Origin of the sequence: Novosphingobium resinovorum (genome assembly GCF_001742225.1) — a bacterium.
Lineage (GTDB): Bacteria > Pseudomonadota > Alphaproteobacteria > Sphingomonadales > Sphingomonadaceae > Novosphingobium > Novosphingobium resinovorum_A.
This window is the reverse complement of sequence record NZ_CP017076.1, coordinates 1301029-1358699: the sequence shown is the minus strand read 5'-3', so window position 1 is coordinate 1358699 and position 57671 is coordinate 1301029. Positions and strand designations below refer to the sequence as shown.

Annotated in this window: 48 protein-coding genes and 1 pseudogene (2 of these 49 only partly in view); 33 read left to right on the top strand and 16 right to left on the bottom strand. The window is 65.6% G+C overall.

Annotated features, from left to right (window positions below):
• A protein-coding gene (locus BES08_RS23360) for an RNA polymerase sigma factor (RefSeq protein WP_051587129.1) crosses the window boundary here: on the top strand, positions 1 to 192 show its final stretch. The gene continues 333 nt to the left of window position 1, outside the view; 192 of the gene's 525 nt are visible here — the last part of the coding sequence; its start codon lies off the left edge, out of view; its stop codon occupies positions 190 to 192.
• On the top strand, positions 185 to 814 hold the full coding sequence (locus tag BES08_RS23355) for an NrsF family protein (protein WP_036529110.1): 630 nt from the start codon (positions 185 to 187) through the stop codon (positions 812 to 814). The genes BES08_RS23360 and BES08_RS23355 overlap by 8 nt, the downstream gene beginning before the upstream one ends.
• 41 nt (positions 815 to 855) lie before the next feature.
• On the opposite strand, the gene BES08_RS23350 is transcribed toward BES08_RS23355, so the two are convergent.
• The gene (locus tag BES08_RS23350; RefSeq protein ID WP_008832630.1) at positions 856 to 1785 is read right to left on the bottom strand and encodes a LysR family transcriptional regulator; all 930 of its coding nucleotides are present in this window, start codon (positions 1783 to 1785) and stop codon (positions 856 to 858) included.
• Between the two features lie 120 nt (positions 1786 to 1905).
• On the opposite strand from BES08_RS23350, the gene BES08_RS23345 reads away from it, so the two are divergent.
• From BES08_RS23345 to BES08_RS23300, 10 genes are all read left to right on the top strand, one after another.
• Complete coding sequence (locus BES08_RS23345; RefSeq protein WP_008832629.1) at positions 1906 to 2604, top strand: pirin family protein; 699 nt, start codon at positions 1906 to 1908, stop codon at positions 2602 to 2604.
• Positions 2605 to 2885: 281 nt separating this feature from the next.
• Positions 2886 to 3545, top strand: coding sequence for a hydrolase (locus BES08_RS23340; protein ID WP_008832628.1), 660 nt, complete (start codon positions 2886 to 2888; stop codon positions 3543 to 3545).
• 190 nt (positions 3546 to 3735) lie between these two features.
• Positions 3736 to 4572, top strand: a complete 837-nt coding sequence (locus BES08_RS23335) for an alpha/beta fold hydrolase (protein ID WP_069709492.1) — start codon at positions 3736 to 3738, stop codon at positions 4570 to 4572.
• A 105-nt stretch (positions 4573 to 4677) separates the two neighbouring features.
• The gene (locus BES08_RS23330) at positions 4678 to 4929 is read left to right on the top strand and encodes a DUF1427 family protein (RefSeq protein WP_008831612.1); all 252 of its coding nucleotides are present in this window, start codon (positions 4678 to 4680) and stop codon (positions 4927 to 4929) included.
• A gap of 92 nt (positions 4930 to 5021) precedes the next feature.
• Entirely contained in the window at positions 5022 to 6866 is a 1845-nt protein-coding gene (locus BES08_RS23325) for an amidohydrolase (RefSeq protein ID WP_008831611.1), read from the top strand.
• A gap of 155 nt (positions 6867 to 7021) precedes the next feature.
• Positions 7022 to 7897 (top strand): hypothetical protein, encoded by an 876-nt coding sequence (locus BES08_RS23320; RefSeq protein WP_008831610.1) that lies wholly within the window; start codon positions 7022 to 7024, stop codon positions 7895 to 7897.
• Positions 7898 to 7900: 3 nt separating this feature from the next.
• Positions 7901 to 8341 (top strand): DoxX family protein, encoded by a 441-nt coding sequence (locus tag BES08_RS23315; RefSeq protein WP_008831609.1) that lies wholly within the window; start codon positions 7901 to 7903, stop codon positions 8339 to 8341.
• A complete protein-coding gene (locus BES08_RS23310) occupies positions 8334 to 9836 on the top strand; it encodes an alginate export family protein (protein ID WP_231958346.1) in 1503 nt (500 codons plus the stop codon). The genes BES08_RS23315 and BES08_RS23310 overlap by 8 nt, the downstream gene beginning before the upstream one ends.
• 100 nt (positions 9837 to 9936) lie before the next feature.
• Complete coding sequence (locus BES08_RS23305) at positions 9937 to 10662, top strand: YoaK family protein (protein ID WP_083274800.1); 726 nt, start codon at positions 9937 to 9939, stop codon at positions 10660 to 10662.
• A gap of 102 nt (positions 10663 to 10764) precedes the next feature.
• Complete coding sequence (locus BES08_RS23300; protein ID WP_069709491.1) at positions 10765 to 13695, top strand: sensor histidine kinase; 2931 nt, start codon at positions 10765 to 10767, stop codon at positions 13693 to 13695.
• A gap of 134 nt (positions 13696 to 13829) precedes the next feature.
• Here BES08_RS23300 and BES08_RS23295 read toward each other — a convergent pair whose 3' ends face one another.
• Positions 13830 to 14543 (bottom strand): response regulator transcription factor, encoded by a 714-nt coding sequence (locus BES08_RS23295; RefSeq protein ID WP_338043866.1) that lies wholly within the window; start codon positions 14541 to 14543, stop codon positions 13830 to 13832.
• Positions 14544 to 14571: 28 nt separating this feature from the next.
• On the opposite strand from BES08_RS23295, the gene BES08_RS34865 reads away from it, so the two are divergent.
• Entirely contained in the window at positions 14572 to 15321 is a 750-nt protein-coding gene (locus tag BES08_RS34865; protein WP_477529340.1) for a response regulator transcription factor, read from the top strand.
• A gap of 851 nt (positions 15322 to 16172) precedes the next feature.
• Positions 16173 to 18815: a TonB-dependent receptor plug domain-containing protein gene (locus BES08_RS23280; RefSeq protein ID WP_069709488.1), complete on the top strand. Its 2643-nt coding sequence runs from the start codon at positions 16173 to 16175 to the stop codon at positions 18813 to 18815.
• Positions 18816 to 18956: 141 nt separating this feature from the next.
• On the opposite strand, the gene BES08_RS23275 is transcribed toward BES08_RS23280, so the two are convergent.
• Both BES08_RS23275 and BES08_RS23270 read right to left on the bottom strand, forming a co-directional pair.
• Entirely contained in the window at positions 18957 to 19958 is a 1002-nt protein-coding gene (locus tag BES08_RS23275; RefSeq protein WP_083274799.1) for a glycosyltransferase family protein, read from the bottom strand.
• Positions 19959 to 19968: 10 nt separating this feature from the next.
• Complete coding sequence (locus BES08_RS23270; protein ID WP_083274798.1) at positions 19969 to 21024, bottom strand: glycosyltransferase family 2 protein; 1056 nt, start codon at positions 21022 to 21024, stop codon at positions 19969 to 19971.
• 172 nt (positions 21025 to 21196) lie between these two features.
• Here BES08_RS23270 and BES08_RS32060 point away from each other — a divergent pair, with 172 nt between their 5' ends.
• Complete coding sequence (locus tag BES08_RS32060; protein WP_083274797.1) at positions 21197 to 22138, top strand: glycoside hydrolase family 16 protein; 942 nt, start codon at positions 21197 to 21199, stop codon at positions 22136 to 22138.
• 66 nt (positions 22139 to 22204) lie between these two features.
• Here the strand turns inward: BES08_RS32060 and BES08_RS23260 are convergent.
• Positions 22205 to 23126, bottom strand: a pseudogene (locus BES08_RS23260) (IS5 family transposase); the annotation flags it as partial.
• A 223-nt stretch (positions 23127 to 23349) separates the two neighbouring features.
• Here BES08_RS23260 and BES08_RS23255 point away from each other — a divergent pair.
• Complete coding sequence (locus BES08_RS23255) at positions 23350 to 23835, top strand: hypothetical protein (protein WP_069709485.1); 486 nt, start codon at positions 23350 to 23352, stop codon at positions 23833 to 23835.
• A gap of 176 nt (positions 23836 to 24011) precedes the next feature.
• Here the strand turns inward: BES08_RS23255 and BES08_RS23250 are convergent, their stop codons facing one another.
• Together BES08_RS23250 and BES08_RS23245 are read right to left on the bottom strand one after the other, a co-directional pair.
• Positions 24012 to 25043 (bottom strand): IS110 family RNA-guided transposase, encoded by a 1032-nt coding sequence (locus BES08_RS23250; protein ID WP_069709385.1) that lies wholly within the window; start codon positions 25041 to 25043, stop codon positions 24012 to 24014.
• 140 nt (positions 25044 to 25183) lie between these two features.
• Positions 25184 to 26359 (bottom strand): acyl-CoA dehydrogenase family protein, encoded by a 1176-nt coding sequence (locus BES08_RS23245; protein WP_069709484.1) that lies wholly within the window; start codon positions 26357 to 26359, stop codon positions 25184 to 25186.
• A gap of 276 nt (positions 26360 to 26635) precedes the next feature.
• Here BES08_RS23245 and BES08_RS23240 point away from each other — a divergent pair, with 276 nt between their 5' ends.
• Genes BES08_RS23240 through BES08_RS23230 form a run of 3 tightly spaced genes read left to right on the top strand, consistent with a single transcriptional unit; the run spans position 26636 to position 29515 of the window.
• On the top strand, positions 26636 to 27703 hold the full coding sequence (locus BES08_RS23240) for an ABC transporter substrate-binding protein (protein WP_069709483.1): 1068 nt from the start codon (positions 26636 to 26638) through the stop codon (positions 27701 to 27703).
• 10 nt (positions 27704 to 27713) lie between these two features.
• Complete coding sequence (locus BES08_RS23235; RefSeq protein ID WP_069709482.1) at positions 27714 to 28733, top strand: ABC transporter permease; 1020 nt, start codon at positions 27714 to 27716, stop codon at positions 28731 to 28733.
• The gene (locus BES08_RS23230) at positions 28727 to 29515 is read left to right on the top strand and encodes an ABC transporter ATP-binding protein (RefSeq protein ID WP_069709481.1); all 789 of its coding nucleotides are present in this window, start codon (positions 28727 to 28729) and stop codon (positions 29513 to 29515) included. Before BES08_RS23235 ends, BES08_RS23230 begins: the two co-directional genes overlap by 7 nt.
• A 14-nt stretch (positions 29516 to 29529) precedes the next feature.
• On the opposite strand, the gene BES08_RS23225 is transcribed toward BES08_RS23230, so the two are convergent.
• The 5 genes from BES08_RS23225 to BES08_RS23205 form a co-directional block, all read right to left on the bottom strand.
• Complete coding sequence (locus tag BES08_RS23225; protein ID WP_069709480.1) at positions 29530 to 31380, bottom strand: diguanylate cyclase; 1851 nt, start codon at positions 31378 to 31380, stop codon at positions 29530 to 29532.
• A 62-nt stretch (positions 31381 to 31442) separates the two neighbouring features.
• Complete coding sequence (locus BES08_RS23220) at positions 31443 to 32198, bottom strand: SDR family NAD(P)-dependent oxidoreductase (protein ID WP_069709479.1); 756 nt, start codon at positions 32196 to 32198, stop codon at positions 31443 to 31445.
• On the bottom strand, positions 32195 to 32587 hold the full coding sequence (locus tag BES08_RS23215; RefSeq protein ID WP_069709478.1) for a hypothetical protein: 393 nt from the start codon (positions 32585 to 32587) through the stop codon (positions 32195 to 32197). Before BES08_RS23215 ends, BES08_RS23220 begins: the two co-directional genes overlap by 4 nt.
• Positions 32588 to 32593: 6 nt before the next feature.
• Positions 32594 to 34504 carry a linalool dehydratase/isomerase domain-containing protein gene (locus BES08_RS23210; RefSeq protein ID WP_069709477.1) on the bottom strand — a complete coding sequence of 637 codons (1911 nt, stop codon included), beginning with the start codon at positions 34502 to 34504 and terminating at the stop codon, positions 32594 to 32596.
• Positions 34505 to 34642: 138 nt separating this feature from the next.
• Complete coding sequence (locus BES08_RS23205; protein WP_231958344.1) at positions 34643 to 37033, bottom strand: TonB-dependent receptor; 2391 nt, start codon at positions 37031 to 37033, stop codon at positions 34643 to 34645.
• A gap of 224 nt (positions 37034 to 37257) precedes the next feature.
• Here BES08_RS23205 and BES08_RS23200 point away from each other — a divergent pair, with 224 nt between their 5' ends.
• From BES08_RS23200 to BES08_RS23185, 4 genes are all read left to right on the top strand, one after another.
• Complete coding sequence (locus BES08_RS23200; RefSeq protein ID WP_008829193.1) at positions 37258 to 37983, top strand: GntR family transcriptional regulator; 726 nt, start codon at positions 37258 to 37260, stop codon at positions 37981 to 37983.
• 225 nt (positions 37984 to 38208) lie between these two features.
• A complete protein-coding gene (locus BES08_RS23195) occupies positions 38209 to 38541 on the top strand; it encodes an EthD family reductase (protein WP_036530173.1) in 333 nt (110 codons plus the stop codon).
• Position 38542: 1 nt separating this feature from the next.
• Complete coding sequence (locus tag BES08_RS23190; protein WP_008829191.1) at positions 38543 to 39751, top strand: Rv3169 family protein; 1209 nt, start codon at positions 38543 to 38545, stop codon at positions 39749 to 39751.
• Positions 39752 to 39757: 6 nt separating this feature from the next.
• Positions 39758 to 40741 carry a phosphotransferase family protein gene (locus tag BES08_RS23185; protein WP_036530171.1) on the top strand — a complete coding sequence of 328 codons (984 nt, stop codon included), beginning with the start codon at positions 39758 to 39760 and terminating at the stop codon, positions 40739 to 40741.
• Positions 40742 to 40750: 9 nt separating this feature from the next.
• Here the strand turns inward: BES08_RS23185 and BES08_RS23180 are convergent, their stop codons facing one another.
• Both BES08_RS23180 and BES08_RS23175 read right to left on the bottom strand, forming a co-directional pair.
• On the bottom strand, positions 40751 to 41431 hold the full coding sequence (locus tag BES08_RS23180; RefSeq protein ID WP_036530185.1) for a Fe2+-dependent dioxygenase: 681 nt from the start codon (positions 41429 to 41431) through the stop codon (positions 40751 to 40753).
• A 24-nt stretch (positions 41432 to 41455) separates the two neighbouring features.
• Positions 41456 to 43798 carry a TonB-dependent receptor gene (locus BES08_RS23175; RefSeq protein WP_036530169.1) on the bottom strand — a complete coding sequence of 781 codons (2343 nt, stop codon included), beginning with the start codon at positions 43796 to 43798 and terminating at the stop codon, positions 41456 to 41458.
• A 212-nt stretch (positions 43799 to 44010) separates the two neighbouring features.
• Here BES08_RS23175 and BES08_RS23170 point away from each other — a divergent pair, with 212 nt between their 5' ends.
• Both BES08_RS23170 and BES08_RS23165 read left to right on the top strand, forming a co-directional pair.
• On the top strand, positions 44011 to 44727 hold the full coding sequence (locus BES08_RS23170; protein WP_036530183.1) for a response regulator: 717 nt from the start codon (positions 44011 to 44013) through the stop codon (positions 44725 to 44727).
• Positions 44727 to 46121 (top strand): ATP-binding protein, encoded by a 1395-nt coding sequence (locus tag BES08_RS23165; protein ID WP_036530167.1) that lies wholly within the window; start codon positions 44727 to 44729, stop codon positions 46119 to 46121. The genes BES08_RS23170 and BES08_RS23165 overlap by 1 nt, the downstream gene beginning before the upstream one ends.
• On the opposite strand, the gene aroD is transcribed toward BES08_RS23165, so the two are convergent.
• Positions 46108 to 47145: a type I 3-dehydroquinate dehydratase gene (gene aroD, locus BES08_RS23160; RefSeq protein WP_081799232.1), complete on the bottom strand. Its 1038-nt coding sequence runs from the start codon at positions 47143 to 47145 to the stop codon at positions 46108 to 46110. The genes BES08_RS23165 and aroD overlap by 14 nt on opposite strands.
• Positions 47146 to 47214: 69 nt before the next feature.
• Between aroD and BES08_RS23155 the strand changes: the two genes are divergently transcribed.
• Together BES08_RS23155 and BES08_RS23150 are read left to right on the top strand one after the other, a co-directional pair.
• Positions 47215 to 48129: a LysR family transcriptional regulator gene (locus BES08_RS23155; protein ID WP_008829184.1), complete on the top strand. Its 915-nt coding sequence runs from the start codon at positions 47215 to 47217 to the stop codon at positions 48127 to 48129.
• A 162-nt stretch (positions 48130 to 48291) separates the two neighbouring features.
• Positions 48292 to 49650, top strand: coding sequence for an MFS transporter (locus tag BES08_RS23150; RefSeq protein WP_036530165.1), 1359 nt, complete (start codon positions 48292 to 48294; stop codon positions 49648 to 49650).
• 188 nt (positions 49651 to 49838) lie between these two features.
• Here the strand turns inward: BES08_RS23150 and BES08_RS23145 are convergent, their stop codons facing one another.
• Positions 49839 to 51716: a bifunctional sugar phosphate isomerase/epimerase/4-hydroxyphenylpyruvate dioxygenase family protein gene (locus BES08_RS23145; protein WP_036530163.1), complete on the bottom strand. Its 1878-nt coding sequence runs from the start codon at positions 51714 to 51716 to the stop codon at positions 49839 to 49841.
• 223 nt (positions 51717 to 51939) lie between these two features.
• On the opposite strand from BES08_RS23145, the gene BES08_RS23140 reads away from it, so the two are divergent.
• The 6 genes from BES08_RS23140 to BES08_RS23115 form a co-directional block, all read left to right on the top strand.
• Entirely contained in the window at positions 51940 to 52851 is a 912-nt protein-coding gene (locus tag BES08_RS23140) for a pirin family protein (protein WP_036530161.1), read from the top strand.
• Positions 52852 to 52862: 11 nt separating this feature from the next.
• On the top strand, positions 52863 to 53246 hold the full coding sequence (locus tag BES08_RS23135; protein ID WP_036530159.1) for an OsmC family protein: 384 nt from the start codon (positions 52863 to 52865) through the stop codon (positions 53244 to 53246).
• A gap of 110 nt (positions 53247 to 53356) precedes the next feature.
• Entirely contained in the window at positions 53357 to 53851 is a 495-nt protein-coding gene (locus BES08_RS23130; RefSeq protein ID WP_069709475.1) for an RNA polymerase sigma factor, read from the top strand.
• A gap of 106 nt (positions 53852 to 53957) precedes the next feature.
• Positions 53958 to 54932, top strand: a complete 975-nt coding sequence (locus BES08_RS23125) for a FecR family protein (protein WP_197524497.1) — start codon at positions 53958 to 53960, stop codon at positions 54930 to 54932.
• A gap of 121 nt (positions 54933 to 55053) precedes the next feature.
• Positions 55054 to 57537, top strand: a complete 2484-nt coding sequence (locus BES08_RS23120; RefSeq protein ID WP_083274795.1) for a TonB-dependent receptor — start codon at positions 55054 to 55056, stop codon at positions 57535 to 57537.
• Between the two features lie 8 nt (positions 57538 to 57545).
• Positions 57546 to 57671, top strand: the beginning of a protein-coding gene (locus BES08_RS23115; RefSeq protein WP_069709474.1) for a TonB family protein. Its footprint extends 561 nt past the window's final position; 126 of the gene's 687 nt are visible here — the first part of the coding sequence; it begins with the start codon at positions 57546 to 57548; the stop codon falls past the right edge of the window.

The window sequence follows — 57671 nt, the reverse complement described above, 5'->3', positions numbered from 1 at the left end:
GAACGGGAACTCGCGGGCATGCTGAACTTGCTGCCCGAACGCCAGCGGCAGATGATCGAGATGGTGAAGCTGCAGGAGATGTCGCTCGATGCCGCCGCGCAGGAAAGCCGGCTCTCCGTTTCCGCCGTAAAATCCTTGCTGCACCGCGCGATCGTCAGGTTGCGCGAACATGGAAAGCAGACACATGGTTGACCATGACACCCTGATCGATACGCTTTGCGACGAGGCCGTGCCGGTACGCCGCGTGGCTCCGGCGTGGCGGCGGGCCCTCGCCTGGAGCCCGGTCGCGCTAGGAATCGGCTATCTCGCGACCCAAATGCTCCACCGCGCCGGTACGGATTGGGCCGGTCCCCTTGCCGGGGTCGCCGCCGCCAATATCGTATTGTCACTTGTCCTGGGTATCGCCGCGTTCACAGCCGCCTTGTCGGCCAGCGTACCTGGCGCCCCCGCGCGGACGAGCGGCTGGATCATGGCGTGCCTGGGCATCTGGCTGACGCTGGCGGCCTACAGCATCGGCATATCCAGCCAGCCCGTCGGGCATCTGGGGCACGGCAGCTATTGCTTCACGTTCGTACTGGTCGCCGGAGTTCCCATGATTGCTATCACCGTGCTGGCACTGCGGCGAACGCGGTCGCTCAATCCGGTGCGGTCGCTGATGCTCGCGGGGACGGGAATAGCGTTCCTGTCGTTCGGACTGCTGGCGTTCTGCCATCCCATCGCGATGTCGGCGATGGACTTTGCCGGCCACCTCGTGGCCGGCGTCCTGCTCGGTGCGCTGACCATCGGACTCGGGCGCAAGGCGATCGCGGCCTGAAGGCGCGGGTCAGTCGCCCGGAATGCGCTCGATGCCATTCGTCAGACATCGCCCATTCCCTCCATTTCACGATCATCCTGGCCGAGTGTGACGAACCGGTCCAGAAGCCAGCTTGCCGCAGGACCGGGAGGCGTATCGCGCCGCCATATGCCGGAAAAGCGATACGTCCCCCCGACATGGTCCGGCATCGCCAGTCGTACCAGCGTTCCGGCGAAGAGATCCGCCTCGATCATCGGCATCGGCATGTTCCCCCAGCCGATTCCCTGCCGCAGCAGCGCATGCTTGGCGCCGAGATCGGCAAGCCGCCAGGTCTTTGGGCTGAACACCGAGTAGTCCTGCCCTTCGGTGAAGCGCGAACGGTCGGAGAGCACCAGCTGCGTATAGTCCCGCCCCGCGCCGGGTTCGATCTTCATCATGCGGCCCAGCGGATGATCGGGCGCGGCCACCGGCACCATCGCCACCGAGCCCGCCGAGCGGCTGTCGATACCCTCGACACCGGCCGATAGCGGACCGGACAGCCCGACCACCGCCTCCTTGTCCAGCACCAGCGCGGTGATCGCGCCCAGCGCCTCGACATGAAGGCGCAGCTGGACGGTGGGGAACGTCACGGCGAAGTCGCGCAGCACCAGCCCGACGCGGTCGGCGGGCAGCATGACGTCGAGCGCCAGGTTCACCTCGGCCTCAAGCCCGTCGAGCATGCCCTTCACCTTGGCGCGCAGTCCGTCCACACCCTGCGAGATCGCCTTCGCTTCGGCCAGCACCGCGCGTCCCTGTTCCGTCAGTTTCGGGCGCCGGGTGCCTTCGCGCTCGAACAGCATCACGCCGAGCTGCGCCTCCAGATTGGCGATGCCATAGCTGATGACCGAGACCGCACGGTTCAGCTTGCGTCCGGCGCCTGCGAAACTGCCGGTCTCCACGATCGTCTGGAAGATCGTCAACTGATCGAGCGTGGGTGTGCCTGGGTTATTCACTTTTCTATTTCCTCGAAAAGATCGATTGGTTTTATCTATCTGAACGGAAAAGATCGCAACCCATACAAAGGGCTCAACGAAGCGGCACTCTCAACCCGCCGCTTCCACCGGAGACCCAAGATGATCGAACTTCGTCCCTTCGACAGCCTCGGCGGCGCCAACCACGGCTGGCTCGACGCCAAGCATCACTTCTCCTTCGCCGACTACCACGATCCGGCCCGCATGCACTGGGGTAACCTGCGCGTGTGGAACGACGACACCATCGCGCCGAAGACCGGCTTCCCGCCGCACCCGCACCGCGACATGGAGATCATCACCTATGTCCGCGAAGGCGCAATCACCCACGAGGACAGCCTGGGCAACAAGGGCCGCACCGAAGCCGGCGACGTTCAGGTCATGAGCGCGGGCACCGGCGTGCGTCACTCCGAATACAACCTCGAGGACGTGACCACGAAGATCTTCCAGATCTGGATCCTGCCCACCCGCAACGGTGAAAAGCCCAGCTGGGGCGCCCGTCCCTTCCCCAAGGGCGACCGCGCCGGACACTTCGAGACCCTCGCCTCGGGCTACGACGGTGACGGCGACGCCCTGCCGATCCGCACCGACGCCCGCATCGTCGCCGCGACGCTGAAAGCCGGTGAGACGGCCGAGTATCCGATCGGCGCCGATCGCAAGGCCTACCTCGTCCCAGCGAGCGGCGCGGTGAAGATCGACGACGTGCTGGTCAATGCCCGCGACGGTGCGGCGATCCGCGACCTCGACGTGATCCGCGTGACGGCGCTCGAGGACAGCGAACTCGTCCTCGTCGACGCCGCTTAACGATACCTCATCCGCGACCGGCCCTTCGAAGGCGGGGCCTGTCGCCAGCCTGAGCCGAACCGCGTGCCCCCCTCGATCGGGTGTAATACTTTCGGTTGATTCCGCGGCCATGCGGTTCGGCTCATAAGCCTCTCGCAAGCTCTCGACACCCCGAACACTGGTTCGATCTTTTCGATTTAATCGAAAGTTCGGAACGATTTTATGCGCCTATCTGGAACGACCATCTCGCTCCAGTATGCATCTCAACGGGCAAGGACGCCCAGCAACAGGAGGACCTACCAATGACGCTCACCGCAACTGCGACCCCCGGCAAGTCGCTGATCTCGCCTGACAACCACGCGCTCGTCCTGATCGATTTCCAGTCGCAGATGAGCTTCGCGACCAAGTCGATCTCGCCCGAACTGCTGCGCAACAACGCGGCGCTGATCTCGCGCGGTGCAAAGTCGTTCAACGTCCCCACCATCCTCACCACCGTCGCCGAGAAGAGCTTCTCCGGCCCGATGTTCGACGAGATCACCGACGCCTTCCCCGGCCAGGAACTGCTCGACCGCACCAGCATGAACACCTGGGAAGACGAAGCCGTGATCTGCGAGATCAACCGCATCGGCAAGCAGCGCATCGTCTTCGCGGGGCTCTGGACCTCGGTGTGCATCGTCGGCCCGGTGGCATCGGCGATCGAGCAGGGCTTCGAAGCCTACGTCATCACCGACGCCTGCGGCGACATCTCGGAAGAAGCGCATGAGCGCGCCGTGCAGCGCATGATCCAGCTTGGCGCCGTGCCGATGACCTCGCTGCAGTATCTGCTCGAACTGCAGCGCGACTGGGCGCGTACCGAGACGTACGACAGCACCACCGGCATCGCCAAGGTCTGGGGCGGCGCTTACGGCCTGGGCATCAAGTACGCCAAGTCCATGTTCGGCGCGTCCGAAGGCGGTCACTGATTTAAGCTCGGAACCGGCGGCTCATCACCCCCCGACCCTCATCGGGCCGCCGGTTCCACCCCCTCTTCAGGAGGGGGCTTCGACAAGCTCAGCCTGAGCGGTTTCATAGTACAGTCCTGTTCCCGCTCAGGCTGAGCTTGTCGAAGCCCCCGCAGTACAAAGCCCAGTTCTCACCCGAAGGATCAGCATCATGGCCTACGTAACCACCACTGACGGCGTCGAAATCTTCTACAAGGACTGGGGCGCGAAGGACGCGCAGCCCATCGTCTTCCACCACGGCTGGCCGCTCTCGTCGGACGACTGGGATGCGCAGATGCTGTACTTCCTGTCCAAGGGCTTCCGCGTCGTCGCCCATGACCGCCGTGGCCATGGCCGCTCCGCACAGGTCAGCGAGGGTCACGACATGGACCACTACGCCGCCGACGCCGCCGCGGTGATGGAACGCCTCGACCTTCGGAACGCCGTCCACATCGGTCACTCGACCGGCGGCGGTGAAGTGGCGGCCTACGTCGCGCGCTACGGCATCCCGCAGGGCCGCGTCGCCAAGGCCGTGCTGGTCAGCGCCGTGCCGCCGATCATGCTCAAGACCGAAGCCTACCCGGGCGGCCTGCCGATCGAGGTGTTCGACGGCCTGCGCGCCGGTCTTGCCGCCAATCGCGCGCAGTTCTTCCGCGATGTCGCAGCCGGTCCCTTCTACGGCTTCAACCGCGAAGGCGCCGAAGTGAAGCCAGCCGTCATCGACAACTGGTGCCGCCAGGGCATGATGGGCAGCGCCAAGGCCCATTACGACGGCATCAAGGCCTTCTCCGAAACCGACCAGACCGAAGACCTGAAGGCGATCACCGTCCCCACTCTCGTGCTGCACGGCGATGACGACCAGGTCGTGCCGTACAAGAACGCCGGCGTACTGCAGGCCGAGATCCTGCCGAACGCGACGCTGAAAATCTACGAGGGCTACTCCCACGGCATGCTCACGGTGAACGCCGACACCATCAACCCCGATCTGCTCGCCTTCGTGCAGGGCTGATCCGAACAGGCTTCGCTCCGGCTTTTTCCATGATGGCCAACTCAGACGCCATCTCAGGAACAAGGGACACCCGGAGCGAAGAACAAACGTCCGAGGAGACCTCCGATGAAAGCCTACCTTCTCTCCATCGCCGCCGGGTTGCTGGTGGGTGTCGTCTACAGTCTCCTCGGCGTCCGTTCGCCTGCGCCGCCGATGATCGCGCTGGTCGGCCTGCTGGGAATCCTGCTCGGCGAGCAGATCGTGCCGCTGGCGAGCCGGTTCGTGACGAAAAACAACGTCGCGCAGTTCGTCATGACCGAGTGCCGCGATCACGTCCTCGGCCGCCTGCCCGGCGACGCCGATAAGCACGACGCATGATCTCGCGCCGCCACACGTTTCTGGGAGCGGCCGCCGCGTCGCTCCTGCCCCAAACTCTCGCGGCCCGAGCGGGTCGAACCAAGGACAAGACAATGACCGACACGATCATCATCAACGCCAAGGTGACCACCCTCGACCGTGAAAACCCGCAGGCAGAAGCGGTGGCTATCCGCGACGGCAAGTTCCTCGCGGTCGGCAGCGAGGCCGAAGTGCGCGCCGCCGCGCCCGAAGCCACTGTGATCGACGCCAAGGGGCACCGTCTGATCCCCGGCCTGATCGACAGCCACATGCACATCATCCGCGGCGGCCTCAACTTCAACATGGAGCTGCGCTGGGACGGCGTGACCAGCCTGTCCGAAGCGATGGCGATGCTTAAGAAGCAAGTCGACAACACCCCCGCCCCGCAGTGGGTGCGCGTGGTCGGCGGCTTCACCGAGCACCAGTTCGCCGAAAAGCGCCTGCCCACGATCCAGGAACTCAACGCCGTCGCCCCTGACACGCCGGTGTTCATCCTCCACCTCTACGACCGCGCGCTGCTCAACGCCGCTGCCCTTCGCGTGGTGGGCTACACCAAGGACACGCCGAACCCGCCGGGCGGCGAGATCATGCGCGACAGCCAGGGCAACCCCACCGGCCTGCTGCTGGCCCAGCCCAATGCGACGATCCTCTATTCGACGCTGGCCAAGGGCCCCAAGCTGCCGCCCGAATACCAGCTCAATTCCACCCGCCACTTCATGCGCGAGGTCAACGCGCTGGGCGTCACCGGCGTGATCGACGCGGGCGGCGGCTTCCAGAACTATCCCGACGACTACGACATCATCGAGAAGCTGCATCAGGACGACCAGCTGACCGTCCGCATCAGCTACAACCTGTTCACCCAGAAGCCGAAGGAGGAGCTTGCCGACTTCGCAGGCTGGGCCAAGCAGGTCACGCCGGGACAGGGCGACGACACCTATCGCCACAACGGCGCAGGCGAGATGCTCGTCTATTCCGCCGCCGACTTCGAGGACTTCCGCCAGCCCCGCCCCGACATGGCGCCGAGCATGGAGGGCGACCTCGAACCCGTCATCCGCCTGCTGGCGGAAAACCGCTGGCCCTGGCGCCTCCACGCTACCTATGACGAGACGATCGGCCGCGCGCTCGACGTCTACGAAAAGGTCAACGCCGACATCCCGCTGCAGGGCATCAACTGGTTCTTCGACCACGCGGAAACGATCAGCGACCGCAATATTGACCGCATCGCCGCGCTCGGTGGCGGCATCGCCGTGCAGCACCGCATGGCCTATCAGGGCGAATACTTCGTTGAACGCTACGGCGCCAAGGCGGCCGAGCGCACCCCGCCGATCGCCCGCATGATCGCCGCCGGCATCCCGGTAGGCGCGGGCACCGACGCCACCCGCGTCGCCAGCTACAACCCGTGGGTCTCGCTCTCATGGCTGGTGACGGGGCGCACCGTGGGCGGCCTCTCGCTCTATCGCGGCGACAACCGCGTCAGCCGCGAGAAGGCGCTGCGCATGTGGACGCACGAGAACACATGGTTCTCCACCGAAGTGGGCAAGAAGGGCCAGATCAAGGCGGGCCAACTCGCCGACCTCGCGCTACTGTCCGACGATTACTTCGCCGTGCCGGACAACGAGATCGTGCACATCCGCTCGATCCTGACGATGCTGGGCGGCAAGGTGGTCCATGGCGACGGTGACTTTGCACCTCTCGCACCTGAGCTTCCGCGCCCGATGCCCGACTGGTCGCCGGTCGCGACCTTCGGCGGCTACTACCAGACGCCCGAAGCCAAGCAGAAGCTGGCCTCGGCATGCGGTTGCGCCAGCAGCTGCGGCGTCCATGGCCACGACCACGCCGCAGCGCTTGGGGCCAACGTCCCGGCCGCCGATGTCCAGACGTTCTGGGGATCGCTCGGCTGCGGCTGCTGGGCCGTCTAAGCCGAAGTGTAGTTTTCCAGAATATAGAACAGACCGGACGATTTTATTCGGATCGTTGGGAGTTCGATCAAGTCTTAAACCGTTCTGGACCGGCCGCTGAACATGCAGCGGACCGGTTCCAGACGACGATGAAACTCGCCCCAAAGGAGCCCCCGATGAAGCGCTTCACTTTCCTGATCGCCGCCGCAGTCCTGACCTCCGCACCGGCCTATGCCGCCGAGACCGCCGACTATTCGGTCGGCGCGCAGTATGACACCACCCACGTCTACGTGCCGCAGGAGCAGTTCGACAGCTTCGTCTCCAGCTTCGTCGCCACCTTCGGCGGCACCACCAGCAAGCAGGGCGAGTTTCAGGTGACGCCGACCAAGAGCCTGACCAAATCGCAGCTGGTGCTGACGCCTTCGGCCACCGTCTCGGTGTTCGGCTTCAAGACGCCGATCCCCTATCCCTTCGGCGACGAGCGCACCGGCTACCTCGTCACCGACATCGACGCGGCGGTGGCCTCTGCCGTGAAGCACGGCGCGGTACGCCGCATCGCCACCTTCCCCGATCCGATCGGCCGCGATTCCTTGGTGCAGTGGCCGGGCGGCGTGAACATGCAGATCTACTGGCACTCTGCCAAGCCCAACTACGCACAGCTTAGCAGCGTGCCCGAAAACCGCGTCTACCTGACGCCTGACGCCGCCGACGCCTTTGTGAAGAGCTGGACCGGCTACGCCCACGGCAGGATCACCGCCGACGACAAGGCCGCCTCGGGCGCCGAGATCGGCGAGCCGGGCAAGACCATCCGCCGCGTTTCCATCGAGAGCGGCTACGGCAAGATGACGGTCTTTGTCTCCGACGGGCAACTGCCCTGGCCCTATGGTCGCGACATGACCGGCTACGCCGTGAGCGATCTTGCCGCCACGCTGGCTAAGGCCACGGCGGCAGGCGTCGAAACCCTCGTCGCGCCCAGCGAAGTCAACAAGCGTCAGACCGCCATCGTGCGCTTCCCCGGCGGCTATATCGCCGAAATCCATCAGGGAGCGTAAGCCATGGCGAGCCTGCCCCCGATGAACCGCACGCCTTCCATCATCGGGGTAGTGCTGGACTTCACCCCCACCGCCTTCTTCGCCCGGCTCGCATTGGTGAGCGCTTACCTGGTAGGCGGCATCGACAAGCTGGGCGACTGGCCCGCCGCGCTGGCGGAGCAGGCCCACTTCGGCCTGACCCCGCCCGCGCTGTGGGCCGCGCTGACCATTGCCGTCGAACTGATCGGACCGCTGCTGATCCTCTCGGGCCGTCTGGTCTGGCTGGGCGCCGGGATGCTGGGCGTGTTCACGTTCTTCGCCGCGCTGGTGGCGAACGCCTTCTGGGTCATGCCCGACGGCCCCGAGCGCTTCGCCGCGATGAACGCCTTCTTCGAGCACATGGGCCTCGTCGGCGGTTTCGTGCTGGTCGCGGTGCTGGCGCGCAGGGGGCAGGGCGATGCGTAAGTGCGTCGTTCCGGGCTCGACCCGGGACCGGTGGCTGTCTTCAGGCGCGCCTTTGCGGTGCGCGCATCCTGGTGAGCGCCGCCAGGCCAGCGGCCCCGGATCAAGTCCGGGACGACGGCGGCTGGCATGGTTGCTCCCCTTCGCCACGCTTCTTCCCCACACCGCCCTGGCCGCGCCGAAGGAGGCATGGGAAGCCCCGACCCTCACCGTGACCCGCTACGACGAGGACTGGTCAGACCTCGAAAGCGCCGAAAAGCGGGATCACCATTGGACCGGCCCGTTCAAGTACATCCCGCTAGGCGACATCGCAGGTGGCGAGGCCTGGCTCTCTACCGGCGTCGAACTTCGCGCCCGTAACGAGAACTATGCCGAGAACCTGTGGGGCGGCGCCGCCGCGCCTAACGACGGCTATGTCTGGCTGCGCGCCCTGCCTTACGCCGACCTGCACGTCGGCAAGCTGCGCGCCTTCGTCCAGCCGGTTTTCGCCACCTCGATCAGCGTCGCCCCCTCGCCCGGGCCGACCGACGGCACTGGCCTGGACCTGATGCAGGGCTTTGCCGAGGCCGACCTCGGCCCCGTCACCCTGCGCGCCGGGCGACAGATGCTGTCGCTGGGCAGCGAGCGCCTGGTCGGCACTCGCTATGGTCCCAACGTCACGCTCGCATTCGACGGCTTGCGCGCCAACGTGGCGGTCGGCAGCGCGAAAGTCAGCCTGCTAGCCGTGCGCCCGGTCCAGCCGGGCAAAGGCAGCTTCGACGACCGCACCTCTTCGCAAAAGGCCCTGTGGGGCGCCTATGCGGCGATGCCAGAGATGGATCTCTACTACCTCGGCTATCGCAACGACGCCGCCCATTGGAGAGACCGCAGCGGCGGTGAGACGCGTCACAGCATCGGCGCGCGATGGCACGCCGTACGCGGAGACTGGCACTGGAACGTCGAGGGCGTTTACCAGTTCGGACACTTCGGCGAAGGCGCCCGCCGCGGCGCGATCTCGGCCTGGACTTTGGGCTCGGAGTTCGGGCGCGGCTTCCCGCACCTGCCGTTCTCGCCGGACCTGACCCTGCGCGCCAACGTGGTCAGCGGCGACCGTCATCCCGGCGACAATCGCCTCGGCACGTTCAACGCGCTGTTTCCCAAGGGCAAGTACTTCGGCGAACTCTCGCCGGTCGGCCCCTACAACATCGTCAACTTGCACCCTGCACTGGGCCTGCAGCTTACCCCCACCGTCTCGGCGGGAGTGGCGGCTGCGGCCTACTGGCGCCAGTCGCGCAGCGACGGCATCTACGACATCCCCGGCAACCTGATCCGCGCGGCCGGGAACAGCCGCGCCCGCTTCATCGGCAAGGAGGTCGAGGCAACCCTCGCCTGGCAGGCCACGGCGGAACTGGAACTGTCGATGTCGGTCTCGGCCTTTGCGCCCGGCGCGTTCATCCGCGACACCGGCACCGCGAAGACCATCCGTATGCTGGGCCTCGAAAGCAATTTCCGGTTCTGATATCTTTTCCAAATCCTCGAACGTAACGAACCAATTTATTCGGATAAACCAGCAGGTCTTCGCCCGGTAGACCCTTCCGCATCGCTCAGGAGATCGCATCATGTCTACCCCGCCCCCCATTTCCGCTTCTTCCGTTTCCGCTCCCGGCAAATCCGCCCTGCTGCCGTGCCTGCTGCTGTTGCTGTCCGCGACCACCGGCCTCGTCGATGCAGCTTCGGTGCTGGGACTGGGCAAGGTGTTCACCGCCAACATGACCGGCAATGTCGTGTTCCTCGGCTTCGCGGCGGCGGGAACGCCGGGCTTCAAGGTGATCCCCTCGGTGCTGGCGCTGATCGCCTTCATGGTGGGCGCATGGGGAGCCGGGCATCTCGCCCGTGCGCATGTCGAGCGTGCGCTCGGCCGCTGGCTGCTGTGGGCTGCGGTGATCGAAGCCGCACTGCTGTGGATCGCGGCGCTGATCGCGCTCGACGTCGATGTCGCCGCGCAGGCGCCGAAGGCGGCCGTAATGGCCGTGATCGCGCTCACGGGCTTCGCGATGGGGCTGCGCAATGCGACCGTGCGCCAATTGAAGGTGCCGGACCTAACCACCACCGTGCTCACCCTAACCATCACCGGCATCGCGGCGGATCATGTGGGCGGCAAGACGCCCAACTTCGCGCGTCGCATCGGCGCTGTGCTCTCGATCTTCGCGGGTGCCGCCGTGGGCGCGTTGCTGCTGATGCATGGCGGACTGGCCCTGCCGCTGGCTCTGGCCGGCGCGATCGTGCTGGGCGCGACGCTGGTGTTCCTGCGCGACCCGGCCTCCGCCGTGCCGCATCGTCCCTGACAACACCGCGTCATTGCGAGCACAGCGAAGCAATGACGAACCTTGGAAAGACAAACGAAAGGTTACCTTGCCGCCCGCGCGGGCGCATGCAATGCGCGGGCGATGCGTCCCATCCGTGTCGCCCGCCCGCTTTTCCGCGCCATCGCCGCCCTCGTCGGCGCGAGCCTCTGCGCGCCTGCACTGCTCGCCTCGCCTGCCACCGAGATCCCCGGCTACGCCAGCCGCTACTGGTCGCTGGCGGACGGCGCCCCGCCCGATATCCGCGCCATCGCCCGCACCCGCGACGGGTTCCTGTGGCTCGGCTCGGGCGACGGGCTCTACCGATTCGACGGGCTGAACTTCCTGCGCGTCGAGCCCGAGGACTTCGACAACTTCCGCGCCCGGCAGGTCACCGCCCTGGCCGCGGGGCCGGACGGCAGCCTGTGGGTGGGCTATGCCTTCGGCGGCATCGCCCGGCTCAGGGACGGGCACTTGCGCGGCGCCAACCCGGAAAAGCCGCGCGGGCGCATCACCGACATCATCGCCGCGCCCGACGGCTCGATCTGGGTTTCCACCTGGAGCGGCTTCGGCTCGCAGCTGCGCCATTGGATGCACGGCCGCTGGGACGTGATCGACGTCGACGGCCCGTTGCTGCGCATGTACCGCCAGAGCAATGGTGCCATCTGGATCGCCTCCAATCCCGACTTGCGCCGTCTGGCCCCCGGCAGCCGCAAGCTGGAGACGGTGCCCGCGCTCATGAACCTCGGTCCCGCCTTCCGCGAGGACCGCACCGGCGCGATGTGGTTCTATTCGAGCGACGGCCTCCAGCGCCTGACCGCGAAGGGTTTCACGGAAACCGGCGTCGGTTTCGGCGAGCCGCTGAACGGCGGCGACGGCTGGCGCGAGATGCTGTTCGACGACGACGACCTGCTGTGGATCGCCGGCAATGCCTCGGGTCTCGCGACCGTGCCGCGCGGCGCGCTGAGCATGGACCACGCGCAGACCTACCCCGTCGGCATGTTCACCCTGATGCGCGACGGTGAGGGCACCATCTGGGGCGGTGCGCCGGACGGCCTGCACCGCTTCGTACGCACCCCGGTCGTGCGCTACGCCGCGATCAAGGGAGTGCGCACCGGCATCGCCACCGGCCCGGACGGCTCTCTCTACATCGGCGGGGACGAGGGCCTCTACCGCATCGTCGATGGCAAGGCGCAGCTGATCCTGCGTTCGGGGCTGGTTTCCGAGGTCTGCTCGGTTTCGGGCGTCGGCGCCTATGTGCTCACGTACAAGAACGAATATCTCGTGCGCGGCGCCGCCGCGACGCGGATCGTCGGCCCGCTGGAGCATGAGCGCCAGTTCGCCCAGGCCTGTGCCTCCGATCCGCAGGGACGGCTGTGGGAATCGGTATCGGCCTCCGGCATGTTCCGGCTCGACGGCACCCGCTGGACCAAGGACGAGAGCCTTCCGCCCGCGACGACCTTCATCGCGCCGGGGCCCAATACCTTCATCGTCAACCAGCCGCTGCGCCTGCTTGCCCGCGTCCACGACGGCAAGACCACGCCCATCTGGCCCGAAGGCGACGGCGCAGGCAGCAAGGGCGGCGTTGGCTTCGTGCGCATGCTCAAGCAGATGGACGGCGAGACATGGATCGGCGGCGAGGCGGGCCTCGCCCGCTACGACGGCCGGCGCGCGCAGCAGCTGAGCGCGCGGACGTATCCGTGGCTGGCAGGGGTGATGGGCATCGTGCGCGTCGCCGGGCATTACTGGCTGATCTCGTCAGGCGGCATCATCCGCGTGGCCGAGGCTGACTTCGATGCCGCCTTCGCGAAGCCCGGCACGCCGATCCCGCTCGCCCGCTTCGGCCAGAGCGGCGTGATCCGCGCGCGCACCGAATCCTATTCCGCCAACGACGCCGCCGTCGATGCGCAGGGACGCCTGTGGTTCGTCACCAGCACCGGAGTTGTGCAGGTCGATCCCTCGCGCATCGCCCCGCTCAAAGCCGACATGCCGATCGCGGTGACCGCGCTGGAAGTGGACGGCCATGCCTATCCGCTCGCAAACACGCACCTGCCTGCGGGCACCACGCGCGTCAGCCTGTCCTACGTCGGACTCGGCCTCGCCGATGCGGAGAACAACCGCTATCGCTACCGGCTCGACGGGATGGACGAGAACTGGGTGGAGGCGCAGGGGCGCCGCCGCGTCGATTACGCAGGGCTCGGTCCAGGCACCTACCGTTTCCACGTCACCGCCGCCACCGGCGACGGGCCGTGGGCGAAGCGGGAAGCGACCGCCACTTTCGTCATCGCCCCGCATTTCTGGCAGACCGCATGGTTCCGCCTTGCCGTGCTGGCAGGCGCGGTGCTCGGTGGCTACGCGCTGTTTCGCTGGCGCATGCGCGCCGCCATGCAGTCCCTGCGCGACCGCATCGAGGAACGCGTGGCCGAACGCGAGCGCATCGCACAGGACCTGCACGATACGCTGCTACAGGGCTTCCAGGGCCTGATGCTGCGCTTCCAGACGGTGCTGCACCTGACCACGCCGGGCACCCCCGCCCACACCGCCATCGAGGAAGCGCTGGAGCGTGCCGACGACGTCCTGCTCCACGGCCGCGAGCGCGTGCGGGGCCTGCGCGAGGATGCCGAGCCCAAATGCATCGCCGAAACCCTGCGCGCCTGCGCCGCACGCGTGGTGGGCGATACCCTGCCGTGGGAGGTCAAGGTCGACGGCCCCGAGCGGCTGGTCGGCGCTCCGGTCGCCGAGGAACTGGAACTCGCGGTGGGCGAAGCGCTGGCCAATGCGGTCAAGCATGCCCGGGCGGGCATGGTGCGGGTGGAGATCCACCACGGCCGCGACCGGCTTTCGCTGCGGGTGGTGGACGACGGCGTCGGTCTGCCCGAAGACGTGCGCGCGGCAGGCGGGCGCGCGGGGCACTTCGGCCTCACCGGAATGCGCGAGCGGATCGAGCGGCTGGGCGGCGCCTTCGCGATCGCCAATGCGGCGGGACAGGGCACCTCGATCCGGCTGAGCCTGCCCGCGAAGATCGCGTATCGGTAAGCTCTCCTCTTCTCACCTCTTTCGTCATTGCGAGCGTAGCGAAGTAATCCAGGGCGGTTTGCGCGGCCCTGGATTGCTTCGCTACGCTCGCAATGACGACAGGAGGCGAATCCAATGATGAAAAGCGGAAGAATCTAAAGCTCGATCAACCCGTTGCGCACGGCGATCGCCACCGCATGCGTGCGGTCCATCGCGCCGAGCCGCGCGAAGATCGCCTTCATATAGCCTGTCACCGTGTCCTCGGACAGTGACAGCCGCGCCGCGATCTGCTTGTTGGAATTACCCGCCGCCGCCAGTTCCAGCACGTCGCTCTCGCGCGCGGTCAGGCGCTTGGCCTCGCGGTCGGCGGCGCCGAACACCTGCCTGTCGAAGTGCGTGCCACCCCGATGGACCGAGCGGATCGCGTCGAGCAGTTCGGTCCTCAGGCTGTTCTTGAGCAGGTAGCCCGAGGCCCCCGCCTTGATCGCCTGCGTCGCGCGGCCATCGCCCGAATAGGTCGTGAGCACCAGGATGCGCGCCTCGGGAAATTCGGCGAGGATGCGCGTCATCGCCTCCACCCCGTCGACATTGGGCATCTGCAGGTCGAGCAGCAGGATGTCGGGGCGCGCCTCGCGATAGATGCGGACCGCCGCCTCGCCGTCCTCACCCACCGCGATCAGTTCCAGATCGGGCTGGGTCGCGAAGACGGCGACGATGCCGTCGCGCAGAAGCGGGTGGTCGTCGACCACGGCGATGCGGATGGGGGCCTGAAATTCGCTGTCTTCCATTGCCTGCGTGTAGTCCCGCTGCGGCTGGCAAGGAAAGCCCCCCGAAAGAGGGGATTGCCCGTTGTGTGCACTTTGGATCATTTCCGACTCCGGCAGCAGGAGTAGTGAAATGACCCATCCCATCAACCAGCCGATGCGCAATCCCGCCGATGAAAGCGCAAGGCCGGGCAAGGTCCTGATCGTCGATAACGAGGGAGAGGCCCGTTCGCGGTTGCATGCCCTGCTGCGCGACGAGGGTTACCTGATCGAGACATTCGCCTGGGCCGGTGCCTTGCTCGATGCACGGCTGCCTGAGGCGCCGTGTTGCATCGTCGCCGATGTGCGTCTGCCAGCGATCGACGGCATCGAACTGATCGAGCGCCTCAAGCAACGGGGGGATGCGATCCCGGTGATCTTCGTAACCGACGAAATCGACGTGCCGCTCTCCGTTCGTGCGATAAAGGCCGGGGCCGTGGACTTCCTGCCGCGCCCGTTCGACGAACGCGACATGCTGGGCGCCGTCGAAACATGCCCTCGATATCGACATCGAGCGCCGCTCGGCCGCACAGCGGCGCGGCATCATCGTGCGCCGCTTCGACACGCTCACCCGCCGCGAACGTCAGGTGATGGAAGGTGTCGTTCGCGGCCTCATGAACAAGCAGATCGCATGGGAACTCGATATCAGCGAGATCACCGTCAAACTTCACCGCGCCAGCCTGATGCGCAAGATGCAGTTGCGCTCGGTACCCGATCTTGTTCGCGCGTCCATAACGCTCGGAGTGCAGGACGCAGCGATGCATCGCGATACCGGAGCGATGGCGCTTATGCCATAAGCATCAAAAACCAGGTCTCGCCTCGAACCGGTTCGCCGAACTCGTGATTGGTTTCGACACCCTAGAAGCCATTGCGCGCATAGATACGGCGAACAGCTTCCAGAACGGTGTGTGTCCAGAGCGTGATCCGATCGTATCGTTTCTCACGCGCGACAGGCTCCACGTGCAGAAGGCGAAGGCGGGCCAGTCCTTCCCTTCGTCGGTCAGGAAGACCGCGCCCGCCATGACGCCGCCGGCCATGGCTGGGCGCATAGAGAATTGATTGCCGCGCCGCGACCAGGCTGGCCTCACCGGTCCGTGCGGGCCGAATGACGAAGTCCAGCGCAGCGCCGGGATCCAGCAGAAGACGTGCCTTCGTTAGTGACCTTACGAGTTCATCCTGTTCCACCGCGCTCAGTATAATTGCCTTAGGCAACTTGTTTTCACGTGACACGCGGCAAGTGAGATAAATCTGCAACATAACTGAAATTTTTCCATGATCTCCGCATTTTCGTTTGCCAGACGCGCCCCATTATGATGGGTTAACGATATCGTTCGGCACGAACACAATCGCTGATCGTAATTGCATCACCTCCGCGATGAATAATGCGATACTCAGTACTGAGAATTATCGCTCGCAACACAATTAAACTGTTGCAACATATTTTCACCTATACTTGACGATCAGGGAAAATCCCTGACGATTACCGTTGCACATTACCGTAATCATCGAATCCATACCGGAATGGCGATTTCCGATGCGATGACTGCCGCTCTCTCCAAGCGATCCGGCATGGTCTTTCGCGCACGTCAAGCACACGACACCCCGAGGCGACCGGTCCGATCGGCCGCATGAAGCGGGGGGCGTTCGACGGGAAGGATACCTGAAGGCCACTTCTACAAAAAAGAGGGCCACAGGATGATCAGATATACGACGTCTACCGTAGCTTTGACAGTCGCACTCCTTTCGTCGACCGCAACCTTCGCACAAAGCGATCCCGCGATCCCGGCAGCGCCCGGCATGAATTCAGACGCCGCGATAGCCAACGATATCGTCGTCCTAGGTACACGCCGAACGGACCGTACGCTGACCAATTCCGCATCTCCGGTTGATGTCATCAGCGCCCAGGAACTGGCGGCGCAGCCCTCCGCCAACATGATCGATGCTCTCAAGAACATCGTTCCATCGTTCTACGTGGGGCAGAACGCCATTTCGGACGCATCGACTTTCGTGCGCTCGCCCTCGCTGCGTGGTCTGTCCGGTGACCAGGTTCTGGTGATGCTGAACGGCAAGCGCTACAATCGCTCGGCCCTCGTGCAAGTCTACGGCGGCAGCGACACCGGCCTCGGGCGCGGTGCGCAAGGCCCCGACATTTCCGCGATCCCCGCGCTTGCCGTCAGCAACATTCAGGTACTGCGCGAAGGTGCGACCGCGCAGTACGGTTCGGACGCAATCGCCGGCGTGCTCAACTACGGCTTGCGGGAGGATCAGGGCATCGAACTGGTCGGACGCGCTGGCCAATACTACGCGGGAGACGGAGAAAGCTACCAGATCGCAGGCAATGCCGGTCTCAAGGGGGATTGGGGCTTCATCAACGTCACCGGCGAATACACCGACGACGGACAGACCAGTCGCGGCCACCAGCGCCCATCTGCCGCCAACTTCGCGAACAATTTCCCCGACCTCGCATCCCAGTTGCCCAATTACCCGGACCCGGTGCAGATCTGGGGCAGTTCGCCGCAACACGGGTTCAAGTCAGTCGTGAACGCGGCGCTCAACGTCACATCAGACAGTAAAATCTATTTCTTCGGCAACTTCGCCAAGAACAAGGGTGACCAGAGCTTCAACTACCGCCCGTCGGTCAGCAGCACCGCTGTCGATTCCAACGGAGTCGTGCGCAACCAAGGCGCGAACGGCGCCTTCAACAATACGTTCTATCTCACGCCCTGCCCGGCCGGAAACGCAACTTGCCCGACCGATGGATTCGTGGTCGACGGCAACACGTTCCGTTTCGCCGAACTCTATCCCGCCGGTTTCACACCGCGCTTCGTGGGCAAGACCGAGGAAATCTACGGCGTTGTCGGCTACAAGGGCACCGCCGGCAACTTCACTTACGACTTGTCCGGCACCTGGGCACGCAACACGCTGTCGCTGTCGATGTACAACTCGGCGAACTTCTCTTACGGGCCGGATACGCAGACCAGCTTCAATTTCGGTGACCTCATCCAGAAAGAGCTGAATTTCAACGCCGATTTCACGTATGCGATGGATTTGGGACTGGCCGCGCCGCTGACCATTTCCGCGGGCGCGGAATATCGCAAGGAAACCTACGAACAGACCGCCGGTGACGCGCAGTCCTACGGCGCGGGGCCTTATGCGATCGCCCAGCAACTCTACACACAGACGGCCCCCGGTGTGTATTCCTTCTCCGGCACCAGCGCCGCACAGGGCGTCGGCGCGAGCGGCTATGCAGGCACCAGCCCGGAAACCGCGGGCAAATTCGGCCAGAAAGCCTATGCCGCCTATATCGGCCTCGAAACCGACATCACCGATGCCCTGACCGTCGGCGCCGCCGGCCGCTACGAGCATTACAATACCTTCGGCGACGCCTGGGTGGGCAAGTTCAATGCCCTGTACAAGCTGGCGGACATCTTCTCGATCCGCGGCAGCATCGGCACCGGGTTCCATGCGCCCTCGCCGGGGCAGTCGAACGTGTCGATCGTGACCACGTCGTTCAACAACGGGGTCGCCTTCCAGAGCGGCACATACCCGACCAACAACCCCGTGGCCCAGTATTACGGCGCCACCGACCTCTCTCCCGAAAAATCGACCAACTATGGCCTCGGCTTCATCTTCGAGCCTGCCCCGGCGATGACCCTCACGGTCGATGCGTACCAGATCAACTTGCGCGATCGCATCGGCCTGACCCAGCCCTTCGGCGTCACTGCCGCAGATCTTGCAGCGCAACCGGCGCTGTTGCCGGTAGGCATCGGCGGACAAGTGCAGTACTTCACCAACGGCTTCCGCACGCGCACACGCGGCATCGACGCCGTGGCGACGTGGCGCATCACGCTTGCCGAAGCCCAGCTCAACTTCTCACTGGCCTACAACTACAACAAGACCAAGGTGACGGGCTACGACACGCAAGTGGTCAGCACCGCGCAGCTCATCGATGCGGAGAATCTCGCGCCCAAGCACCGCGCGGTGTTCAACGCCAGTTGGACGCTGGACAACCTAAGCTTCACCGTTCGTGAGAACTATTACAGCTCATGGACCTCTGCGCAGGACTACGGGCAGACCAACGGGGTGCCCAACCAAGTGTTCGGCAGCAAGTTCACGACCGACCTGGAACTGAGCTATACGTTCGCCGATCACTTCACGCTGGCGGTCGGTGCGCAGAACTTCACCGACGAGAAGCCCGACCGCCTGGCTCCGACGTCAAGCGTAGCGATCTACCCGCTCACCGGAGGCACGTCTGACGGACAGGTCTATCCGAGAAACGGCGGCCCCTTCGGCTTCAACGGCGGATTTTACTACACCCGCCTTCGCGTAAAGTACTGAGGCCCCAAAGTCCGACGCTACGCCTTTATGTGAACGAAACTGCCTCTTTCCGGCCATGGCACCGGCCGGGGCAGCTTTCGTATCGGGCGGACGCACGGGTGGCGGGTTGCCTCGCGATCGGAATTCCCCCGGCATCGGCGATCACACGCCCGCCAGTATCCTGACCGCGCGCTTCGCTCTTTGCAGGGCTGTCGGCTGACGTTGCGCCCAGATATCTTCGATATCCGGCGCAACATTGCCAACCAGGGCGAAAAACTGCTCGATGTCCCGGAATATCGCGGCCATGCGATCGGCCACGTTTTCCGGCGCGTACATCTGAAATCCCTCGCCCTGCATGGGAGCGGGCGCGCCGTCCTTGACCGCCTGCAGGATGGCAGCCACGTCCCAGGCAAGAGAATGCACGCGAATCTTGCGGCAGTTGAAGCCGGGATCGAGGTAATCCGCCAGCGCATCGTTCACGCTCGAGAACACGATACAGCCGTGCCCCATGGCTTCGATCGGGGGCAGACCAAAGCCCTCGGTCGCGCCCACACCGGCCCAGTGCTCGAGGGAATCGTAAAGATAGACCTTCGAGCGACCGAACCATGATCCCAGATCGTCAACCCAGCCGTCCAGCACAATGACATTGCAACATGTTTCCAAAGCCGGAACCAGCTTTTCGAGCAGGTAGCGGGACGACTTGCGCACCTGGACCAGCACGTCGATGTCCCGCGATGACGGTCCGGTCCAAGGCCGAATATCCACGATGTTGGGCACCAGAGCGATGTACGAGTTCGGCGCATGCCGCCCCCAGAATGCCATCGTGTGGCGGCTGACGCACAGGATCGGCACGCGCGGCGGCATGGCCATGCCCCATCCGGTGGAATGCGCAAAATAGATCACGTCGCGATCGACGAGCCTGTCGAGCAGGCGCGCCACGTCAGGTCCCCAGTGAACGATGAACATCGGCGCCGAAGCGCCCTTGGCAGGCACGGCAGAATCTTGAAGAACATCGTCAAGGTAAAGCCATCCGGCGACGCGCTCCTCGTAGGACGCGACCTGCACATGTCCGAACCCCCGGCACGCCGCCACGAAACGGGCCTGCGCGGAATTGCCGCCGATATCCATGCGATCGTGCGGAAACAGAAAAATGACGGGACGCATCGAGGCTCCATCAAAATGGCGACGGCGCCGGTTGCAGCAGGCGTCGCAAGGCGGTCAGGTGGTTTCCCGGAACGGCAGGGCATCCCGCGCGATCGGCCGCATTGCGATCTCCATCATCCCACAGCCCGAGCCGCTTGAGGCAACTCTCCCGCAAGCTGGACAGCAGGAGATCGCGGGCGCCCGGATGACGCCCGACGCACCGAAGCGCGGTCAGCATGCGTCCGGCGCGTAGGGCCTCAAGAGCGCCGATTTGCCGCCGGGCGCCCTCGAGATTGTCGATACGCCCGCCCAGCAGCAGCTCCAGGTCGGGTCGATGCAGCATATAGTCCCGCGCTGCGGCCATTAGCCCGCGCAGATCGGATTGGGCCAGACGATGCGACGTGGACTGCGCATGCCGCCGGTAATAATAAGTGGTCTGCGGCGAGAAATGAAAACGCCCGCCCGCCAGCATGGCCCGGAGTACCAGATCGAAGTCCTCGCCAACGCGGAGGCGCTCGTCATAGGCGATATTGAAATCGCGCAGAAATCGCATGTCGAACAATGGCTTGAGATAACCGAGAGACACGTTGCGCGTGCCGATCATGCCGCACCGGATATATTCGTCGAGCGCTATTTCACGCCGGCACTGCCATTCCTGGCCCGCCGCGAAGGCGCTGGCGGTAATTCCCCGCGCAGCCTGTGAGAAAGCGACCATGTTGCTCGCGCAGATTGCCGCGCCGGTTGCCGCCTGCAATGCCAGCAGCGCTTCGAGATGGTCGGGATGAAGCAGATCGTCGGCATCCAGAACGGCGGCAAAACGCCCCCTGGCCGATGCGATACTGACATTGCGGACCGCACCGAGCCCCCTGGATGGCCCGGCGACGAGGCGCACGCGGCCATCGACTTTCGCGTGCGATCTCACGATACTGGCGGTTTCGTCGATGGAGCCATCATCGACGACCACGATCTCGATCTGCCGCAGTGTCTGCGCCCGCGCCGAGCGGAGTGCGGCATCGATGAACCGAGCCGCGTTTCGCGCCACCATGAGCACGGATATGATCGGACTTAGGTGTCGAGGCAGGGTCATCGCAATCCAGGCTTGAGAACATGAGGTCCTGTCGTTGGACACCTGCCGCCGATACTAGAACTCCACCCGCCCTGCGGGAACGGCAACGTCCTCCAATCCGGACGCAAAACATCCGCCGGGGAATCTCACACTGACGTAGCATGCCGCGCGTAGCCCGAGCCACGGAGTATCCATGCCCTTCCCGATCATCATCCGGCGATCGACCCGGTTGCATCTTCAGCGCTTCCGGGGAGCGGCAGGCCTGATGTTACTGTTCCTCGCTTCGCCCTCCCTCCCCGACGCGCCTTCGCTGTCCGATGACGGCGCACAGCTGTTTGCGCAGCTTGCCGCTCCATCGTTCGACGAGCGCTTCGAGACTTTCGATCACGGCATCGATCAGGCAAGGCCTGCCCGGCCCCACCGGTGGCGTACAGTGTTCGGTTACGGCGGCGCGAGATCGGTTTCCAATCGCCAGATGTCGGCAGGCAGCTTCGCATCGGACGCGCAATTCGCCGGAATGACTCCGGCGGGGCCTGCGCGCCACCCTTTGAAGCTCGATCCGTTCCGGCACGAACCGGGAAAGCTCACCATATTGGCAAGCCGCACTCCCCCCGAAGCGCGCGCCCTTGCCTGGAACAAGCCGTTCTATGGCGGTGCGATCACGAGCAAGTTCAGCTTTTCCCAGAAATACGGCTACTTCGAGATCGAAGCACGCCTGCCCGCCGGCAAAGGCATGTGGCCGGCATTCTGGCTCATGCCGGTCGGCGGCTCATGGCCAGACGACGGCGAAATCGACATATTCGAAGGGCTCGGCGATCCGCACACGATCTTCTGCACCGTCATCGCCGGACCGCACAAGAAGACCTTGCGCATTCGCCTCGACTTCGACGTCTCTTCGGGCTTTCATCGTTACGGGGTTCTATGGCGCCGCGATGAGACGATCTGGTACGTGGACCGCAAACCCGTGGCCCACGCACCGACACCTGCGGCGCTCACCACCCAGGAAGCCTATGTCATCGCCAACCTCGCGGTGGGAGGCAGTTGGGGCGGATACCCTGACGGGACCACCCGATTTCCCGGCCGCTATGAGGTGCGCAGGATTACAGTCTGGCCACTTCCGCAGCCGACCCGATGACAGGGCTGGACGCCTCGAAGAACCGACTGAATTTGGCATGATTTTGACGTGACGGCGCGGGAGGGTCCGGTGGGAGGAGCGCTTCGCATTGGCCCTGGCGATGCGCTCGGGCATCGGCCGGCGTGGCGGCTTCTTCTGATGGATGTGGCTGATGAACATGCCCTTGGCGAGGAAGGCCTCGTTCTTCTTGGACCGGTAGGCGGTGTCGGCCCACACGCCCGAGCCGGTGTTGTCCTTGCTGACCACCTCGGGCAGCCGCGCGCCGTCGTGGGCCTTGGCGGCGCTCGCGTCCCAGGTGCGGATGAGGCCATGAACTCGGTCGATGCCGATGTAATTCTTGTAACCGAACATCGGGATAGCGAGGTCGACCGGCTTCGCCGCCTTGGGATCGGCGCCCTCCTTCACCTTTGCCTTGGTGTACTTGACGCTCCAGCGTGCATCGCGATCCTTCTGCCTGATCTTGGCCGGTTTCCAGCCCTCGGGCACTCGGCCCTCCTTGATCGCCGTCTTCTCGGCCTCGGTGTTCCTCTGCTTGGGTGCCGGCACGACCGTGGCGTCGATGATCTGCCCACCCATGGCGAGATAGCCCCGCTCGGTGAGCGCGGCATCGAAGCGAGCGAACAGCCTGTCGATCGCCTTGGCCTTGACCAGCCTCTCGCGGAACAACCACACCGTCGTTGCGTCCGGCACCGTGCCGTCGAGCCCGAGCCCTAGGAAGCGCTCGAACGACAAGCGATCCTTAATCTGGAACTCGGCGGCCTCGTCAGACAGCGAGTAGAGCGCCTGCAGCGAGGATCTTGAACATGAGGACCGGATCAAACGGCGGCCTGCCACCCTTGCCGCGGACACTTCGCCGCAGCGCTGCTACCAACGGGCCGCGGAAAGCCTCGAAGTCGACGACAGCCGCAAGTCGTTCAAACCGATCACCTGCCGCGCTCAACGCCTCGTATCGGTCCGAAAGATCGAAGAAACTCGCCTGTCCCGCCATCATCGCCTCCACCCTCGTGCAAAGGCAGTGAATCACCTCAAGCCGCTAGGCGCCAGCGGTTTTTCGAGGCGTCCGGCTTGAATGGCTGCACAACGCCTTGCGGCAGTAAGCTACCGCCCTTTGCGGACATTTCTAGGCAGGTGACAACTGCAACGCTATTCTGGTCGCAATGATCTCCCGTTCAACAGATTCGTTCTTCTGGCCTGCCTTGCTCGGGTCTTGGATGGCAGCGGTTGTTCCCGGGCTCATCGCGATTGCTCCGCTGACATTTGCGCCCATGGCCTTGCCCCTCACGGCGTTGTTGGGTGCTTTGGCGGCGGTTATGTTCTTGGTCGCCCTTTTTGATAGAGCAACACGTCAAGCGGTTGACACCTTTAATCAGCGGTCCAAGGCGCAGTGGCGTGACATGTCGTGGCGTGAGCGCTTGTTTTCCCGCAGCTACGGCGATCTCCGGTTGCTCATCATCAATCGGCTAATCGCTTTGGAAATGTTGGCCTTCATCGTTACCGGAAATCAAGGTCAGCACTTTGCGTTGCTCGCTTTCATCGGCTTCGCACTATCGACTTTGATGTTGATGCTGATGATGAAACATCAGTCTGACATCGTCATGCGCCCCGGCAGCTACCCATCTGTGGACGCCCGCACGAACGCAAGCGGTATTCGGGAGAATAGGCACGTAGTCGGATGCTGCCATCTGTCCGGCCTCTGATGCAGCACCGGAGGCTGCGGGCCCGTATGGGAGTTCGCGGACTGGAACCACTTCACCCTAAGCGTGCATGTGGCACGGTGGTTAGCACTGGTTCTTCCAGCCCCGTCTCGCCGACTGTTGTGCCATACCCTCCTTCGACCGACTACGTCCTCCGACGACCCCTGGTCCGCTGTGGCTTACGCCGCAGTTGCGACCGGAACTCTGTAATCCTCTTCGCTCATGAGCAACGCCCAGATGATCCGCGCAGTCTTGTTGGCAAGCGCGACGGTCACCAACATGCGCGGCTTCCTGGCCAGCATCTGTTCGAGCCATGATCCTGCCGGAGCGCCTCGTTTGCTCGCCTGTAGCACGACAGCGCTGCTACCGATGATGAGTAGCCGCCTGAGTGTTCGCTCGCCCATCTTCGTGATCGAGCCCAGCTTCTGTTTGCCTCCCGTCGACAATTGCCGAGGTGCGAGACCGAGCCAGGCGGCAAAGTCGCGCCCCTTTGCAAAGGTCTCGGCCGGCGGGGCCAGCGCCGCGATAGCGGTGGCCGTGATCGGGCCCACGCCAGGGATCGTCATGAGCTGTCGCGCGATCGCATCCTCGCGTGCTCGCCGTGCGATCTCTTTGTCGAGATCACCGATCCTGTCGTTCAGTTCCTCCAAAAGATCTAGCATCGTGCGAAACATCGCCTTGGCTGCCTCAGGAAGCGAAGAGCCAATCTCGTCTTCGAGCAGGTCACCAAGCATCGCAACGTGCGACGGCCCCTTTGGCGCCACCCAGCCATACTCAGTGAGGTGCCCTCGGATCGCATTGATCAGTTGCGTACGCTGACGCACCAGCAAATCGCGGGTCCGGAACACCAGCCCGGATGCCTGTTGCTCTTCGCTTTTGATCGCCACAAACCGCATGTTTGGCCGCTGTGCCGCCTCGCAGATCGCCTCGGCATCTATCGCATCATTTTTATGCCGCTTCACGAACGGCTTCACGTAAGTTGGCGCAATGAGCTTCACGTCATGCCCTAGCCCCGTGAGTTCGCGGCCCCAGTGATGCGCGCCTCCGCAAGCCTCGAGCGCCACCGTGCACCGCGGATGCTGGGCAAAGAATTCCAGCAGCTTGGTGCGGCTGATTTTGCGACTGAACAACGCTCGCCCACGCGCATCCGCACCATGCGCATGGAAAACATTCTTGGCGATATCCAAACCGATTGTGGTAACTTCCGACACGGACGCCTCCTCAAGTGGTGTTCAACACCTCCACTATGGCACATCGATGCCGTCGGGGGGCGTCCACCCCATCACCCAAGCTGACAACCCGTCCCGCTCCACCTGCACGGAGTGGCGGGACGAAAACACTCGTCCCCGCCTCACACCCCCAACAATGCCTTGCGCCCTGCCCCGACCAGCACAGTGTCAGCCTGCGGCGAGTGAATCCGGCTGCACAGCACGTCGCGGTAATGCCTCTCAAGCGGGTTGTTACGGCTGATGCCCGGGTTGCCGGTCAGTTCCAACCCCAGCGCCACTGCCTGGATCGCGTTCGCATTGGCGACATGCTTGATCAGGTTGGCCTCGGTGGCGGAGGGCAGCGCGCCTTCGTCGGCCGCCCGCGCCGCGCCTGCGATCAGGGCGCGGTTGGTGTAGAGCAGCGCCTCGATCTCGCCCAGCTTCTCCTGCACGCGCGGCAGGCTCGCCAGCGCAGCCCCGAGGTTCGCGGGCACCCGCGCGTTGAGATAGCCGACCAGCCAGTCCCGTGCGGCGCGGGCGACGCCGTCGTAGATCGTGGCGATCGCCAGCGCGTTCCACAGCGATTGGGCCGCAGCCTGGCCCGCCGACGCTTCCCATTCGGCCGGAAGCCTGACGTCGACCGCGTGTTCGGCCGGGATCGTCACGTCCTCGAAGACGACCTTGTGGCTCACCGTGGCGCGCATGCCGAGGTGGTCCCACTCGGGCACGATGGTGATGCCGGGCGTCGCCGGGTCCACGAGGAAACTGCCGACGCGCGGGGCTGCCTCGTCGGTGCGTGCCCAGACGACGAACCAGTCGAGCCCGGTCGAGCCGGTGGAATAGATCTTCTCGCCGCTGATGCGCCAGCCTTGCGGGGTGCGGGTGGCGGTGGTCTTGGGCAGGCCGCCGCGTACCGGGGTGCCGAGTTCCGGCTCGACGCGGAACGTGCCGATCAGTCCGCGTCCCGCCACCGCCTCGCGCGCCAGTCGTTCGTAGAGAGGACGCGGCCAGCGGGCGGCCTTCTCGGCGGCGTGGAAGGCGTAGGTCATGAACAGGATGAGCGCGGTGGACGGCTCCCCCTGCGCCACCGCGCCCAGCACCCGCAGCGTGTCGGCATAGCCCGCACCCGCGCCGCCCAGCTTTGGATCGACCGTCAGGCCGATGAGGCCCGCCTTGGCCAGAATGTCGAAGTTGGCGCGCGGGAACGTGGCAGCGCGGTCGTGGTCCTGCGCGCTGGCTGCCAGCTTGCGGGTGATTTCCTGCAAGGCGGCGTCATCGGGAAGGCGCAGCGAAGCGGGTTCAAGTATACGGGTCGCCATCGTCGAAGCTCCGAAAGCACAAGTTGTCTTGTGAAACCTGTGTTCACTGCCGCCGCGTTCGACAAACGAGTTCGGCGCGATCTGGCTTGAGAGTTTGTGGACTGCGCCTGACGCCCGGGCATCTGTTGAGATAGCTCAATAGTCACATTGCCATTGCCGGATAGTCTTGTCCGATCGCGGCGCTAGGTTTGGCGGCAGGATCGATCCTTGCCGGGGCACTTCGCGTGAAAGCCCCGGCGTACGGGTCTCCATTCCCTTCCAAGCAAGCGAGCCCGCATGACTTTCACGCCGCCTGACGACGATATCGCCGAACCCGAAGCCCCGCCGCCGCGCCCGCTCATCAACCGGCGCAGCGTGCTGGCGGGCGGCGTGGTCGCCGCAGCGGGAGCAGCCGGGCTCTATGCCGCCGCGCGCCCCTCGCCGCTGCCGCGCAATGCGAAAGGGCAGCGCAAGATCACGCTGGCGTGGAATGCCAACGCCATCTGCCTCGCCCCCGCGCTGCTGGCCAAGGAACAGGGGATCTACGAGCGCTTCGGTCTCGACGTGGAGCTGATGAACTTCGCCGGGTCCACCGACCAGCTGCTGGAGGCGATCTCCACCGGCAAGGCCGACGCCGGGGTCGGCATGATCCTGCGCTGGATCAAGCCGCTGGAGCAGGGCTTCGACGTACGGCTGATCGCGGGCACCCACGGCGGCTGCATTCGCGTGCTCGGCTCGCGAAGGGCGGGGATCACCGATGCGGTGGAGAGCCTGCGCGGCAAGGCGATCGGCCTTTCGGAAATCACCGGCGCCGGGCGCAATGCGCTGGCGGTGCTGCTGAAGGCCAACGGCCTCGATCCCAATCGTGACGTCGAATGGAAGGCATTTCCCGCGCCGCTCCTCGCCGCCGCGGTCGAGAAGGGCGAGATCCAGGCTTTCGTCGATTCCGACCCGATCGCCTACGTGCTGCAGAAGAATTCGGGCGGCGATCTGGTGGAGGTGCTCTCCAACCTCTCGGCTCCCTGGCAGGACCGCGTGTGCTGCGTGCTCGGCGCCAGCGGCGACCTGCTGCGCCGCGACCGCGCCAGCGGCGTCGCGCTGGCACAGGCGCTGACGACGGCGGCCTCGATCTGCTCGCAACAGCCCGAGGCGGTGGCGCGCGCCTTCGCGCCTTATGCCAAGGCCAGCGTCGAGGATCTGGTCGCGGTGCTGAAGATGCAGACCCACGATCACCACCCGGTCGGCCGCGACCTCCACCGCGAAGTCGCGCTCTATGCCGGAGAGCTGCGCGACGTCGGCGTGATGAAGCCGACCACCGATCCGCAAAGTTTCGCCAGCCGCACCGTCGAACAGCTTTTCGCATGAAGGACACGCCATGAGCAGCAGCGCCCTCGCCCTTTCGTCTGACAGCTTCGCCGCACGCAGTGAAGAGGTCGTCGAACCGGCTTCCCCGCGCGCTCCGGTGTGGCGAGGCGGCATTGTCGCAGCGCTGGCATGGGCCGCCGCCGCCGGGGTCACCTGGACGTGGCCGGATATCACGCCATGGTCGCGTTCGGGGCTTCTGGGTGCCATTGAGTGCACGTTGAGTGCCGCTCTCTGCCTCCTCGCATTCGCCGGAAATCGCGGCCGACTGGCGGCACTCCGGCCGTGGGATCGCTGGCTCGGCGCGGGTGCGGTGCTACTTACACTGTGGCAGATTTTGACCGCAAAGACCGCAATTCTGCCGCTTCCGTTCTTCCCTCCGCCCCAGTCGATCCTCGAAGTCTACACCGACGACAGCGCCCGATTGCTCGAAAGCGCGGCCCGTTCGCTGCTCCTGCTGCTGCCGGGCTATGCCATCGGCGGGGCGGTCGGTTTCGCCAACGGCGTCGCCATCGGCTGGTGGAAACGGGCGAGCTACTGGGGCCACCCGATCCTGCGCTTCGTCGGCCCGCTGCCCGCCACGGCATGGCTGCCGCTGGCATTCTTCGTGTTCCCCGGATCACAGAGCGCGAGCACCTTCCTGATCGCGCTGGCGACCGCCTTTCCGGTCGCGGTGCTGACGTCCTCGGGCGTGAAAGGCGTCAACGCGGCGTACTACGACATCGCCCGGACCCTGGGCGCGAGCGAGCGGTTCCTGATCCTTAAAGTGGCGATCCCGGCCGCGCTCCCGGACGTTTTCGTCGGCCTTTTCATGGGCCTCGGCGCATCGTTCGCCGTCCTGATCGTGGCCGAGATGATGGGCGTGAAGGCGGGGCTTGGCTGGTATCTCCAGTGGGCACAGGGGTGGGCGGCCTATGCCAACCTCTACGGCGCGCTGATCGTGATGGCGCTGCTGTTCTCGGGGCTGATCGCCCTCCTCTTCACCGTTCGCGACCGCGTGCTCGCCTGGCAGAAGGCAATCGTTCGATGGTAACTCTGGTCCATTCCCCCGCGACTACCGGCCTGTCCGTACAGGCCCGCGGCGTCCACCACGCCTTCGACACGCCCGGCGGCCCGCTGCCGGTGCTGGACGACGTCACCCTCGACATAGAGCCGGGCGAATTCGTCGCCCTGCTCGGCCCCAGCGGCTGCGGAAAATCCACGCTTCTGCGCCTGCTGGCGGGGCTGGAGGCGCCCTCCGAAGGCAAGCTGGGGGCAGACAAGGTCCGCATCGTCGGCCCCGATCCGTCGCGGCTGCTCGTGTTCCAGGACCCGACGCTATATCCATGGCGCAGCGTGCGCGGCAACGTCGCGCTCGGCCTAGAGGCGCAGGGCGTGGACCCGCAGGAAGCCGCCGCGCGGACCGACCGGACCTTGCGCCTAGTCGGCCTCGAAGGCTTCGAGCAGGCCCTGCCGAGCGAGCTTTCCGGCGGCATGGCCCAGCGTGCCGCGCTCGCCCGCGTGCTGGTGAACGACCCGCGCCTGCTGCTGCTGGACGAGCCCTTCGGCAAGCTGGATTCGCTGACCCGCATGACCCTGCAGACCGAAATCCTGCGCCTGTGGCGCGATGCCGGGTTCACTGTCCTACTGGTCACCCACGATGTCGAGGAAGCCCTGCTGCTGGCCCAGCGGATCGTCGTGTTCAGCCCCCGCCCCGCCCGGATCGTACGCGAGGTGGCGGTCGAGGAGCCCTATCCCCGCCGCCGCGACAGCCCGGCCCTGCAGTTGCTGCGCCGCGATATCCTTGCCTCGCTGGGCCATGCCCATGAGCTTTGAGGCGTGATGCGGCGTCAGCCCCCGACCGAAACCGGCATACCGCCGCCACGGCTGCGCTGGGTGGCGACGACGACGCGGTCGCGGCCGCCTTCCTTGGCGCGGAGGAGGGCAGCGTCGGCAGTGGTGATCAGCGCCTGGATCGGTCCGTGATGAGGATAGACCGCCATCCCCAGCGAGACCGTGACCGGCCCGATGGGCTGCCCCTCGTGCGTGAGGTCGAGCCCAGCCACGCGCTCGCGGATGCGCTCGGCCCGTTCCAGCGCCAGCGCCTCGTCCGCGCCGGGCATCAGCATCAGGAATTCCTCGCCACCGTAGCGCAGCGCCAGATCGTCCTCGCGCGCGCCGCCCGCGAACACGGCGGCGACGGTGCGGATGACGAGGTCCCCGGCATCGTGGCCGAAGCGGTCGTTGAGCCGCTTGAAATGGTCGATGTCCATCATCAGGCAGGCGATCGGCGTGCCTGATGCATCCGCCGTGGCGACCAGACGGCGCAGGGTATCGTCCAGTTCATGCCGGTTGCGTAGGCCGGTCAGCGGATCGAACAGCGCCTTTTCGTGAAGCACCTCGCGCAAGTTCAGGTTGGCGAGCGCGAGCCCGACCGTCTCGGACATCAGTTCGATGTAGACGCCGGTGGACTCGTCCGGCCCGTGGTCGGCCGCCAGGTTCTCCAGCACCAGCAGGCCGATCGTCTCGCCCTGCGCGGTCAGCGGTACGCAGATCGTCGCCCGGGCCGCTGACGGGGCCACGTGGCGGCACGGCACGTCGAGCATCTCCCCGCCGGGCGCATGGATCTGTCCGCGGCGCAGCGCCCAGCAGTCGTCCGGGCCGAACGCGGCATCGGTGCCCCGCGGCCCGCGCCCTTCCGCGCCGTCGCCATGCGACCCGCGCCACTCGGCCGCGCAGACCATCAGGTCCATGCGGTTGTCCAGGGTATAGAGCCGCCCGGCAAGCCTCGGCGCGATCTCGGGGGCGAACAGGCGGACGACAGCAAACAGGTCGCTCACGCTCTCGCAGCCCTGCAGGCGCTGGGTCATCCGCGCCAACAGGTCACGCACCGCCCAGTCGGCGTCGCGCTCGCGCTCCAGCCGCTGGCGTTCCAGTCCGTTCTCGCGGAAAATGCGGATGGCATGCGCCATGTCGCCGATCTCATCGACTTGCGAGAAGGCCGGGGTTTCCACGGTATAGTCCTGGTCGGCCAGTCGGTTGACGACGTCGCTCAGGGTCATGACCGGACGCAGGATACGCCGCTTCAGGATGAAGCCCAGCACCAGCAGGAACAGCGCCGCCGTGATCGCGACCATGGCTTCGGATACCGAGCGCAGCCGCTGCGACGCCTGGCTCGCCTGCTCGATGGAATCGTCCGAGCGTTGGTCGAGCATGTAGCGGAATCGGCCGATCAGGAAGCGAACGCGCTCCAGTTCGCGCTCGTATTCCGGTCCGAAGACGATGGCCCGTGCCGTGGCGTCGTCTCCGCGCCGGGTGGCGGCGATCGCCGCCTGCTGTTCGTCTTCCAGCGTTTTGGCCCAGCGCAGGCCCTCTTCCAGCGAGCGCAATTCCTGTTCGTTGGCGCCCCCGTCCTTGAGCTTCGCGACGCGCTGCTCGACCGTGCCGAGCGAGGCCAGCGTGCGCTGATAGGCAATGGCGTGGCTGGGATCGTCGGTCACCGCCGCCAGCCGCGCCTGGTCGGTCAGCTCCGACAAATCGTTCTCGATCTCGAAGGTAAGCTGGTCGAACAGGTCGCGCTGGCGCACCGCGGCGCGCTCGACCCGGTCGGCGCTTGAGGCCATGACCATCGTGACACCGGCCACGATGGTGAGGCAGACGGTCGCGCCGTAGGCCCAGTTGGTGATCGTCGCGATACGCATGGCCGGAAGCTAGGACGGCATGGTTACTTTTTGGTGCATCCCACCGAGAATTGGAACCACATTCACGCCATATGGCCACCGCAATTCGCGTGGATGACCTGCCCGGTGATCACCGAGGATCGCGCGGAGGCCAGAAACAGGAATACTTCGGCGATTTCCTCAGGTTTCGCGAGGCGGCCCAGCGGCAGGGCCGAGGTGACGGCGGCCACCGCGCCGGTCTTGTCGGTTGCCATCAGCGCCTTCACCGTTTCCGTCATCGTCGGCCCGGCCGAGACCGCATTGACGCGCACCAGCGGCGCGGCCTCCACCGCCATCGCGCGGGTCAGCCCCTCGATCGCGCATTTAGACGCGCCGTAGAGGGCCAGCCCCGGGGTGGGAAAGCGCGCGGCGGTGGACGACATGTTGACGATCGCGCCGCCCCGCGCCCGCAGTTCGGGCAGCGCCGCGCGGCACATCGCGAATGTCGCGCCGAGATTGCTGGCAAGGGTGCGGGCGTAGTCCTCGTCCCCGGTGTCCTCCACCAGTGCGGTCGGATACCAGCCCGCGACGTTGGCCAGCAGGTCGAGCCCACCCAGTTCGATCGCCGCCGCGACGGCCCGCGCCGCGACTTGCGCGTCGGCGGCATCGCCCGCGACGACCCGGACGTTCACGCCATGCGCTGCGGCGATGCGGCGGGCGACGTCCTCCAGCCGTGCCTCGTCGCGCGCCACCAGCACCACGTCGCCGCCGCGTGCGGCGAGCGCCTCGGCCAGCACCGCGCCGATCCCGCGCGAAGCGCCGGTGACGATGGCCACGCGGCCAGCGAATTCCCCGGTCATGACTGCGCCGACACCCGCTCGTTCCGGATTACCCTGCCGCTTTCGTCGATCACCATGCGCAAGGCATAGCGCTCTCCGGGCTTGCCGCAGTCCTCGCTATAGATGACCCGCTCTCCGCGGATCGCCGAGTAGGCCTGGTCGCCGAGGCGATAGAGGTGCGTGCCGTGCTCCGCGTAGACCCAGGTGCCGCCCGCCAGAAGCTCCACCGCCACGAGCGCGCCCAATGTCGCCCGCACCTTGGGCCTTGCCGACCACGCCCGCATCCGGCTGGGCAGCGTGTCGGCATCGTCGTACTCGCGGGGCGGGACCAGCCCTAGGAACACCGCCCAGCGCCGCAGCACCGCCATGATATGGGCGATCAGCAAGGCGGCGAGGATGCAGCAGGACATGGCGCGTCAGCTTACCGGAACCAGATGCAGTTCGCTGCGCATGTCGAGGTCGAACGCCAGCGCCGCCTTGCCGTCCGGACCGGCCTGCAGTTCCTGCCCGGTCTGCACCACGCGGTAGCGCGCGCCCGGCGCCAGCCGCGCGAAGCCGAGATCGACGCGCGCCGGGCCCTGCCCTGCCCGCAGCACCAGCGACAGGTCGCGCCCGTCGCTGACCGCACGGGTGACGATCGTTTCGGGATAGCGCGCCTCGGCCAGCAGCGGGCCGGTCTTCCACGCTTCGGGTAGGCCCTTGTTGACCATGTCGCGTACGGTGTTGCGGCGGGTCCAGGTCAGTGCGTCGGCCATGCCGGGGTTGTACTGCGCGTCGATGCTCTCGCGGGTGGCGCAGATGATCTCCTCGTCGCCCATCTCCAGCGCGGCCCACAGCACCATCGTCAGCGGGTTCAGTTCGGGCCACTGCGCGAACGAGAAGTTGGCGGGCTTGCGCGTGTCCCAGCCCAGTGGCAGCAGCTTGAAATCGAGCGTGCCGTCAGGGCGCCGGGCGATGAAGTCCTGCTTGAGCACCTGCCACAGCCGCTCCGCCTGATCGGGCGCGTGGGGGGTGAGGAAGCGGATACCCCATGTCTCGCCGAACAGGCCCGAGAGGCTGGGCACGGTGAAGCCGAAGGGCGACGAGGTGCAGACCTTCACCCGCCCGTCGGCCATCATCATTTCCTGCTCCATCGTCTGCTCGAAGCGGTCGCCGACCTTGCCGATCATGTCGGTGCCGTGGCGCGCATCGTGCAGTGCCAGCGCGGTGCGGCCCACGAGGTTGCACATCGAATAGATCCAGCGCGGCTCGCACGGGAACCAGCCGATGTCGTAGCGGCGGAAGTTCTTCACCACTTCGTCCATCAGCGTTTCGTGGCTGTAGGGGAACGCGGTCTTCTCGTCCCAGCGGAAGGTCAGCGCGTCCTTGCCCGCGAAGGGCGAGGTGCCGCTGGCCGTCTCGAACAGGCCGAGCGAGACGCCCATGAAACCCGACAGCATGATGTTGTCAGTGGCGACCGGGTTCTTCTCCAGCTTCAGGTTGCCCCACAGGCTTTCCCAGAACCAGTAGTTCCACGTCTTGCGGTCCACGTGCTTGCGGATCAGGTTTTCCTGCGCGGTGCTCAGGTAGCCGTGGAACGCCGGAAGCTGCGTGTACTGCCCGAAGGCGAGGTTCCACGACATCGTGCAGATCTGGTAGCGCAGCGCGCCGTCCTGCCAGGTGTCGCCCGTCGAGAAGCCGGTCCAGCTGTCCACCGGCTGCAGCGCGAGGTCGAGCATGCGGCGGTACTCGCCGATCTGGCCCTCGGGCATCTCGGGCCCGGCCTCCACCGGGGTTTCGCGCAGGATCGGCTCGGCCTTTGCGAGAACCCGGTTGAGTTCCTCGCCCCGCGCCTGCTGGCGAGCGAAGTGCGTGCGGCGTCTCAGCGCCATGACGCAGAACGCCGCCAGCACGCCAACGGGGAGCGCATATTCGACGAAGGCGACGCCGCCCCGCCCCTCGATCCACGCGGCGGAGAGCAGCGCGGTGCCGATCAGCACGCCGGGCGGCGCGATGATCGGGCCGCGCGCCCACCAGATGAACAGGATCACCGCGAAGGCCGCGATCGAGGCCAGCGCGCCCAGCACGCCGACCACCCCGCCCGCATAGAGGAACCCGCCGCCGGGGAAGATCAGCCCCAGCCCGAAGGCCTTCCACTGCGCGCTCATGCGCAGCACCACTGGCATTACCGCCAGCGCGAAGACCACCGCAAGGCCAAGATAGAAGCGCCGCAGCCGCCGCGCCGTCAACGGGCCGTGCGCGCGGTCACGCGGCGGGATCAGCGGGATCCGCGCCACGATGGGCGTCGGGCTGGCGACATGCGGCTGCTCGTAGGGCTGCGTGGCCATCGGTGCTCTCCATTGCGGCGTCTCGTTCGATCCGGTTGCCGGATTTGCGACGAATCGCCTGTCGTTATCGTAATACGATCTTGCCTATCCAAAAAGACCCCGCGGCCCTGAAGCAAGGGCCGCGGGGCAACGGAGAGGTCAGTAGCGCCAGCCGAGCTGGATGCCGTAAGTGCGCGGCATGCCGGTGAAGCGCGAGATCGAGGCGAGGTTGTCCTGGATGTTGGTCCAGTAGAACGTGTTGGTCACGTTGCGCACCCAGGCACCGATGCGGATCTTGTCGTCGTGCAGCTTCACACCCGCCCGCAGGTCGAGCAGCGCGTATTCCTTGATCTGGAAGCGGCTGTCGCGATCGACGTACTGCGTGTTGCTGTTCGCCAGCGCGCTGCTGGTCTGGCTGTTGTAAGTGACCGAAGCTCCGATATAGGCGTTGGCGCTGCCCACCGCCCAGTCGTACTGCGCATCGCCGATCGCGGTGATCGCCGGGGCATAAGGGAACTTCTGACCCGCAAAATCGTGCAGTTCGCCCAGCGCGTCGTAGCCGGTGAACTCGGTGATCTTGGTGTCGATGTAGGTCATGCCGGCGGAGATGCGCAGGCCGTCGGTGGGGCGCACGTCGATCTGCGTCTCGAAGCCGTAGACGCGGCTCTTGGGGATCTGCACCAGCCCGTCGAGGGTGCCGAACACCGGATCGGGCTTGCGGCCGCGCAGCTGCTTGTCCTTGTAGTCATAGTAGAACGCAGCGGCGGAAATTTCGGCCAAACCGTTGCCGAACGGGGCCTTCACGCCCGCTTCATAGGCGGTGACGGACTCCTGCTTGACCGGGGTATAACCGCTGTAGCTGGCGACCGAGGCGGTCGGGAAGCTGCCCGACTTGTAGCCCCGGCTGACACGGGCATAGAGCAGCATGTCGCTGTCGGTCTTGTAGTTGACGCCCGCGTTCCACGAGATGTTGTCTTCGTTGAGCTGGTCGAAGTCGGCCGGATCGAAGATCACCGGGAACGTCGGCGTGAAGGTCAGGCAGCCGCCGGGCTGGACATTGGTGCCGAAGATCGCGTTCCACCATGTCGCCGTGCCGCCACCGAAGTCGTTGGTGCAGCCCTCGAAGCTGCGCTTGGTGTTGGTGTAGCGCGCGCCGCCGATCAGGGTGAGCTGCGGGGACAGTTCGAACTCCACGTTACCGAAGGCGGCGTAGGACTTCACGTTCTGGCGTGAGTAGTTGAACGTCAGCTCACCATGCGGCGCGCCGGGGATCATGTAGAGCGGGTTGGCCGATGGGCCTTCGCTGAAGTTGTAGAACAGGCGATCGAACGTGCGCGAACGGTTGTAATTGCCGCCGACGATGACGTTGAGCGCACCATACTTGCCGGACAGGCGCAGTTCCTGCGCGAAGTCCTTGATGAAGCCGGTGGTGTTGGTGTCCACCGAGAACATCGTGGCGCCGTCGAAGTCCTGCACCGAATCCGTCTTGTAATCGGAATAGGCGGTCACCGAAGTCAGCGTCAGGTTCTCGTTCAGGTCGAGGTCGGCGCGGGCGCTGAGTTGCCAGAAGCGGTCGTCGCGCTTGGGACGGCGGCCGAAGATGCCGTAGCCCCAGTCGGCCGCGCGGGCCTTGTCCGGCGCGCGCGGATAGTCGCGGAATGCCGCGGCCTGCGGGCTGCCGCAGGTGCCTGCGGTGGATTCCGCGCAAGTATCCTCGACCAGCTGCGCGGCCTGGGTATCGCCCTTGTCGATCCAGCCATTGGCATTGAGCAGCAGGCGGAAGTTGCTGGTCGGCTCGATCGCCAACTGGAAGCGGCCCTGCAGCTGGCGCTTGCGGCCGAGACTGTCGTCGCGGGTGTAGCTGTACTGCCAGTCGTCGCTATGAACGCCGCGCACCGCGAGGCGCGCCTTGACGCCGTCGGTGATCGGGCCGCTGATGAAGGCGGTGGTGTCGATCTCGTTGAAGCGGCCGTAGCTGAGATCAAGACCGGCATCGAACACTTCGGTCGGCTTGTTGACCACGTAGTTGATCGCACCGCCGGTGGTGTTCTGGCCGAACAGCGTGCCCTGCGGACCTTTCAGCACCTCGACGCGCTGGATGTCGAACGCGGCGCCGCGCGTGGTGGCGCTGAACGGCAACGCCACTTCGTCGGTATAGACCGCGACGGTCGGCGAAGCGGACAGCGTCGTCTCGTAGAATCCGATGCCGCGCAGGGTATAGACCGGGGTGTTGAACGGCGAGGGCTGGACCGTCAGGCCCGGCACGATTTTGCCGAGGTCGGTGGGCGAGCTGATCCCGCGCTCCATCAGCGCCTCGCCCGACTGCGCGGTGATGGAAAGCCCGACGTCGTTGATCGACTGCTCGCGCTTGTTCGCGGTCACGATGATCTCGTTCGCCGATGCGCTCGGGGCATTCGGGGTGCTTGCAGTGCTGGCCGCATCCTGCGCCCATGCCGCATCCGCGCTGGCCAGGACCGTGAGCGATACTGCCCCCAGCAACATCCGCCCAACTGCGATTCGCCCAACTGTAATTGGATTGCCTGTCGCCATTTCAGTTTCCTCCCTCCTTGGAGCCACGAGGCGCGGGAATTTGCTTCCCTGCCGTCCGTCGTGGATTGGAGGTATTGCCGCCCTCACACCATCTGTCAATATCGTTCGACGATTTCGTGATATGAGACCGATCGATCATTTTGTATTGATGATGGACGAAACGCTTGTAGAGCAGTACGGATTGGAAGTCCGGGAGAGACCCGGCGGCACGAGTGAGCAGGACAATGGCTACGCGGTTGAAGGACATGGCAGACGAAACCACCCTCGATGCGGAGGCCATCAAGGTCGACGCCGGAAGCGCGGCCGACAAAGTCTCCGAAGCCATAATCCGGGGCATCCGCGCGGGCGTGTTCGTGCCTGGCCAGCACCTCGTCGAACCTGACCTGACGCAGCGGCTGGGGATCAGCCGGGGCTCGCTGCGCGAAGCGCTCAAGCATCTTGCGGCGGACGGCATCGTCACGCTCAACCGCTATCGCGGCGCCTACATCGCCACGCTGGACCGCAAGGCGGTGCTCGATCTGCTGCAGACGCTGGAGCCGCTCGCCTGCCTCGCCGCGCGACTCGCGGCCGAGCATTGCGACACCGACGAGAAGCGCCGCCAGATCGTCGAGGCCGCCAACGCCATCGACGAGGCCAACCGAAACCACAACCGCGCGCTTTATCTGGAGCAGCGCCGCCAGTTCTATTCGGTGCTCGTCGCGATCGGCGGCAACGGAGAGCTTGAGCGCGCGATGCCGCTCACCCGCACCGACCTGTTCCGCGCCCAGATCGAATCGATCCAGTCGGAAAAGCAGCGCGTGCGCCATGCCTCGGGCTACAGCAAAATCGCCAAGGCCGTCGCGGAGAACGCCGTCGGCGCCGCCGACCGCGCCGTCCAGCGCCACTTCGCCGGCACGCGCAGCACGATCGAGGAACTGCCCGCAGCGGCCTTCGCCAGCTTCGCGTCCTGAGCAGCTAACACACCGAAACCCCGTAGTCCCGGACCTGATCCGGGACCGCTGGCGGTGACCAACCCACCTGACGCCGAGGCGCCCGGCGCGATGGCGCTTGCCCGAAGACAGCTACCGGTCCCGGATCAAGTCAGGGACAGCGAAAAGCAGGCACGATTTTCTATAGACTAAATCGTCGGACGATTTAAACAGATCAGCGGGACAGGAACAGAAAGGCGAAGCGCGATGATTCGCATTCTCGCGGTCTATCCGAACGACGCTGGCAGCCGTTTCGACGGTGACTATTACCGGCACTGCCACGCGCCTTTCGCGCACCGTCTGCTGGCGCCGTTCGGGCTGGACAGCGTGCGCACGGTGCTGGGCGGAGCCGCGCTCGACGGTACGTCTCCGGCTTACTGGGCCGTCTCGGAAATGCTGTTCGCCACGCGCGCGGCCTTCGACGAGGCCATGGCGCAATGCGGCGCGGCGCTGTTCGCCGACCTTCCCAACTACACCACCGTCACCCCCGTCCTGCAGGTCGGCACGCTGGCGGAAGAAGACATCAAAGAGGGAGCCTGAAATGAATTCGACACTGCTGAACACGCCGGTGCGCTACGTGCGCAACGCGATGGAAGACATCGGCATGATCACGGCGCTCGACGAGCATCTCAACCACCAGATCGTCGATACGTTCGCCTCCGTCAGCACCTCCGAACAGAGCTGGACCGAGAAGATCTGGACCGCGATCGTGCGCAAGGACGGCACCATGGGCGTCGATTTCGGGCTCGGCCGCTACCATAACCGCGGCGTGCTTGACGGCTGGGCCGCGATCTCGCGCGGGAGCGAGCAGTGGACCGTGCGCGCCAACCGCGAATTGCGCGACGACCCGCTCGTCACCGAAGCCGGGCCGCTGAGCTACGAGGTCATCGAACCGCTGCGCCAGGTCCGCTTTGCCTGCGCCGCCAACGACCAGCAGCCGATCGCCTACGACATCACCTTCACCTCGGAAATGCCCCCGTTCTTCGAGGACCGCCACAAGCAACGCGAGAAGGACGGTTTCCGCATCGGCTCCGATGTGATCCGCTACCACCAGATCGGCACCCCCTCCGGCTGGATCGAGGTCGAGGGCGAGCGCATCGAGATCAACCCCGAGGAATGGACCCAGTACCGCGACCACTCCTGGGGCACCCGCCTCGACGTGGGCGCGCACAATGCCGACGTGCGCCCCACCTCCGACTTCGGCGACGTGAAGTTCGGCCAGGGCGAGTTCGTGCTGATCTGGAGCCCGTTCATGCTCGTCTCGCCCAGCGGCGAGAAAGTCGCCTATCACATGTACTTCCAGTCGAAGCAGGGGCGGATCTTCTACTCCTCGGGCTACCGCAACAACCCGGACGGCACGCAGGAGAAGATCGCCCGCGTGCGCCCCGAACTGCGCTTCGACGACCGCACCCGGCGCCTGCTCGGCGGCCGCCTCCACTTCGACATGCTGCAGGGCGGATCGCACACCATCGAGGTGGAAGTGGTGGGCACCTCGGGCGTCCACCTCGGCCCGGGCCTCTACCTCGGCTTCGACGGGCGCAAGCACGGTTCGTGGCACGGCCCGCTGACGGTCGAGGGCGAGAAGTTCGACGACACGCTCGACCGCAAGACGCTGGAGCGCATCCGCCAGTTGCGCGACTGCCCGATCAAGGTGACCGAGGGCGACTGGACCGGCTACGGAATCATGGAAACCATCATCCACGGCGCGCATCCCGAGCTTGGGCTGACCGCCGAAAACTCGCTGGTCTGAGCCGCCATGGCGCGCGATACCGACAAGCTGGCAGCCGGGCTTCGCGCCTGGCTGCCGCGCGGAAACCGGGTGACGGGGGTGAAGACCCTTTCCGCCGGCCATTCCAACGAGACTTATCTGGTCGAGGGAATCGACGAGATCCTGCGCATGCCCCCGTCCGAGGAGGGCCTGTTGCCGCCTTACGACATGGTGCGCCAGCACGCGGTGCTGAGCACCGTGTCCAAGGCCGCGCCGGGGGTGCCCCTGCCCCCGGTGCTGGAACTGTGCGACGATCCGCAGGTGCTGGGCGACCCGTTCTTCCTGATGGGCCGCATCGAGGGCGAGGCGTTCGAATATGCCGTGCCCGACTGGCTCACCGCCGACCCGGTCGAGGGCGCCGAAAGCGTCTGCCGCCAGTGGTTCGACGCGATCCTGGCGCTGCACCGGATGCCGGTATCGGCGATGCCGCCGGGTGGCCGCACCGTGCCGGAGGAAGCGCAGCACTGGCTGGACGTGGCGCGCGGGGCCGATTCCACGCCCGGTCTGGTCGCGGTGCTGGAGGATCTGGTGGCCCGCCCGCCGCGCACCTCCGGCACGCCCACGCCGGTCCACGGCGACCCCAAGCACGGCAACTGCATGTGGCACCGGGGGCGCATCACCGGGCTGCTCGACTGGGAGATGGCGCAAGTCTCAGAACCGCTGCTGGACCTTGGCTACGTGCTGATGTTCCACGATCAGGGCGAGGCGTCGCTGGCCAACGCCGGGTTCGAGCTGCCCGGCTGGTGGTCCGCCGGGCGCATGGTCGAGGAATGGGAGAAAGGCACCGGCCGCACCGCCGTCGACGTCGATCGTTATGCGGTGCTGGGTCAGGCCAAGGTGGCGGCGATCATCTCGGTCGGCGCGTTCCTGTTCGAGACGGGCCGCATCGCCGACCCGCGCTTCAAGGCCTTCGCGGCGCTGATCCCGTCCTACGTGGCGCTGCTGGAGAAACGGGCGATGGTTGCGGGCTGAGCCTTTTGATCAGACCTCGGCCCACTGCCGCAGCAGGTTGTGGTATACGCCGGTTAGTTGCACCAGCGCATCGGCATCGCCGCCGGTCTGGGTCAGGCGCTGGATCGCCACGTCCATGTCCAGCAGCATCTCGCGGCGCGCATCCTCGCGGACGACGCTCTGCACCCAGAAGAACGACGCCAGCCGCACCCCGCGCGTCACCGGCTCGACGCGGTGGATGCTGGTGCCGGGATAAAGCAGCAGCGAACCGGCGGGCAGCTTCACCGCATGGGTGCCGAACGCCCCGCGCACCACGAGTTCGCCGCCATCGTAGCTGTCGGGATCGGCGAGGAAGAGCGTCGCGGACACATCGGTGCGGACCCGCTCGCGCGTTCCGTTGATCGGGCGGATAGCGTTGTCGACGTGATACCCGAAATCGTGGCCCGGCGCATAGCGGTTGAACAGTGGCGGATAAATCCGCTGCGGCAGCGCCGCCGACATGAAGACGGCGTTGCCCGCCAGCGCCTCGAGAATCCGCTGGCCGAAACGTTCGGCCAGCGGGTGGGTCTCGGATAGCTGCTCGTTGCGCTTGGCCTTGGCCGACTGGGCACCGGCGGTCACCTTGCCGTCGAGCCAGTCGGCCTGTTCCAGCGCGCGGCGCATGGTGCCGACTTCGTCCGGGGTCAGGACGTCTGGGATTTCAAGCAGCATCATGCACTCCGGCAGCAGGTATGATCAGAACGCGAAGTCCACGCTGCCCGTCACCGTGCGGCCGGCGCCGGGGATGCCGTAGAGCTGGAAGCCATCCAGCGAGGCACCGATGCGCGACCAGTAGAACCGGTTGGTCAGGTTCTGCACGTTGAGGTTGGCGGTGACGTTGTCGCTGACATGCCAGCGAACGGCCGCATTCTGGACGATGTAGGAAGGCGCACGTTCCTCGTCGAGCGTGTAGATCGCATAGACGCCCGAAGGACCCATCGCATAGCTGGCGCTGTTGTTGAGGCCGCCGACGTACTTGTTGTTGGAATAGCGCCGATGGCCGACGTACTGCGCGCCGTAGCTCAGTTCGACTGCTGAGCCCAGCTTGTAGGACGTCCACAGGCTGCCGCTCCAGTCTGGCACGTTGGCAGCTTCCACGCCCTTGTTCACGCCCTTGGTGATCTCGCTCTTGAGGCGCGAGAAACTGGCGATGATAGACCAGCGCGGCGTGATCTCGCCGTGCGCTTCCAGCTCGAAGCCGTCCACCCGCTTGGAAGGCAGCGCGCGCACGGGAGAAGTATCGTCGGCGTTGTATTCCCACGAATCCGACAGTTCAGTGCGGAACACCGCGCCGGTGAGGGACAAGGCGCCGCCCATCAGGTCCCACTTGCTGCCGGCTTCCCAGGTCCGCGACTTGGCGGGCTTGAGCGCAGAAGTGGCCGCCGCGCCGTAGATGGTGTTGTTAGTGGTCAGGCCCACCGCCGAAGGCTGCGCCGCCTGGCTGTAGGACAAGTAGATCGCGCCCGCCTCGACCGGCTTGTAGACGAGGCCGAGGCGGCCGCCGATCGCGGTGTCACTGCGACTGGCGGTGACCGATTGCGCCTTGAAACGGTCGGCCCGGATCGCGGCCTGGACTTCCCAGCGATCGGCCAGGGTGATCGTGTCGTTGATGTAGATTCCCGCGCTTTCCACCTTGGCGCGCGCGTTGCCCGCGCCCTTTGTCACCGTGGTGGTGGCGAAGACCGTCTGCGGGTTGGCGAGGTCGAAGAACATGTCGCCTGCCGGTGCGAGCATGGTGCGCTCGTGGTCGCCGTAGTATTCGCGGAACAGTTCGATACCCGCCGTCAGGTCATGCTTGATGCCGCCGGTGTGGAAATGGGTCTTGATGTCGGTCTGGCTGTCGTAGATCTCGTAGCGCTTGGACGTACCGAAATCGTTGCCGCGCAGGTAGCCGTAAGCGCCGGTGTCGAGCGTGGTGTAATCGGTGTAGGAACTGACGCCCGCAACCGAAGTCAGCCCGCCGAGCCCCGCATAACCCAGCGTCGCGCATCGGGTGCCGGTGCAGGTCTTGTTGCCGTTGGCATCAGCCGCGGTGAAGCGGGCGGGCGAATAGACGCCCCAGTTGTCCGAGCGTTCGTAGCGCGCCTGGGTGCGGATCGTGGTCGCATCGGAGAAATCGTGCTCGAACTTGCCGGTCAGGCTGTCGACCTGGGTATGCTGCGCGTAGGAATTCGACGCGCCGTACCAAGCATCCTTGGGCACGCCCGGCATCCGCTGGCCGCCGGTGCCGCGCTGAATCGGCAGGCCGCCATCGGGGGTATTGTCGTCACGCTGGTGTAGGCCGTCGAGGTACAGGCGAGTGGACGTGCCGAGGCCCGTCGCCAGCGACACGGCGGCGCCGTAGCGCTCGTAGTCCACCTCGTTGCGACGCGCGACCTGGTTGTAATGCGACATGAGGTTGACGCGCACCGCCGTCGTATCGGTCAGCTTCTGGTTCACGTCCACCGTGGCGCGGCGATAGTTCTGGCTGCCGAGGCCGAACGATCCGCGATAGAAATCCTCCGCCTGTGCTTCCTTGCTCACCAGGTTGACGCTGCCGCCGACCGCCGAGACCCCGGATTCGACCGAGCCGGTGCCCTTGAAGACTTCGGCCTGCTGCATGTTGAAGATGTCGGTACGGCTCGACATGCCCCCGTCGCGCACGCCGTCCACCGTCACGCTCTGCTCGGAGGAGAAGCCCCGGATCGTGAAGAAGTCGCCCCAGCCCAGATTGCCCTCGCCCGAGGTAAAGGTGATGCCGGCGACGTTCTTGAGCACGTCCTGCAGGCTGAGCGCGTTTTGCTCCTTCATGGTCTCGCCGGTGATGACGCTCACGCTCTGCGGCGTATCGCGCAGCGGCTGCGTCATCTTGGGAGACTGCACCTTCTCCGGCTTGCGCCCGTTGACGATCATCGGCGCTTCCACCCGCACCGAGCCCAGCGAAACCGGCTCTTCCGCAGTCTGCGCCTCGGCCGGAACACTCAACATGCCGAGCATGCCCAGCGATGCGATGTGCGTGGTGGAAATCCGGCGGACGGTGCCGGACGAAACTTTCTTCATGGCTCACCCCTGATATAATGCGATGCATTCGCAATCGACAGCGCCCCTATCAGGTGGCAACAGCAGGTATACTGCGACACGGGTATATTTTTGTATTATTTCATAATGTTATGTCATGGAATGTAATCAATGAAGGCCTATTTCATTTCGTTACATAATTGCAGGACGTGGATATCGGCGAGCGCCGGCCCGGCGGATCGGGCAGACAGCCGATGAGCGACAGAATCCTCGTAGTCGATGACGATCCCGGCATTCGCGAGTTGCTGTGCGAGTATCTCAACGGCGCGGGCATGGTGGCCCATGCGGCGCAGGACGGTGCAGCGATGTGGCATTGGCTTGAGCACAACCGCGCCGACCTGATCGTCCTCGACCTGATGATGCCGGGCGTGGACGGGCTGGCCCTATGCAGGATGATCGGCGACCGCGCCCGCGTGCCCGTCATCATGCTGACCGCGCGCGGCGCGCTGATCGACCGGATCATCGGGCTGGAGATGGGCGCGGACGATTACATGCCCAAGCCCTTCGACCCGCGCGAACTGCTGGCGCGCATCAAAGTCGTGCTGCGCCGCACCCGCCAGTTCCCGCCGGACAACCAGGTGGACGAAGTCGGCCTGCTGCAGTTCGCCGGATGGCGGCTCGATACCCGGCGCAATCGGCTGACTGCACCCGATGGCGATGCCGCGCAACTGGGCGGATCGGATTACCTGATGCTTCGCTTGCTGCTCAGCCACCCGCACCGCACCCTCAGCCGCGATTATCTGGCGGCGCAGGTCTACGGCAAGGAGCGCGATCCGCTGGACCGTTCGGTCGACGTGTGCATCAGCCGCCTGCGCCAGATGCTGGGAGAGGACGTGCGCAGCCCCCGCATCATCCGGACCGTGCGCAACGGTGGTTATGCACTGGCGGTCGATGTGGTCGTCGAGGGGTGATGCGCTGGGCTCCATGGCGCTGGCCGCACTCGCTGTCGGGCCGCATGGCCTGCATCCTGATCGCCGGACTGTTGGCGGCGCAGGCGCTGACCAGCACGATCTGGTTCGATCGGCGGCACAGCGAACTGATCGACCTACCCTTGCGGGTCCTCGGCGTACAAGTGGCGGATACGATGAAGCTGTTCGAGGCGCAGCCCGAGGCGGAGCGCGTGAGGACGGCCGCGCGCATCGCCGGTCCCGCTTTCCAGCCCACGGTGCTGACCGCGCCGCCCGCCGACTTGCCCCCGCCGCACCAGCGTTCCCAGACCGAGCGCCTGATCCAAAACGTCGCGCAGGCCCGTTACGGTCGCCCCCTCTACGTCTGGGTACAGGAAATGGAACTGCTCGGCGATGAGGGGCAGACCGCGGGGACATGGTCGATGCTCGATGCGCGGGCGCCATCGGTGCGCTACAGCATAGTCGTTCACGTCCCCGGCAGGCCGGTGTGGCTGCAAGTACGCGGCGTCGAAGGAGAAAACGGCGCCGACACGCATCGCCTCGGCACGATCGCGGACTATTTCCTGCGCATCTACCTGGTGCGTATCCTGATCGTCGTACTGATCGCGCTGTTCGCGGTGCGCATCGCGATGCAGCCCCTCGCCCGCATGACGCTCGCCGCCGAAGCTCTGGGCAAGAACATCAACAGCCCGCCGCTCGACACCCAGGGACCGGTCGAGGTGCGCCGCGCGGCAGAAGCGTTCAACCGGATGCAGTCCCGGCTCGTGGAGATGCTGGCGGAACGCTCGCGCTTTCTGGCGGCGGTGTCCCATGACCTGCGCTCGCCGATAACGCGCCTGCGCCTGCGCACGGAGATGCTGGCAGACGAATCTCAACGCGAGAAATTCCGCTCCGAACTGGCAGACATGGAAGCCATGATCGACGACACGCTGACGTTCATGCAAAGCGGTGAACCCGAAGGGATCAGATCGACGGTCGACGTGAACAGCCTCGTGATGGTTCTGGCCCAGAACATGCGGGAGACCGGCGCCACCGTCACCGTTACCGGCAAGGCGGCCGCGCCGCTGTCCTGCTTCCGGTTGAGCCTTCAGCGCTGCATCCAGAACATAGTCGAGAATGCGGTACGTTACGGCGGGCGGGCCGATATCGCGATTTCGGATTCCGACAAGGCCCTGGAGATCATCGTGACCGACGATGGGCCTGGCATCCCGGAAGCCGAAATTGCCCAGGTGTTCGAACCATTCTATCGGCTCGAACACTCCCGCAGTTCGGTCACCGGAGGCTTCGGGCTGGGCCTGAGCATCGCCAACGCCATCGCTGCTGCGCACGGCGGCTTCGTGCAGATTACCAACCGGAACGAGGGCGGCATCAAGGCACGCATCTTTATCCCGCGATAGCGTCGTGCACGATCGCCAGGGTATCGCGCAACTGGGCGACCTTGACCTGACCCGGCGCCGAGGGATCACCAAGCGCCCCGAAGCTGAGCGCGGAACCAAAGGCTTCGCCCGCCAGACGGGACACCGCGCCGATGCCGCCCATCGCCATCGTCACCAGCGGACGGTCGCCATGATCGCGGCGCATGATCCAGGTCGCTTCCAGCAGGCGAAGCAGGTCGCCGGTATCGTGCGGCATCACTGCGAGCTTGCAGATATCCGCGCCCAGCGCCTGCTGTTGGCGCAGGAGCCCGACCATCAACTCCACCGAGGGGGTCACCGCGAAATCGTGGTGGGAGAGGATCACTTTTCGCCCCGCCGCCTGCACGCTCGTCCTGAGCGCGGCGACGGCCGGATCGGATAGCAGCGCCGCTTCGATATCGAACAGATCGCCCGCGCCGGTCTGCAGGATCGCCTGATAGACCGCCGCGTATTGCGCGGGCGCGATGGCCTTCTGGCCGCCTTCCGCCTTGGTCCGGAACGTCACTACCAGCGGCTTGCCCTTGATAGCGTCGGCCACGGGTCGCATGGTCGCGGCGACCACCTGCGGGTCGAGCGCCCGATCCAGGAAGTCGATACGGTATTCGACGACATCGACTTCGCCCATGCTGCCCAGCAGGCGCGCGCGGGAGAGCACCGCATCCGGCGTCATCTCGATCAGCGACACGATCGTCTTCGTCCGCCCCGCGCCGATCTCGACATCGCGAATCACGATGGGACGGGTGCGAACCGGCACCTTCGTCCCGGAAGTGGAGGCGGGCGTGGCGGCCACAGCACTGGCACCGATAGTCGGCAGGATACCCGCCACGGCCCCGAGGGCGAGAGCCTGTCGGCGCTGCATCAAAGGCATATTCATTCTCCGCGAGTGTTTCGGCCCGATCTTGTGGTCGGGATAGCTGTGTACTAAATGGTACACGTTCATAATGGAAGTCTCCCGGCCATCGTTTTTTTGTGTGGCCGGGCAGGCCGCGAGGAGTGCTTTGCCCATGAACCTGACCTGCCCCGGCGCGCGGCAAGATCGCTTGTCGCCTCGTCCTGCGATCGGCTAGGCTGGCGCATGTTGACGATCCGGCAGATCGAGATATTTCACGCCGTCATGATCACCAAGACGGTGAGCGGCGCGGCGCGCATGCTGGGCACGTCGCAGCCCGGCCTCAGCCGCATGATCGGGCACATGGAAGACAAGCTGCGCTTTCGCCTGTTCGACCGCACGCGCGGCCGCCTTCTGCCGACGCCCGAGGCGCAGGCTCTGTTTCAGGAAGTGGAACACGTTTTCAAGGGCTTCAGCGATCTCGAATACGTGGTGCAGCGACTGGCCAAGGGCGTCGATCGCACGTTCCGGGTCGGCGCATCGCCGTCGCTGGGCCATTCGGTGGTGCCCCAGATGCTCTCGCGGCTGACCGGGAATTATCCCGAAGTCACCATCCAGTTCGATATCCTTTCGGTGGAGCAGGCGGTGGACTGGCTGGCCCTGCAGCGCGGCGACTATGCACTGACGGTGTTTCCGATCGATCATCCCAACGTGCTGTCGAGCCGGATCGGCACCGGCCGCATGGTCTGCGCGGTGCCCGCCGGGCACCACCTCGCGGACCGCCCCCGCATCACCCTCGCCGATATCCAGGGAGAGCGAATCCAGTCCTTCCGCAAGGAAACGCCGCACGGGCAGATCATCGCCCGCATGTACGAGGAAGCGGGCGAGGAACTGGACGTCGCGACTTACGTGCGCTTTGCGGAGACCGCGGTGGCCTTCGTCGCCAACGGCATGGGCGTCGCGCTGGTGGACAGCTTCACGGCGATGCAGGCCCATGCCGATTCCGTGCGCTTCCTGGAATTCGAGCAACCGGGCACCCTGCCCGTCTACGTCAGCCGCAACCTAGAAATCGCGCGAACGCTGGTAGGGGAGACGTTCGAGGAGATCGCGCGCAACATTCTCATAGCCCTTCCGCGATCGGCAGCGCATTCTCATCCATAACATAACGGCATGCCGAACATCATTGCGTGCACTGCGAGAATTGCGCCGTTGCCGTTACGACATGATCCGTTAAGGACCGCCACGACAGCCGGACGTATTCCAAGACCGGGCGGGCACAGGCGCAAAGCAAGCGCCGCGAAGAGGATGGAGAAGGGCGTTACCATGGCCAGTTATTCCGCCGCAGGATCGGTGTCCGTGCGTCCCTACGTCACCGTGAACGGCCAGCCCGCCGACGCCAAGGTAACGCATGGGGAAGACAACTGGTCGGCCCGTCAGGTGCTGATCGTGGCGATCTGCTTCCTGCTGAATATGCTCGACGGGATGGACGTGCTGATCCTGTCCTACATCGCCCCGGCACTGTCGGCGGACTGGCGCATCAGCCCGGAAAACCTCGGCGTCGTCTTCAGTGCCAGCCTTGCGGGAATGGCCGCCGGCGGCCTGCTGGTCGCCCCGCTTGCCGACAGGTTCGGACGCCGCAAGCTGATCCTCGCCTCGCTGATCATGATGGCGACGGCGATGTTCGGCTCTGGCCTCGCGACATCGGTGACCGAACTGCTCATCACCCGCTTCATCGTCGGCATCGGCATCGGCACCGTCCTCGCCAGCATGGCGGCGCTGACCGCCGAGTATGCACCCGCGCGCCATCGCACCTTCGCGGTCGGCTTCCTGCAGGCAGGCTACCCGGTCGGCGCGACCCTGACGGGGTTCCTCGTCGCGCAGCACATCGAGGCGCACGGCTGGCAGGCGATGCTGCTGGGCGCGGCGACGCTGTGCCTGATCTCGATCCCGCTGGTCTTCGCCTTCCTGCCCGAATCGGTGGACTTCCTGCTCACCCGCCAGCCCGCCAACGCGCTGCAGCGGGCCAATCGCCTGCTCGTCGCCATCGGCCGCGCCCCGCTCGAGCGCCTTCCCGAGCGAGCCGAGGCCCAGGCCGAGCGTGTCGGCCTGCGCGGCCTGCTCGGCGAGGGCCGCGCGGCCAGCACGATGCTGCTGTGGCTGGCGATCACCTTCAGCTTCATGACGCTCTACTTCGTCATCAGCTGGATTCCCAAGCTCGCCGTCGAGGCCGGCCTTCCGGCCAAGGATGCGATCTATGCCGGAGCGATCTACAACATCGGCGCCTTCATCGGCATCTCCTCGCTCAGCTATGTGGCCATGCGCGTCGATCTGCGCCGCCTGATCCTGGGCTACATGGTGCTGGCGGCAGGTGCGCTGGTGGTATTCGGTTCCGTCGCCATGCCGCTGGCGGCAACGCTTCTGACCGCCTTCCTCATCGGCGTCTTCGTGCAGGGCGGCTTCAATGGCTGCTATCCTCTGGCGACCAGCCTTTACCCCGCCGAAGCGCGCAGCACCGGGCTCGGCTGGGCGATGGGCGTGGGCCGCATCGGCGCGGTGATCGGCCCGATGCTGGGCGGCTTCCTGCTGGCCGAGAAGGTTTCGCTGCCCGTCATCTTCGCGATCTTCGCGGTGCCGGTGGTGCTCGCGGGCCTGTGCGTCTCACTGATCCGCATGCCAAAATAGCCGTCATTGCGAGCGCAGCGAAGCAATCCAGGGCGGTTCGAGCGGCCCTGGATTGCTTCGCTGCGCTCGCAATGACGAGCAACAATCTGATGTCATCGTACTCCAGGTTCGCCAACCGGAGACGAAAAAGCAAAACCCCGGAGCAGCCTGACGCTGCCCCGGGGTTTTGCTGTGTCAGTGCAGAAGGCTCACTCCGCCCCGACCGTCGCCCCGCGATAGCGGTTCTGCGCGGCCAGCCGCACCCCGGCATTCGCAGCGCCGTAACCGACATAGGCCGCCGCCCGTTCCACGAATTCGAAGAAGAACAGCTTGTCGAACGCGCGGCTGTAAAGCTGCCGATAGGAATTGCCCTCGAAATCCTCGTCGTAAAGCATATGCGCCTCCGCCATCGCCGCGACCACATCGTCCGCCAGCCCGAAGCGGGCGGCCAGATCGTCATAGTAGTTGGCGGGCACGTCGAGCATCGCGGCACCGCGTGCCTGAAGCGCCCGCGCCGTGGCGACCATGTCCTCGCTGGTCAGTGCGACATGCTGGAAACCGCCTCCCAAGCCCTGCGCGAGGAACCGCGAGGACAGGGTCTCGCGCGCGTCCGATGCGTTGAGCGTGAGGCGGAAGGCGCCGTCGGGCGACTGCAGCGCCTGACTGTGCACGAGGCCCGCCGGGTCGATCACGTCCTGCGCGTCGCGCCCCTCCAGCCCGAACAGCGCGCGCCAGTAGAGTTGCCACGACAGGAATTCGTCGTTGTGGACGACGGCGGCGAGATGGTCGATGCCGCGCACCCCCGCATCGCCGGACACCTCGGTGTTTTCGACCGGCTCGAACTCGCGCGCCCACAGCGCTTCAGCGCCGGCATCCTCGACGAGATAGACCAGGCTACCGCCGACGCCGCGCAGTGCGGGCATCGCCATGCGACCAGGACGACCCTCGGGCCGATAGGCGCGAATGCCGAGCGCGGCGGCGCGGTCCATCACCGCCTGCGCATCGTTCACCCGCACCCCGATCGCGCAGATCGAAGTACCGTGAACGATCCGGTACGACTGCGCAAAACCGCGCGGCTCCGCATTGACCACCAAGTTGACTTCGCCCTGCCGCCAGCGCGTGACCTTCTTGGTGCGATGCGTGGCGGTCCGCGCGAAGCCGAGCGTCTCGAGCGTATCGCCCAGCCGCGCCACGTCGTTCGTACCTGCGGTGAACTCGACGAACTCCGCACGCAGCGGCGCCTGCGGGGCGGGCATCGCGGTCGGCTCGCCCAGCACGCGCAGCGCGGCGTCGCGGACGTATTCGAGCGAGCGGTGCCCGTCCTCGGCGATCAGTTTCGTGGAGATCGAACGGAAGCGGTCGTTGAAGATCTCCAGCGACAGCGGGCCGTCGTAGCCGGTGCGCAGGATCTCGGCCACGTAGCGCGCCAGATCGAAGCCGCCCTGTCCGGGCAGGTTGCGGAAATGGCGGCTCCAGTACAGCAGGTCCATATCCAGCAGCGGCGCATCGGCAAGCTGGACGTAGACGATCTTGTCGCCTGCGATCTCACGGATGCTTTCGCTGGGAATCCCGCGCGACAGCGAGTGGAAGCTGTCGAGGATGATGCCGATCGCCGGGTGGTCCACCGCCTTGACGATCGACCAGACGTCGCGGTGATCGTTGACGTGCCGCCCCCAGGCCAGCGCCTCGTAGCCGACGCGGATGCCGCGCTTCGCGGCGCGCTCGCCAAGGTCACGGAAGTCGTCGACGATGCGCTGGCGGTCGCCCAGCGATGCGGGCGAACAGTTCGAGCATACCAGGATGCGGTCCGTGCCCAGCGCTTCCATCACGTCGAACTTGCGCTCCGCCCGGTCGAGCGCGCGCTGCCGCAAGTCTCCGGGCATGCCTTCGAAATCGCGGAACGGCTGGTAGAGCGAGCAGGAAAGCCCCGCGTCTTCCATCAGCCTGCGCACTTGCTGGGGCCGCAGCGCCGAACCGATCAGGTCGTTCTCGAATATCTCGACGCTCTGGAAACCGGCCTGCGCGGCGGCGGCCAGCTTTTCCTCGAGAGTGCCGCGCAGCGACACGGTGGCAATGGCGTTATGCATCGAAGGCTCCGCTGGATAGGGTCCATCCCATATCTGCGCAGCGAAGGGCGACTTTAAGCACCTGCGGAGCCGTCATTCATAGCATTTGGTTATAGGCACAGGCTTTTCGAGATATTCGAACGTTCCGTGCTATATTTTTCGCCTGAATGGAATTCCCTGATCAGGGTATCTGAAGTGGAAAGGGCAGCCCCCCGCCCCCCAACCGCGATCAAGGACCGACCCCATGACGATTCAGACTTCACTCGCGCCGGAACTCGATATCGAAGGCGTCGAGCAAGTCATCCTGCCGCCGGTGCGCGACCTGGGTGACGGTTTCCAGGTCCGCCGCGCTTTGCCCAGCGCGCAGCGCCGGATGGTCGGCCCGTTCATCTTCTTCGACCAGATGGGCGAGGCGGTGTTCCGCAGCGGTGAGGGTCTGGATGTCCGTCCGCACCCGCACATCGGTCTTTCGACCGTGACGTACCTGATCGAAGGCGAAATCCTACATCGCGACTCGGTCGGCTCGCTGCAGGCGATCCGCCCCGGCGAGGTGAACTGGATGACCGCGGGCAGCGGTATCGTTCACTCCGAGCGCACGTCCGCGGAAAACCGCGCCAGCGGCGGCAAGCTGTTCGGCCTGCAGACCTGGGTGGCCCTGCCGAAGGAAGCGGAGGAGACGGCTCCCGCCTTCTCGCACCACAAGGCGCACGAAATCCCGTTCACGGAAGATGCGGGAACCCGCCTGACCCTGATCGCGGGCAGTTCGGACGGTATGACCTCGCCGTTGAAGACCTGGTCCGACATGGTCTATGCCGACATCGCCATGCAGGACGGAGCACGCTACCGCGTCAAGGCCGAGCATATCGAGCGCGCGATCTACGTCGTTTCAGGCGCGGTCGAAGTCGAAGGCCAGACCGGCACTTTCGCGGCGGGCCAATTGGTCGTGTTCAAGCCCGATGCCGAACTCGTGCTGCGCGCCAGCGGCCCTGCCCGACTGATGCTGCTGGGCGGCGAGCCCCTTCCCGAAAAGCGCCATATCTTCTGGAATTTCGTCTCGTCCTCCGCCGATCGCATCGAGCAGGCCAAGGAGGACTGGCGCGAACAGCGGTTTGCCCCGGTGCCCGGCGAGCACGAATTCATCCCGCTTCCGGCTTGAGGAGAACAACGATGGCACATGGAACCGCACATATCGGCGATACCCCTTGGCGCACCGAGATCGTCGTCGGCGGCCACGCGATCACGGCGGACGAGCCTGAGGCTCTGGGCGGACAAGGCGCAGGCCCGGCCCCCTACGACCTGCTGCTTGCCAGTCTGGGCGCGTGCACCGCGATCACGCTAAAGATGTACGCGGCGCGCAAGGGCTGGCCGTTGCAGTCGCTCGACGTCGAACTGCATCTGGGAGGCGGCAAGGACGGCATGCATATCGAGCGCCGGCTGGCGATCATCGGGCTGGACGAGAACCAGAAAGCCCGTCTCGCCGACATCGCCGAGCGTACGCCGGTAACGCTCACCCTCAAGGGCGGATTGCCGATCGAGACGACGCTCGCCTGAAACCATTGCCGTGCCTGTGGACGGGATACCGGGCCGCGCGACAAATAATTGCGAATGATTCGCAATCATGTTAGCGGCCCTCATTCCGTCAACTTCACCCGAGACCCTGCTTGGACGACCTGATCCGCCACCGCGTTGCTCTCGTGAGCTATGCGCGGCCGATCGTGCGCGATCGGTCCGAGGCGGAGGATGTCGTGCAGGAGGCATTTCTCAGGCTTGCGGCGGCCGACGGCAATGCCGCTCGGCAGAATATCCGCAGCCCGCTGTCCTATCTCTACCGCATCGTACGCAACATCGCGCTCGACAAGGTGCGGCGCGAGAAGATCGAACGGCGCGAAGAGGAAGTCCCGCAGTGGTGGATGCTGCCCACGGAAACCGCCAGCCCCGAAGACGAGGCCGCCAGAGGACAACTGATCGACAGGATCGAGAAGGTCCTTAGGGACATGGAGCCGCGCATGCGCCTCGCTCTCGAGATGAACAGGTTCGAAGGATACACGCTTCAGGAGATCGCCGACAGATTATCGGTCTCGGTCGCGACCGTGCATCGCCTCGTCAGGGAGGCGCTCAGCCGGATAGCCATGGCGATCGGGGAGCACGAGGCATGAGCCATGCTCCTTCATGCCGAAAAAAATGCGGCACGCGTGAAAAATGCGTGAGCCTCGACCGTCATGCAGGTTGCCGGAGCATCGGCGCAGCAGCAAGGCAGACACCATGAACCCCGCCCCGCTTTCGAAGGAGACGATGGACGCTGCCGTCGGCTATCTCCTCGACGCGCAAGCCGCGCCGGAAGACACGGCGCTGCGCGAGCGCATCGAGGCGTGGCTGGATGAAACGCCCGAGCATCGGCAGGCATGGACGCAGGCGCGCAAGGCCTGGGCCGTGCTTGGCGATGTGGAGCGGGCGCAGCGGGCGCCGTCTTCTACGGCGACGGTACTGCCCTTTACCCCGCGGGCGCGATCGCAACCGACTTATCGCCGGGTCATGGCCTCGCTCGGCGCACTGGCGGCCTCGGTCGCACTGGCGCTTGCGATCTCGCCGTCGCTGCTGCTCAGGCTGAGCGCCGACTATGCCACCGGCACCGGCCAACTGCGCGACGTGCAATTGCCGGACGGGACGCGGGTGACGCTTGGCGCACGCAGCGCGATAGACGTGGACCTGACCGGCAATGAGCGGCGTGTCCGACTGGTCGCGGGCGAGGCATGGTTCGATGTGGCGCGCGATCCCGCCCATCCCTTCGTCGTCGCCAGCGGACGCACCGAAACACGTGTGCTGGGCACGGCATTCGAGGTCCGCTCCAGCCGGGAGCAAACGCAGGTCGGTGTCGCCAGAGGGCATGTGCGCGTCAGCGCGAGCGGCAACAGCGAGGACCTGCTTCCCGGCGACCGCGTCCTTGTCGACAATGCAAGCGGCGCGATGCGCGAGGACAAGGTGCCGGTCGCTTCGCTCGCGGGATGGCGCGATGGCTATCTCTTCGCCGAAAATGCGACGGTCGGAGAGGTCGTCGAGGAAATGCGGCGCTATGACAAAGGCTGGATCGTCCTTGCCGACAAGGCGCTGGCCGCCCGCCGCATCACGGGTCTGTATGATGCTCGCAGACCGGCAGCAGCGCTTGCCGCGATCGTCGAGCCTGCCGGTGGTTCGATCACCCGCGTCACCCCCTACCTGACGATCATTCGGGCGCGCTGACTGCGCCTTTTCGCATGATGTGCGAAAAAATTCTCGAACGGCGTGAAAAATTCCGGCGCCCCCTCCGTCTACTTCGCGATTGCAACGCAATTGCAAGTTCGGATCAATCTGGGGGTATCCTATGACAATCAAATCGCGTGGCGGGCTGCGTCCCCGCCGTGATGGCCTGCGCCTTGCGCTGTTGGCGGCTGCGTTAGGGACGAGCATGATCGCGCTCGCCGCGCCGGTGCAGGCACAGGAAGCATCGCAGTCGGCAGGCACACGCTTCGATATTCCCGCGCAGCCGCTTGCGAGCGCGATCAACATGTTCGGGCGGCAATCGGGGCTGCAGGTCACGGCGGACGCCACGCTCGTAAACGGCGTGCGCAGCCAGGCGATCCAGAGCGAGATGCCCGCGCTCACGGCGCTCAGCCACATGCTGTACGGCACCGGTATCACCTGGCGCATGGCGGGCAATGCCGTCGTGCTCATCGCGGCGCCGAGGGGCGCGGACGGCGCCGTCCAACTGGGATCGGTGCGTGTCGAGGCCGCCTCCATGGACGGCGCAGGTACTTACGCGGGATCACCTGATCTTCCCCCAGCCTATGCAGGCGGCCAAGTCGCAACGGGCGGACAGCTTGCCCTGCTGGGCAATGTCAGCGTGATGGACACGCCGTTCAACGTCACCAACTACACCAGCCAACTGATCGAGAACCAGAACAGCCGCAGCCTGCTCGACGTGCTCGACAACGATCCCTCGATCCGCGCAAGCGGCGCGCGCGACGGCGAGACCACCACGGTCATCATGCGCGGTTTCGAGCTGACGGGGCGCGAAGTGCTCGTCAACGGCATGTTCGGCGCTTCCGACACGCGCGGGACGATGATCGAGGCGGTCGAGCGGGTCGAAGTCCACAAGGGGCCGAGCGCGATGCTCAACGGCGTCAGCCCCTGGGGCTCGTCCTATGGCGGCTCGATCAACTACGTACTCAAGCGGGCCGGTGATGCGCCGCTCAACCGCGTGACGGCGACATATGCCTCGGAAAGCCAGTTCGGCGCCAATCTCGACGTGTCGCGTCGGTTCGGCGTGAACAAGGGCTTCGGCGTGCGCGTCAACGCGGTCTACCGCGACGGTGCCACCGACGTCGACTACACGAACAACCGCTCGGCCATGCTCGCCGCCGGGCTCGACTACCGCAGCGACGACTTGCGCGTGACGATCGACCTCGGCCATCAGGACCGCCTGCTCAAGGGCGGCTGGAGCAGCACCCGTATCGGCTCGCGCGTGGCCGTGCCCAAGGCGCCCGATGCGCGGACCAACTCCAAGCAGAAGTGGGAGTTCTGGGACGGCCAGAACGACTACGCCATCGGCCGCATCGAATACGACTTCGCGCCCGGCTGGACGGCCGCTGCCGCCTATAGCCGCAACCAGTCGGATGAACTCTACATCCAGGTGATCGACAGCATCACCAACGTGGACGGCACCAAGAGCGGCTTTCCCTACTGGATCCCGGCGCGCAGCCGAAACGAGAGCTATGAGGGCTCGATCAAGGGCAAGTTCGATACCGGGCCGGTCTCGCACAGCCTTTCGGTGATCGCCTCGGCCAACAATGCAAAGCGCGGCCAGCTGAACTACTACATCGCGAACTGCACCACCGGTTGCGCGGCCTCGAACATCTACACCCCGATCTATTACCCGGCGCCCGATACCAGCGCCTTGAGCAAGGATGCCGGGCGCCTGACGTCCCAGTACGACTACGAGGGGCAGGCCGTCGCCGACATCATGAGCATGGCCGATGACCGTGTCGTGCTGATGGTCGGCGCGCGGCGGCAGAAGGTGGGGCAGAAGACCTTCTCGACCGCCGGTGACCTGACCCGGCGCTATAATCGCAACCGGGTGTCGCCTTCGGTCGGGCTGGTGGTGAAGCCGGTGGAGAACCTCTCGGTCTACGCCAGCTACATCGAATCGCTCAATCCGGGCGGCATCGCCAGCAGCTACTACGCCAATGCCGGCGACATCTTCATGCCCTTCGTCACCGACCAGTACGAAGCCGGTGTGAAGTATGATCTCGGCACGTTCACCGTCACCGCCGACGTGTTCCAGATCGCGGTGCCGAGCGCGGTCGAAGTGGCCAGCACCACCGGCGGTTCGCCAACGCTCGAATACGACGGCCTGCAGCGCAATCGCGGCATCGAGCTGAACCTGTTCGGCCAGCCCTTCGACCACCTGCGGCTGCTCGGCGGCGTGATGTACCTCGACGCGGAGATGACGAAGACCGAGGGCGGGCTCAACGACGGACGCCGCGCACGCGGTTCGCCGGAGTTCAACGCCAACCTCGGCGCCGAATGGGACGTGGCGATGGTGCCGGGCCTGACCGTGACCGGCCGCGTCGTCTACACCAGCCGCGAGTACATCGACCTCACGACCACCAACGCGCGCAGCATCCCGGCCTGGACCCGCGTAGATGCCGGTATCCGCTATGCCTTCGAGGCGGCAGGACGGCCGATGCAGGTCCGCCTGACCGCAGACAACCTGTTCGATCGCAATTACTGGGCGGCGGCGTCGCGCGGGGTGCTGACGATGGGTGCGCCGCGCTCGATCCGCGCGTCGCTCGCCATCGATTTCTGATCGGGGCGATGGCCTATCGCCAATCCCCGGCTGACCGCCTGCGCGGCCTGTCGATCACGCTCCTCCTGCACGTTTGTGCGGGGGGAGCGTTGCTCGTCGGCTGGTCTTTCGCGGCGGCCCCGCCGCCGCTGCGT

Excerpts from the sequence above, each read along its gene's own strand:
- BES08_RS23205 (WP_231958344.1), bottom strand. The coding sequence starts at position 37,033 with ATGGCGACAGGCAATCCAATTACAGTTGGGCGAATCGCAGTTGGGCGG.
- BES08_RS23190 (WP_008829191.1), top strand. The coding sequence starts at position 38,543 with ATGAATTCGACACTGCTGAACACGCCGGTGCGCTACGTGCGCAACGCG.
- BES08_RS23195 (WP_036530173.1), top strand. The coding sequence starts at position 38,209 with ATGATTCGCATTCTCGCGGTCTATCCGAACGACGCTGGCAGCCGTTTC.
- BES08_RS23145 (WP_036530163.1), bottom strand. The coding sequence starts at position 51,716 with ATGCATAACGCCATTGCCACCGTGTCGCTGCGCGGCACTCTCGAGGAA.
- BES08_RS23180 (WP_036530185.1), bottom strand. The coding sequence starts at position 41,431 with ATGCTGCTTGAAATCCCAGACGTCCTGACCCCGGACGAAGTCGGCACC.
- BES08_RS23315 (WP_008831609.1), top strand. The coding sequence starts at position 7,901 with ATGGCGAGCCTGCCCCCGATGAACCGCACGCCTTCCATCATCGGGGTA.
- BES08_RS23235 (WP_069709482.1), top strand. The coding sequence starts at position 27,714 with ATGAGCAGCAGCGCCCTCGCCCTTTCGTCTGACAGCTTCGCCGCACGC.
- BES08_RS34865 (WP_477529340.1), top strand. The coding sequence starts at position 14,572 with ATGACCCATCCCATCAACCAGCCGATGCGCAATCCCGCCGATGAAAGC.
- BES08_RS23295 (WP_338043866.1), bottom strand. The coding sequence starts at position 14,543 with ATGATCCAAAGTGCACACAACGGGCAATCCCCTCTTTCGGGGGGCTTT.
- BES08_RS23340 (WP_008832628.1), top strand. The coding sequence starts at position 2,886 with ATGACGCTCACCGCAACTGCGACCCCCGGCAAGTCGCTGATCTCGCCT.
- BES08_RS23200 (WP_008829193.1), top strand. The coding sequence starts at position 37,258 with ATGGCTACGCGGTTGAAGGACATGGCAGACGAAACCACCCTCGATGCG.
- BES08_RS23300 (WP_069709491.1), top strand. The coding sequence starts at position 10,765 with ATGCGTCCCATCCGTGTCGCCCGCCCGCTTTTCCGCGCCATCGCCGCC.
- BES08_RS23155 (WP_008829184.1), top strand. The coding sequence starts at position 47,215 with ATGTTGACGATCCGGCAGATCGAGATATTTCACGCCGTCATGATCACC.
- BES08_RS23120 (WP_083274795.1), top strand. The coding sequence starts at position 55,054 with ATGACAATCAAATCGCGTGGCGGGCTGCGTCCCCGCCGTGATGGCCTG.
- BES08_RS23330 (WP_008831612.1), top strand. The coding sequence starts at position 4,678 with ATGAAAGCCTACCTTCTCTCCATCGCCGCCGGGTTGCTGGTGGGTGTC.
- BES08_RS23215 (WP_069709478.1), bottom strand. The coding sequence starts at position 32,587 with ATGTCCTGCTGCATCCTCGCCGCCTTGCTGATCGCCCATATCATGGCG.
- BES08_RS23345 (WP_008832629.1), top strand. The coding sequence starts at position 1,906 with ATGATCGAACTTCGTCCCTTCGACAGCCTCGGCGGCGCCAACCACGGC.
- BES08_RS23225 (WP_069709480.1), bottom strand. The coding sequence starts at position 31,380 with ATGCGTATCGCGACGATCACCAACTGGGCCTACGGCGCGACCGTCTGC.
- BES08_RS23310 (WP_231958346.1), top strand. The coding sequence starts at position 8,334 with ATGCGTAAGTGCGTCGTTCCGGGCTCGACCCGGGACCGGTGGCTGTCT.
- BES08_RS23270 (WP_083274798.1), bottom strand. The coding sequence starts at position 21,024 with ATGACCCTGCCTCGACACCTAAGTCCGATCATATCCGTGCTCATGGTG.
- aroD (WP_081799232.1), bottom strand. The coding sequence starts at position 47,145 with ATGGGCAAAGCACTCCTCGCGGCCTGCCCGGCCACACAAAAAAACGAT.
- BES08_RS23185 (WP_036530171.1), top strand. The coding sequence starts at position 39,758 with ATGGCGCGCGATACCGACAAGCTGGCAGCCGGGCTTCGCGCCTGGCTG.
- BES08_RS23320 (WP_008831610.1), top strand. The coding sequence starts at position 7,022 with ATGAAGCGCTTCACTTTCCTGATCGCCGCCGCAGTCCTGACCTCCGCA.
- BES08_RS23305 (WP_083274800.1), top strand. The coding sequence starts at position 9,937 with ATGTCTACCCCGCCCCCCATTTCCGCTTCTTCCGTTTCCGCTCCCGGC.
- BES08_RS23240 (WP_069709483.1), top strand. The coding sequence starts at position 26,636 with ATGACTTTCACGCCGCCTGACGACGATATCGCCGAACCCGAAGCCCCG.
- BES08_RS23135 (WP_036530159.1), top strand. The coding sequence starts at position 52,863 with ATGGCACATGGAACCGCACATATCGGCGATACCCCTTGGCGCACCGAG.
- BES08_RS23245 (WP_069709484.1), bottom strand. The coding sequence starts at position 26,359 with ATGGCGACCCGTATACTTGAACCCGCTTCGCTGCGCCTTCCCGATGAC.
- BES08_RS23170 (WP_036530183.1), top strand. The coding sequence starts at position 44,011 with ATGAGCGACAGAATCCTCGTAGTCGATGACGATCCCGGCATTCGCGAG.
- BES08_RS23275 (WP_083274799.1), bottom strand. The coding sequence starts at position 19,958 with ATGCGTCCCGTCATTTTTCTGTTTCCGCACGATCGCATGGATATCGGC.
- BES08_RS23220 (WP_069709479.1), bottom strand. The coding sequence starts at position 32,198 with ATGACCGGGGAATTCGCTGGCCGCGTGGCCATCGTCACCGGCGCTTCG.
- BES08_RS23335 (WP_069709492.1), top strand. The coding sequence starts at position 3,736 with ATGGCCTACGTAACCACCACTGACGGCGTCGAAATCTTCTACAAGGAC.
- BES08_RS23140 (WP_036530161.1), top strand. The coding sequence starts at position 51,940 with ATGACGATTCAGACTTCACTCGCGCCGGAACTCGATATCGAAGGCGTC.
- BES08_RS23165 (WP_036530167.1), top strand. The coding sequence starts at position 44,727 with ATGCGCTGGGCTCCATGGCGCTGGCCGCACTCGCTGTCGGGCCGCATG.
- BES08_RS23175 (WP_036530169.1), bottom strand. The coding sequence starts at position 43,798 with ATGAAGAAAGTTTCGTCCGGCACCGTCCGCCGGATTTCCACCACGCAC.
- BES08_RS23210 (WP_069709477.1), bottom strand. The coding sequence starts at position 34,504 with ATGGCCACGCAGCCCTACGAGCAGCCGCATGTCGCCAGCCCGACGCCC.
- BES08_RS23125 (WP_197524497.1), top strand. The coding sequence starts at position 53,958 with ATGAACCCCGCCCCGCTTTCGAAGGAGACGATGGACGCTGCCGTCGGC.
- BES08_RS23150 (WP_036530165.1), top strand. The coding sequence starts at position 48,292 with ATGGCCAGTTATTCCGCCGCAGGATCGGTGTCCGTGCGTCCCTACGTC.
- BES08_RS23230 (WP_069709481.1), top strand. The coding sequence starts at position 28,727 with ATGGTAACTCTGGTCCATTCCCCCGCGACTACCGGCCTGTCCGTACAG.
- BES08_RS23325 (WP_008831611.1), top strand. The coding sequence starts at position 5,022 with ATGACCGACACGATCATCATCAACGCCAAGGTGACCACCCTCGACCGT.
- BES08_RS23280 (WP_069709488.1), top strand. The coding sequence starts at position 16,173 with ATGATCAGATATACGACGTCTACCGTAGCTTTGACAGTCGCACTCCTT.
- BES08_RS32060 (WP_083274797.1), top strand. The coding sequence starts at position 21,197 with ATGCCCTTCCCGATCATCATCCGGCGATCGACCCGGTTGCATCTTCAG.
- BES08_RS23255 (WP_069709485.1), top strand. The coding sequence starts at position 23,350 with ATGGCAGCGGTTGTTCCCGGGCTCATCGCGATTGCTCCGCTGACATTT.
- BES08_RS23355 (WP_036529110.1), top strand. The coding sequence starts at position 185 with ATGGTTGACCATGACACCCTGATCGATACGCTTTGCGACGAGGCCGTG.